This window comes from Acinetobacter sp. YH01019 (genome assembly GCF_013420285.1).
In the GTDB taxonomy this organism is placed as follows: domain Bacteria; phylum Pseudomonadota; class Gammaproteobacteria; order Pseudomonadales; family Moraxellaceae; genus Acinetobacter; species Acinetobacter gandensis.
In genome coordinates this window covers 1-57,671 of record NZ_VOYM01000001.1, presented here as the reverse complement: position 1 = coordinate 57,671, position 57,671 = coordinate 1, and the positions used below count along the sequence as shown (strand labels likewise).

Here is a 57,671-nt window from a genome sequence, read left to right as displayed (position 1 = left end):
TGTCTAAAACTCAATTGATGTGAATGATCAGTGACCCATGCGTCAATGTACATTTTGGCAAATACATGCAACTTATCATGCTTAAAAATATCAAAAAGTCTTATTCGTGCAGGATTTTATAAATGGTTCTTGCCATTACATCACCTAATCCCGGCACCAATTTCAAATCATTTTCCGAAGCTTTGAGTACCCCCTGAATCCCACCAAAGTGTGTCAGTAAATCTCGGCGACGCTTTGGTCCCAGTCCAGGAATGGCTTCAAGCACCGAAGAGCCACGCTTTTTATCACGTTTCGCTCGATGTTTAGTAATAGCAAAACGATGGGCTTCATCACGCACTTGTTGAATTAAATGTAGCGCTTTATGGTCTTCAGGTAACTGGATTTTTTCACCATCGGTAAAGTGTAAAGTCTCTAAACCGGGTTTACGTCCTTCTCCTTTCGACACCCCGACTATAAAGGCATCTAACTGCAGTTCTTGCATGACTTCCATCGCCATGTGTAACTGACCTTTACCACCATCAATCAGCAACAAATCAGGTAACATGTTCTTTTTATAACGACGAGTCAGCGCCTGACGCATTGCAGCATAGTCATCGCCTTCAGTAATGTCATTGATGGCAAATTGCCGATAATCACGTTTACGTGCACCACCTGCATCAAAGACCACGCAGGAGGCTATCGTTGCCTCCCCCATTGTGTGGGAAATATCAAAACATTCAATACGATCTATCGGACGACCAACCACTTGTTCCAGTTGATGAAAACGTTCATTCAATTCAAAATGATCAGCCAGTTTGCCTTTAATGGCGTGCTGCACATTCATTTGTGCAAGCTCTTGCCATTCGGCACGGGTTTCTCGCACCTTATATTTGATTTGAATTTTTTTATCAAAGTGCTGCTGTAGCGCATCTTCCATGTCTTTGCGGTCTGGAATCTCTACATTAACAATCAACTCAGCAGGAATTTCATCTGCCACCTGAAAGTAAAAATTAGCAATAAAGTCTGATAGCATTTGTCCTAAGTCATCGCCCTGCATATCAGGGAAATAGCTTTTCCCACCCAGCATTTTACCATTGCGTACATGCATAATCTGCACACAGGTCACCCCTGCTTGATAAGCAATCGCAATAATATCGGCTTCACCTTTAACCTTATAAATCGCCTGTTGGGTTTGCACATCACGTAGTAGCGCCATTCGGTCACGGTAAAATACGGCTTTTTCAAACTCGAGTGCTTCGGCCGCCGCTTCCATTTTGGCAATCAACTCTTGGTTGAGTTCTTTGGTGTCTCCTTGCAAGAAGCGAATCGAGTTATTGACATCCTCTTTATAATCTTCGGGTGAAATCAAACCAACACATGGCGCAGAACAGCGTTTAATTTGGTATTGCAGGCACGGTCGTTTGCGCTGAGAAAAATAGCTATTTTCACATTGGCGTACATTAAAAAGTTTTTGTAATACCACCAAGGTATCCCTTGCGTTATAGGCACTCGGATAAGGTCCAAAAAACTTACCAGCTTGATGCTTACCTTTCCCACGTCCTGCGGCAATGCGTGGATAGGGCTTATCGGCAGAGATAAAAATATAAACATATGACTTATCATCACGCAGCATGATGTTATACGGCGGACGATGCAGCTTAATCAGGTTTTGTTCCAGCAACAATGCTTCAGTTTCGGAACGCACTACTAGCGTTTCAATATCATAAATACGGGCAACCAAAGCCTGTGTTTTGGGATGCTCAATGGTTTTAACAAAATAACTCGACACGCGATTTTTTAAATTTTTAGCTTTACCGACATATAGTAGTTCATCCTCTTTGCCGAGCATGCGATATACGCCGGGCAAGGTGGTCATGTGGGCTAGAATCTTTTCGATATGTTCGCGTGCGTTTTCGTTCACTCAGAATGTTATCCCATGCTATTTAGCGCTGTACTGACATGATGTGATGCTTTGCCTTGCATTTTCAAGCAATCAAATGAATTTATTCTTGTTGGCAGCAATGATCTGATTGCTAAAAGCTATTAATGGAAAATTCTAATTTTGCTATGCTCAGAACATCCCACCATAGGAACATAATGCATGACGAATGCTAATCCCGCCATTCATGTGGTAAAACCGACGACTTCGACCTTAAGTAATGCCGAAAAAAAACGTTTGATGGGGAAGCCTCGTTTTCATTTTGAACCGCTTGAGGTCATGCAGCTTTTAAAGCAACGCATTATCGGTCAAGAGGATGCGTTAAATGAAATTGAAAAAATGCTGCATGTAGTTAAAGCAGATTTTTCTAGTCCTGAGCGTCCACTTTCTGTCACCTTAATGCTCGGCCCAACTGGTGTTGGCAAAACTGAAACCGTGCGCTTGATCAGTGAAGTCATCTATGGTCGCCCCGATGCTTTTTGCCGCATTGATATGAATACCCTAGCCCAAGAACATTATGCCGCTGCAATTACTGGTGCGCCTCCGGGTTATGTCGGTTCAAAAGAAGGTCATAGTCTGTTTGATGAAACAGCGATTGCCGGCAGCCACACACGCCCGGGTATTGTTTTATTTGATGAATTGGAAAAAGCCTCAACCGAAGTTTTGCGTGGCTTAATGAATGTATTGGACAGTGGCAAATTAACCCTGACATCCGGCACTAAAACCATCGACTTTCGTAATTGCATGATCTTTATGACCAGCAATGTCGGCGCACAAGCAGCACAGCAATATTTAGATAAGCTGAATTTTTTACCCGAAAAAATTCAAAAGGTTTGTCTGAAACGTGTGCCTGTCAGCAGCATTATTAAAAAAGTCATGCAGCGTAAATTTGACCCTGAATTTATTAACCGTATTGATCGTGTGTTGCAATACCAACCTGTGCAAGATGATGCACTGCCGAAACTGGTGGAAATTGAATTGGAAAAACTTAATCAACGCCTACAACATCAAAAACGTAGCATTCAGCTTACGGATGCTGCAAAAGCACATTTTTATCAAAACCACGATATTCGTTACGGTGCGCGCCATCTAGCACGAAAAATTCGAGTCGAACTTGAGCCCATTTTGGCTGTATATTTTTTGAATTATCCCGAACAAACTGAAATACACCTAGATGCACAACTTGGACAATTGGTTATTCTTAAATAATTCACTTGTCTTTAAAAGGCATGCTCACATGCCTTTATTCTGCATTCTTATATTTATTGGATTGGAACACCAATCGCTTTAGCAAAAGCTTGCGGATCTTTTGGTGAAACCATGACAAATTTGGTTTTGCCATCTTGTACATATTCAATTTTTAAACGTTTAATGGAAAGCGCAGGTGCTGCCGATAAATCCTGACTTGGGCTAATTCGCTGGATATTCTGTAATGGAATCTGCCAACCTACAAACATACTGCGAATATTCAGCTGTTCCGCAGAAATCAGATAACGCGTATTGAAGGGCCACCAAAGCAATAGCACCGTCAAAATATACACTGCGCTATGCACAGGATATTGCTGCATCGTGCCTTTAGCTTGCATGGTGAGTAATAACTGGATGAGTAAACCACTCATACAAATAATAAATGCGACCACCCACCAATCTTTTTTAGAATGAAATACTTGCATCTTACCCCCTCATAAGCTGCTTTTATTCTATACAAGATTTAGCCAAGCGCATGGATGCGAGAGAATATTTTTTCACTCATTCCGCATTGATTAAAGCATCATTTTTCCAGTATAGCGTTAAGAGCCTGTGGCTGCTTATGACACCTCACCTTGACTGGCTTTGTATTGCTTCTTGACCAAATACATTTCGGCATCTGCCTGTTGCACCAACGTCATGGCATCAATATAGCCACTAATATGATCCGTCTGGCGCACACCAATACTCAAACTCAAGCCACTTTCCATTTCTTCCACGGTTTCAAGTAATCGCGGAATAAAACTACTTTGCACATGCAGTTCAGTACACCCCGGTAACACCAAACAAAATTCGTCCCCACCATAGCGAAAACAATGATCATCTAACCGCGCGACCGACTTAATCGCCTCAGCGACCGTTTGTAAAACTTGATCGCCTTTAGGGTGCCCTTGCTCATCATTAATTTTCTTAAAATCATTGATGTCGATAAACACTACAGTAACTGGATCTAGATTTCGCTGTGCGGTATATAAAATACTGGTGAGCATGGAAGATAGATGTCGAACATTCAGTAATCCTGTCAACGGATCACGTTGAGAAAGCTCCTCCATTTCTTGTGCACGGAACTCAAGTGTATGCGCATATTGTTCCATTTTTTCACGTGAAACCTTCACCTCACTAATTAGACTCCAGACATAGGTTTCAACCACCAATGTGGTATCGAACATGAATAGTTTTTCTAAGGTATTCACAATGCCATGGCACTGTTCCACATCATTAAAAGTGCGTCGTATCAAACTAAACAGCATAGTTTTTAAAGTATGTACAGCCGACAAATACAGCTTAGGCTCAACTCCAATGCGTTTATGCACCAAGCCAATGCGTAAGCGGTTATTCACATAAGCACTGTCATAACGCCCAGAAAATAAATCCAATAAATATTGATGCTGCGCGCGTTGCAGTCGCTTTAAGGTATCTAAATCACCAATCAACGTGGCAATTTCAGGAATTGAGGTCTGATTTTCATAAAATTCATCGACCATGGTGTCTAAAATAGGTGCGACTATGCCACCAATTGAAGCCAGTTCTGCGAGTTCCTGATCCGTCAATCCGAGTAATTGTTTACGCCGTTCAATATCCTGCATCGAAATATGCATTTGATGCATTAAGGTCTGATTTGTCGCTTTCATCTTAGATTACCCTATCCCCAAACCAGAGTATGCTCATCATATGAGGGTCAATGACCATATGTGATGTATAGACAAATACTGCATCTTTATTGAAAAATTCTGCTCTATTTGTCATCAAGCGATATTGTGGTTGTTCTTTAAATTTTGACCGAACTGTATTGTTTTCCTTGAAGTCGCAATGCATCTCCGAATAGCAAAACGCGACAATACGCCTATGTCCTTAGCACGCTGTTCTAGCTCTCATTAAACATTTTATTTTTTTTATTCTGCATTCACGATAACCGATATTTTGCATGCTGTCAGCATAAAAAAACGCCCCTAAGGGCGCATTTTTTAAATATTTATTACACTTTTAAAATAAATATGGGCGAACAAAAATAAGGAAGAAAATACTTAGCATCAAGAACCATTTTAGGAAATAGTACATTGAGCGATTGGTTTTTTTCAGTGCTTTGGCTTTAATTCGAAGCTGATAGACATAGCCAAAGACCTTGTTTAAGCCACCCGTTTGATCACCACTTTCATTCGGTGAACTCGCCGCAGTCATCACATTTTTACCAAACCAATGATTAAAACGTTCCATCCATTTAGATGTTAAAGGGCGCTCTACATCGGCAAAGAAAATAATACGATTTTCTTCAGTTTTATTTTCTGCATAGTGAATATAAGTCTCATCAAATACCACACTTTCACCATCACGCCATGAGTAACGTTGTCCATCGACATCAATAAAACAGCGATCATCATTCGGCGTTAATAGCCCCAAATGATAACGTAATGAACCCGCATAAGGGTCACGATGGCGAACCAAACGACTATCGGGCGCCAACTCAGTAAACATTGCCGCTTTAATCGAAGGTAATGTTTTGAGTAAAGCCGTGGTTTTCGGGCAAAGCTCCGCCGCTGATGGATGTGCGGAGTCATACCACTTTAAATAAAATCGCTTCCACCCCGTCTTAAAAAATGAGTTAAAGCCTAAATCATCATAACTGCTTGAAGCTTTAATCCCACCCTGTTCATACAATGCTTTCGCTTCATCACGAATCATTTCCCAATGTTCATCCAACACTTTTAAATCTTTAAAGTGTTGTGTTTCGATATAAGGTTGATTGGGTACTTTGGAAAACATGTACATCAGAAAATTAATCGGTGCGAGTAGCGTAGAGTGATCAAAGAACTGACGATAAAAGGAATGACGAACCTTACCGCGCTGCTGAATATAAAAAGCAGAAATGACAAAGACCGCCAGGATAATCCACTTAATCATACAAGGACCTGGAGCGTTGAAGCAAAATGCTTAAATCAAGAAAAGAATTTTAAAAACCAGGACATTGTAACATAGCGATTATTTTCGCTTAAATATACGCCATAGAACACTGTGTTGCATAAAGTCATACCTTGAAACAACTGAGCGATTGACCATTCTGCCAAAAATTATCCTTGCATTTTCTTGATTTTTATCTGATTTACCCAATATAAAAAATAGTTTTCGAAATAAAATGTGAATTGAAACATAAGCTTCAGCACATTTTATTAGAACGCGCACTAAAAAGACTTATAACAATCAGTTTTCAAAACGAAAAATTGATGACCCTAGCGTCACGGCTTGATACAACTTGTTATATTCTTTTTGGATATAGTTATCGTAAGATTAGCGAGGCAAAAAGTGTACGCAGGAAGCGCGTACTCGCTTCACAACATCAACTTAGAAGTCCTCCAAAATAAAGGAGATCAGGCATGATCCACGCTGGCAATGCCATTACCGTCCAAATGCTTTCGGACGGAATTGCAGAATTCCGCTTTGACTTACAAGGTGAGTCGGTCAACAAATTTAACCGCGCAACCATTGAAGATTTTAAAGCTGCGATTGACGCTGTTAAAGCAAACGGTGATATCAAAGGTTTAATCGTAACTTCAGGTAAATCTACATTTATCGTTGGTGCAGACATCACTGAATTTGGTGCGAACTTCGCTCAAGGCGAACAAGCGATTGTGGATTGGGCATTGCCTGTTCACGACATCTTCAATGCGTTTGAAGATTTAAACGTTCCTAAGGTTGCTGCAATCAATGGTATGGCATTGGGCGGCGGTTTTGAAATGTGTTTAGTGTGTGACTATCGTGTGATGTCAGAAGCTGCACAAGTTGGCCTTCCAGAAATCAAACTTGGTATCTACCCAGGTTTTGGTGGTACGGTTCGTTTAAGCCGCGTGATTGGTATCGACAATGCGGTTGAATGGATGGCAATGGCTAATCCAAAGAAACCTGCTGCTGCGCTCAAAGACGGTGCAGTTGATGCGGTTGTTGCTGCAGACAAACTACAAGACGCTGCAATTGACCTTGTGAAACAAGCAATTGCTGGCCGTCTAGACTGGAAAGCAAAACGCCAAGAAAAATTGGATCCTGTTAAATTGAACATGCTTGAACAAATGATGGCATTCAATACAGCGAAAGGTGCAGTTCTTGCTAAAGCAAACCCTGCACAATACCCAGCGCCAAAACTTCTTCTAGACTCATTACAAGCAGGTGCAAGCCTTCCACGTGATGAAGCATTGAAAATCGAAGCACAAGGTTTTGCTAAAGCTGCGGTAACTCCACAAGCTGGTGCGTTAATTGGTTTATTCCTTAACGACCAAATTGTGAAGAAAACTTCGAAGAAATATGAAAAAGGTGCTCACCCTGTCAACCAAGCCGCTGTATTAGGCGCAGGTATCATGGGTGGTGGTATTGCTTACCAAGCGGCAAGCAAAGGCACGCCAATCATCATGAAAGACATTGGTAACCCACAACTTGCTTTAGGTATGAAAGAAGCCAATGGCTTACTGACCAAACAAGTTGACCGTAAGAAAATGAAGCCTGCTCAAATGGGTGAAACTCTTGCGCGCATCCGTCCGACTTTAAGCTATGACGAGTTTAAAGAAGTGGACATCGTGATTGAAGCAGTAACAGAGAACCCGAAAGTAAAAGGTATCGTACTTGCTGAAACTGAGAAGAACGTTCGTGACAACACGATCATTGCTTCAAACACTTCAACAATTTCAATCACACGTTTGGCTGAAAACCTACAACGTCCTGAAAACTTTGTCGGTATGCACTTCTTTAACCCAGTTCACATGATGCCATTGGTTGAAGTGATCCGTGGTGAGAAAACATCTGCTGAGGCAATCGCAACGACTGTGGTTCTTGCTCAGAAAATGGGTAAAACGCCAATCGTGGTAAATGACTGCCCGGGCTTCCTTGTAAACCGCGTACTGTTCCCTTACTTCGGTGCATTTGACCTTCTACTGAAAGACGGTGCTGACTTCCAGCAAGTTGATAAAGTGATGGAAAAATTCGGCTGGCCTATGGGTCCTGCTTACCTCATCGACGTTGTGGGTATCGACACAGGCGTACACGGTGCAGAAGTTATGGCGGAAGGTTTCCCTGACCGCATGAAGCCAGACTATAAAGGCGCAACTTTAACCATGTACGAAAACAAACGTCTTGGTCAAAAGAATGACGTTGGTTTCTACAAATACGAACTTGACCGTAAAGGTAAGAAAGCCAAAGTGGTTGATCCAGTGGCTTATGAACTTGTGGCTTCTGTTGCAACTGCGGAAAAACGTGAATTTGATGCGCAAGAAATCATTGACCGTATGATGCTGACGTTCTGTAACGAAACTGTTCGTTGCCTAGAAGACAACATCGTAGCGACTGCTGCTGAAGCAGATATGGCGATGATCATGGGTGTAGGTTTCCCTCCATTCCGTGGTGGTCCATGCCGTTACATCGACCAAACAGGTGTCGCTGAATACGTAGCGCTTTGCGACAAATATGCGTATTTAGGTAAGGCTTATGAAGCGCCACAAATGTTGCGTGACATGGCTGCAAACAATAAAAAATTCTACGGTTAAGGAGCAACGTGAATGGCTACTTTAAATCCACGTGACGTTGTCATCGTTGATGGCGTACGTTCAGCAATGGGTAAAACCAAAAATGGTATGTTCCGTAACGTCCGTGCTGACAGCTTATCTGCTGAATTAGTACGTGCGCTTGTTGCTCGTAACCAGTTTGATACCAATGAAGTTGAAGACGTAATCTGGGGCTGTGTAAACCAAACCCTAGAGCAAGGTATGAACATTGGTCGTAACATTGCATTGTTAGCAGACTTACCACGTACTGTTGCAGGTCAAACAGTGAACCGTCTGTGTGGTTCTTCTATGCAAGCAATCCATACTGCGGCTGCGCAAATTGCAACTAACCAAGGTGATATTTTCATCATCGGTGGTGTGGAGCACATGGGTCACGTTGGCATGATGCACGGCATCGACATCAACCCTGAAGCGTCTAAGCACTATGCAAAAGCGTCTAACATGATGGGCTTAACGGCTGAAATGTTAGGTCGTATGAACGGTATTTCTCGTGAAGAACAAGATGCGTTTGGTGTTGAATCACACCGCCGTGCTTGGGCTGCAACACAAGAAGGTCGTTTCAAAAATGAAATCGTGGGCGTTGAAGGTCACGATGCGAATGGCTTCAAAATCCTGTGCGATGTCGATGAAGTGATTCGTCCTGATGCGAACCTTGAAGCGTTCCAATCTTTACGTCCAGTATTTGACCCGAAAGGCGGTACGGTAACTGCTGCGACATCTTCAGCGTTGTCTGATGGTGCTTCTGCAATGTTGCTTATGTCTGCTGAACGTGCTCAAGCGCTAGGTCTTAAGCCACGTGCTGTGATTCGTTCTATGGCGGTTGCAGGCTGTGATGCTGCGATCATGGGTTATGGTCCTGTACCAGCAACTCAAAAAGCGCTTAAACGTGCTGGCTTGTCAATTGCTGATATTCAAACGTTTGAATTGAACGAAGCGTTCGCAGCACAAGGTTTGTCTGTTCTTAAAGGCTTAGGCATTTATGACCAACAAGACCGTGTGAACTTGAACGGTGGTGCGATTGCATTGGGTCACCCATTGGGTTGTTCTGGTGCGCGTATCACAACGACTTTGCTGAACGTGATGGAACAACAAGATACACAAATTGGTCTTGCAACGATGTGTATTGGTCTTGGTCAAGGTATCGCGACAGTGATCGAACGTGTTTAATTCTTAAATACGTGACCAAAGAAAACCCCGCTTTATGCGGGGTTTTTTATTTACTAGTTAGCTAATCTTTCTATATTCCCAAGCCATTCATCAAAGCCTTTGCACTTTTGTCTAATTTCATCCACACCAATATCTAAAGCAATTAAAGAACCCATCAGAACTTTATCATAAGCCCTATTTAAAGATTCTAATCGCTTGCTTGGAGCTGTTTGTGGACTATTATTAATATGCTCAGGCGTTTCAAATTGTTGAATAATTGATTCAATCACACCTAAATTAACAGTTAAATTATTTGCAATGGCTTCTGGACTAGAAAACAACAAACCTTCGAACTCATACATTTGAACATATGGAAAAAAATTCCTTGTTATTTCCTCACCTAAATCGGCAACAAGTTTTTCTTTAAATTTTTCTTCTAAAATAATTTTTTTTCTTTCCAAACAGTTCTGAGTAAGAGCTTGCTCTTTTCCAGGGAAATTTTTATCAAGACCATAAAAATCAAAGAATGTTGTACAAAATGCTAGCCTATCAGCTAAGCGATTACGAATATCTTGTAACATTCTTTGATAATTAACAGCTCCTCCTTTATGGCCTGGCCTTCCAATTAAGGCTGGAAACAAATAAATACCTTTTGGACTAAAAATGGGCTGTAGTACTTCTTTAATGAATGTTTCTTCTGTTTGACCTTCACAAATAATATGAACTCTTACCATGCTCCAGGTCTCCCACCCAAAATATTTTTCTCCCAAAGCTCTCCTAAAGAATAATCTTCCAACCAGTTCGAGAACTCCTCTGAACTTAGTTTTTTGAATTTTGTTCCTTCATGGTCTCTTTCCACAATAATTAGATTATCAATACTGAATTGATCAACTAAAGGAACTGATTGTGTAGATACAATTACTTGCATACGCTGTGATGCCGTTTTTAATAAACTGCCTAATAAAACAATAGCATATGGATGTAACCCCAACTCAGGTTCATCAATAATTATGGTTGAAGGAGGGGAAGGCTGAAGCAAAGCTGTTGCTAAACATATAAATCGCAAGGAACCATCAGATAGCTGAGTAGGCCATAAGTCATAATCGCTATTCTTTTGTCTCCATAATAATCGGATTTGTTTTTCTTCTGTCGCTAATTCTTCTGGTTCCAGTACAAAGTCATCAAAATATGGCAATGCTAATCTAATAACTTTGACAATTTTTTGATATTCAGCTTGATGATTATGTTTAAGATCGTATAAAAACGCTGCCAGATTATCAGCTGCAGGTCTTAAGTATTTATTATCATGTAATGAACATTTTCTCTTTACTGCTGCTGTATCTGTCGTGTCATGAAAATGATAAACACGCCAGTTTTTTACTGATTCATAACAATAGCTAATAACTGATCCAGGTCTAGATTTTTCATATTCATCTTTTAATAATGCCTCTTTATGACCAGAGCCTAATGAAGTATAGGTTTCACCATAATAGGGACCATCAAAATAAGTTTTTTCTTCCTTGAAAACGAGTCCACCATCAACGGTAGGTCTTAAATCAAAGTAATAACCATTAAGACCAAAGCTGACAAATGATTGTAATTTGTCACATTCTTTTATTCCATTAGAAAGGATTCGTTCTGCACCTCCTTGTTCCGAAACATAATATTGTAATTTTTTATCAATTATATTTCCCAATAAACGGAAATAACTTACTAAGTTACTTTTACCTGCTCCATTAGCACCTAATAACACATTTAGAGAATTTAGAGTTATATCTACATCTACTAAGGACTTAAAGCCTTTTATTTTTAATCTATTTATTGATTTAGCGTAAGACATAAAGGACTAACACTTACAGAACTATGATCTCTGCAGTGTACTATTTTTTAGGCTTGACCGTTAAGAATTCAAAATAAAACATAAGCAGCTAAAATTATTAAATTTATAAATTTGTAACATTAGCCCAGTATTCAACCATTAAAATCCTATTCCTCAGCCAGTTAAATTTCATAGGCGTATCATATTTCTATCTCTTCCCTCCTTTTCTCCTATGGGGTTTAACATGACTATGCTTAAAACACTGCTTGCAACTGCAATCGTTGCAACTTCAGCTTCTGCTATGGCTGCTGAAGTAACTTCTCCTGTTGCTGCAATGAAAGCGCAAGTACAAGCAAATGCGATTCAAGCCGTTGCACCAGCTCAAGCGAAAGTAGCGACTGCAACTGTTAAGGCACAAGATGCTACAGCGAAGACCACTGCTAACAAACAGGCTGCTGTAGCTAAAGCAGAAGCTGCTAAACAACAAGCAACTGAAGCTAAAAAAGCTGCTGATGCCAAAGCTATTGCTGCAAAAACTGAAACAGCTAAAAAAGTAGAAGCAGCAAAAGCTGCACCTGCTGAAATGAAAAAAGCAGCTGACACTAAAGCTGAAGCAGTAAAAACAGAAGCTGTTGTGAAAACTACAGAAGCAAAAGAAACTGCAATGGCTAAAACAGCAGAAGCAAAAACTGAAGCAGCACAACAAGTCGAAGCTGTAAAAGCAGCACCTGTTGAAGCAGCAGTAAAAGCTGAGAAAAAAGGCTTTTTCTCTTGGTTTAAAAAAGCAGCTTAATTCTGCGTTTTAAACTGCAAAGGGATGTCATCTGACATCCCTTTTTTCTTCTTGTTAAATACAGACTTTATTTAAACTTTCAGCCTGCAATTAAAATTTCAAAATTTAAGCTGAAACTTTTTGTGCCAGCATGGTGGCAAAATGCTGTTTGATCCGCTTACCCTGCTCATCTACCCGATGCAATTCTCCAATATCTTCATTGTATTTGATCAGCTTCCATCCTTGATAAAGCTCACTTAACTGCCCCGGCTTGAAGGCAAAAGGAAAGTCGGGCTGCGCTGGAATATCATCAGTATCCATCGCGCAAACAATCAGGTTATAGCCATTAATATTCGTGGCTTTTTGCATCTGCTGAATCAGTGGCTTCACTGTCTTGGCTTGCAGGAACATCATCACCACGGTACAGCAAATAAAATCATAACTGCCAGAAATGCTTGGATCAGCATTCAAATCCCGCTGTGCGACATGAATCTGCTGAATATCTTCGGCATCAATGATTTGCTGGAATTTTTCTAAACTTTGGGTATTCACATCCCAAGCATCCACCTCATACCCCATTTGACTGAGATATAAGGCATTACGCCCCTGCCCGCACCCCACATCTAAAGCACGACCACCTTGCAAATACGGCGCTGCTGCCAAAATTTCTGAGTGCGTTGGGCTGAGTTGATACTTCTTATTAAAATAATCCTGTGGTTGGCAATAAAAACTCAGCTGACATTGCACATCATCACTAACAGAAACAATTTTATGCCACGCCTGAGGTTCAATAAATGGCGGCTGCTGCGCTGGACTAAATACATGTTCGGACAAGACCTTTCCAGCATCATCTAACATGGCAAAATTCACTTCACCTTGCAGCACGGTGAGTTTTGCCCATGTCCCTGCCTTGGTATTGTGCTGACGTTTAAAACCCTCCGGAATGGTCTGCTGAGTCCATATTGGGAGTTCTTTATAACCCATCAATTGATTCATTTTGTTTTAACTCCACAGTTTCATCTTGTTATATAGATCAATAAATAGCGATCAATCTAGCTTCAGCCTAACAAAGTATTCCACCTGATAAGTGTCGAAAAGACAGTTTAATTTGTCACGGCTTGCCTTTGTAAGTTCTCCCTCTGTTATTCGTTTGTAACATTAGTGGATTATTCACACAAATAAGCAGCATGCGTTCTAAGTTGTAACCTACAACGGCAATATAAGGCATAGAATTTACAATGCCTTATTTTAACTAAGTTTTATAGAGTGATGACTATGAACGCAATCAAAACTACTTTAGCAATGGCTTTAGTTGCTGCGACAACTTCTACAATGGCGGCTACAGCTGTTGAACAAAAACCAGCTACTGTAGTTGAAACTGTAAAAGCACAAGCAGTAGAAGCTAAAACTGCTACTGTTGCAGCTGCAAAAGTAACTAAAGATATTGCTAAAAACCAAGTTGCTGTCACTGAAAAAGCAACTGAAACAAAAACTTTAACAATCAAAGAAACTACAAAAGCGAAAGCTGTAGATGCTAAAAAAGCTGTTGTAGCAAAAGCTGAAACTGCGAAAGAAGCAACTGTTGCTAAAACAGTAGCAGCTAAAGATGCGACTGTAGCTAAAACAATGGAATCGAAAGAAACTGTTGTAGCAAAAACTGAAGCTGTAAAAGATGCAGCTGTTGCAACTAAAGATGTTGCTGTGGCTAAAACAGTCGCTGCGAAAGATGCTGTCGTTGAAAAAACAACTGAAGCTAAAGACGCTGCTGTAGCAAATACTGAAGCTGTAAAAGCTGAAGCGAAAAAAGACTGCGCAAAAAAATGTGCTGAGAAAAAAGCTGAAGCTGCTAAAGCTGAGAAAAAAGGCTTTTTCTCTTGGTTCAAAAAATCAGCTTAATTTCTGATTTTAAAAAAAGATGCCGAAATGGCATCTTTTTTTTGCTTAACTAAATACATTTGTGCAAATTATAAAACTGCTGGAATAATTTTATGCGTCACAAATTGGTTTTTACCTTGTGCTTTCGCTTGATACAAACACGCATCGACTTGCTGTAAAGTACTTGAGTTTTGATAAATCTAATTGCTTAAAGGTCGTCAGCCCCATACTAAACGTCACTTCCAAACGTGTACGATCCAGCTTATATGGATTTTTTTCGCAGGCATTTAAGATCGACTCACACAAATCTTGTGCTTTGTCTAGATCATAATCCTCAAGCAAAATCAGGAATTCCTCTCCACCCCAGCGACTAATAAAACTATTATAAGGACTACATTTTTTTAAAATTTTAGCTAAATGCACCAACACAGCATCACCCACTTGATGCCCATATTGATCATTTATTTTCTTAAAATTGTCTACATCCAATAAGATGATACAACCATTTTCAAGGCTCTCTTGTGCAACCATTTGTTCTTTAGAGGCATGACGGTTTTTAAGTCCTGTTAATTCATCGCAAAAGCTCACCCGTTGCAGTGCCAAATACAGGCGTCTATTACGTGCATATAACTCACATATAAATAAGAAAATAATGAGATAAATACCCAAAGCTAAACGATAAGAACTGATCCGAGACAACATATGAACTTGGGCATCAGACCAATACTCTCCTGCTAGTGGCATCGCACCATACCATCCACAAATCAGTGTCATTAAGCCGATAAGCAAACAAAATGTTTTCAGTTTATATTTCACTGCGTAGTAGCACATCAGCAGTGGTAGCACCATACATGCATAAAAAATTTGATCATTTGGAATCACGTACTGGATGAGCAATGCCACCACTAAGTACACGTAATCTAAGAGCGGAACGTTTGCCCATTGGTTAAAACCAAAAAGTAAACACACCACAGCTAGACTGGTTGCAAACTGTTCTAGAAAATAATCGACAAAAGCAAAATATTGATTATCCATTTGAAAGCACGCAACAAAGATTAAACTTCCTGCAAATGCACTGACAATACTCGGTACGGTCAACATCATGGTGTGTTTAAAACGATTGGTTTTTAAATGACTGAGTGCCAAATAGATTTTTACAAACACCCAAATTTGTAGTGCTGAAATCGCGCACAATAAAAATTTATCTTCAATGCTTTTGACATGATCGACCACAAGTGCAGCCACAAAAATAGCGCTGAAGCCAAAAACTACAATCAATAAATCATGGCTTAAATGCTTTCGCAGCAAAATTAAACCATAAGCCGCAAATGGGTTTACCACCCAAACAGGGCTGATAAATAATTCATAGGTATAACCAATAGACACCAATGAAACCGCAAAAATGGCGAGCCATAGCAGTACTAAATTTTTCATAGAGTAAAAGTAATCTTCTCTAATTCTGTTTTTAAAATTTGAATTCAAACCCCTTTTTATGTTTGGGTTTTATCAATGCATGTCAGCTCATCTTGTTCTGAGTTATCGCTGAATGTTTTAAAAACGGGTTAAAATTTCCACAGTATTTTAGGTTATTTTTTTTCACAATTTTTTCAAATAGATGTATGCAATTTGCAAATTTAACTAACAAATTATGCCTTATAGTCATTGTTTTTATATCAGTTTATCGCTTTTAAGTCTGAATCAAGCACTTATCTTTAAATCAAGTTCATAATCCACCTTATATTAAGCTTATCTAAATTACCGAATTTTCAAGTGAAACATGACTCATTTTTAGTCTTATTTTTAAAATAATAATTTTAAAACTATCTTAGAATTTGAAGTTGCTCCATTAGCCAAGCGATGTATTTTTCTTGATCCATAAAATCGGGAGCACTGCCAGTATCAAGGCTATAAAACTGATGATTGAACTCAATGACAATTTGTTCAGTTAAATACCAATCTTCAATCATACGGAAATATTGACTAAAGAAAAAACGGTTTTTTCCCCAATTATTTAAGCTTTCCAAACGGGGATATTGACGGTTAGCGAGAAAATCGTGATAGACCTGCTGTATATCATCAAATACGTATATGCTGCGCATGTAGGTTGACCTCGGGCAATGATGCAAAACGCTGCTTGCTATGACTTTAGCCAACCTATTTGAAAGTTAGATGACAATTCTCTAAAGCTTTTGTTTCAACTCCGTTCTGTTCTTTTGTCGAATCTGATCCATTTGCGTATTCAGTTGCAGCATCTCGCTATAAAGCTGATTAAACTGCTTCAATGGCTCATCTTCATAGAACATAAACAACTTATTTTTCTTTTCCCATTTATGTACTTTGATCACCTTAAAAATTTCATCTGCCTTAGCAAGACTTTGCTTTTCCAAATCAAATAAAGCATGAGATTCATCACTATCACGGCTATCTCTTAAACTTTGGGTCATTTGTTGCCTAAAAATATTCTTCACGGGTAAATGCTTCGCTTGTTCTAAGGCATTTTCTTCTTGCTGCGTCGTTTTTTGCTCATAAGCATCTACCACAGCATGAACCTGTTGCAACATTTGCTCGGTTTCTTGGTAGTTGTTTTTCTTATCTTTTACCAATCGATCTATGTCGAGGAATTTGTCCCAGTTCAGAGCTTTTAAATCACGAATATATTGATTACGCGCTTCAGCACGTTGCAGCATTTGGCCTAAAATAAAGTCGGACATGACTTTATAATCACCCTTTAAGCGAGCATCTGACAGATCTATCTCAATCGGTTTTTCCCAATTCTGTGCCTGCTTAAATATCTGTTCTGTCTTTTCAAGTAAAACAACTTGATAAGCATCAAATTGAGCGGCTTCTTTTTGTTGGGCTGAATATTGATAAAACATCCAACCAAAAACCAGCACGGTGGCACAAGCTAAAATTATAAAGATACGCGGCATATTCAGCTCCGAATCCCCTTTTGATTATCATAACCAAAAATATAAAAAGATGGCGATAAAATAAACAAATCTACTTTTCTCAAAATCAAACGCCCCTCCAATGATCATTGCAGCAAACACATAAAAAAGGAAATTCATGGATTAAGCATGAATTTCCTTTTACGTTTTGTAGAATGAAATGAATGTTATGGCGATGTTTTCGGGTTGATATTCAATTGGCGATCAATCGTACCCATGTTTATTTGGTCACGGCTAATTTGTACCGAAGTTGCATTACGATCGATACCAAACGGCTGCAACATAATATACAGACCATTGCGTGGATCGGAAGATTGAAGACCTGCAGCAATATCTAACACGTGTTGCTGCATCAAAGGCGATAAATTGGACATGTCTGGCATTGCTGCGGCAGGTAAAATATCCATGTTCGATACAATCGTTGCATCGACACCTTTATTTTGCGTGTCACGCTCAAGCTCCATGACACGGTGCTGTAATGCTTTACGACGATCGACCTGTTCTTGATATTCAACAATACCAGTTTCAGCACGCATTTCACGCTCTGCCATAATGGTTAAAGCAGGCATTTGTATCGCTTCTTGCTGTTCATCTGTATTCGTTGCAGCAAAAGTAGATGATGCTGAAAGAGTGGCACTAGCAAAAAGCAAAACGGCAACAGATTTTGGGAGAGTCATCATGTTGAATTCCGAGCAAATTGACGAAAAAGTGAAGCACCAAATAGTGCATTTTGAAGTCTATATTGTACAACAAATCATCAATTTTACGTTTTGAAGCCCGACAAACGGCATATTATGCTTTCATGAGTACACGTTTAATTTTGAATTCAAAGTGTTAGTTTTTTTGGAACACATTTTTATCTACATTTTGAATTCAAAATCAAAATACCGAGTATATTTAGCTAGGTTAATTTCAAACTCATTGTTGAGATACGCTACCAATGCGTAATAGAACTGGAAAATGTAACTGATATTGTTGCTTATTCTGCTGCTGAAAAAAATCGAGCAATGCTGCAAGAGGCTGTTGCTCGGGATGCAGCTTTTGATAATGTTTTAAGCCTGACCATGTTTGTAGATAATTCAATATCTGCTGAGCGGGCCATGCATAATCCAAACTCAATGTCGGCGTTGTATATTCATGAAACGGAAAAGGAATCGTTTGATAGCTTTCATCAATATAGCGACGTTCTGCATCCCAATACCCCTTTAAAGTTTCGAAATACAATTGTTGGAGCAGCTCATTCAATTCTGTTTGTTCCGCTTGAATCAAACCATAACCAATGACTGCAATCACGCCATTAGCTTTAAGTACGCGTTTTACTTCGGTATAAAAACTATCAAAATCAAACCAGTGAATCGCTTGTGCTACCGTCACTAAATCCACGCTTTGGCTTGGCAAAGGACACTCAGCTGCTTGAGCAGCCTCATAATGTACATTGGCTAAATGCGGAGCCTCCGCCAATTGAGCTGCACTTAAATCAGTCGCTAAGATTTGTTGAAAATGGGGAGCCAGTCGTTGGGTAAATTGACCAGAACCTGCCCCACAATCCCAAGCCAGCTCTCGTCTATTTACATATTTTAATATCGTTTCCACGATAGCTGGAGAATAATCCGGCCGAGCACGTTGATATTGTTTGCTATCATCAGAAAAGAGATCTTTCATTTAGAATATTCATTGGTTATTTTTCATCAGTCTAATACAGTTTTTACTGCTTAAAACTTGAACTTAAGTCATAGCATTAAAGTAAAAATGATGTGTGAACTTACTGAATCACGTTCTGAATATAAAAGCTCGTTTGTGCAATGGGTTCCAATTGATCATTCATTTGATAATATTTCACATCATAATGACCGGGCTTCCAACCTGCGACAGGGTTGAAACTTACCCAATTTTTCTCACGCTGAGCACTTACCCGCTGCGGCATAAAAAATAGCACTTCTCCAGTAGTTTGATTGCTCCAGCGTACAAAAACTTGTTCATTACTCGGTGTTTTACCTAATGTATCAAAGTGAGCAAATAGCTGTTGTCCTTTGTAAATATCACGTGGTAATACATTTTCGCCCCCATACTCTTGGTGTGCCATAACCGTGGCTCGTCCACTCATTGGCTCGTCAGGTTTATTTTTAGCATCAACAAACTCACCCACTAAATGCTTTGCAAATTCATGCTTGTTTCGAATGGCCGATAAATCATACCCAGAAAATGCTTGCTGCAAATATTGATCCATTTGCTTTGATGTCGCCTGATCAATGACTGCATTCACTTGAGTCATTTGATTTTTTAGTTGCTGTTGTAATTCAATATTATTTTCAGATTGCACCGGTATATGTTGCTGAAAATTTTGAATAAAGTGATTCCCTGTCTGATCGTTATTACTTTCTATAACGATGGGTTCAGATGCAGTATTGGATGGGGCTATGAAATAACCCAATCCAAAACAGACGAGGCCAATCGCTATTGGCATCAAAAATTTCATCGTTTTTAATTACACGTTATTGTTTCAGTTACATTATTAGCGAGCGTTATTTTCAGACTTCCACTGGTAAATAAAGCCCCCTTATTCAGTTGTTCTTTGGTTAGATTACTACCTGACAACAATCTTAATCCTTCTGAGGTACAAATACCTGTCTGAGTATCATTCGTGAGCTTTAATACACAGCCAGCTGTTGTCACTTTATGGGTATTTGCTATAGGCTCAGCACATACTGCTGTAATCACGTTTGTAGATGGTGTTTTAAGATCACATGCTGAACAATCTTGACTCGCACCACCACACGCATTTGCTGCTTTTTCACTGCGACAAATATATGTCTGAGTACCAAAAGTAAATTCTTTTTCAAATGAAGAATTAAAACTGCCACTACTTCCACCACCACATGCCGTTAATACAGCACTTGTCATTACGGTTAAAGCCATTACTATTTTTTTCATATTCATCGTCATACCTTATATTTTTTAAAATTTTTTAGCTATCGGTCAAATTATATTCGGTCGATTGTATTAGTTGCATTGCACAATTGATCAACAAAACTAAATCTGAGACGAAAAAAAACCTCAAACAATGTTTGAGGTTTTTTTGAATATGGTGGCGAGACCCAGGATCGAACTGGGGACACACGGATTTTCAATCCGTTGCTCTACCTACTGAGCTATCACGCCGATGCGGTGTATTAAGCCGTATCTCAGTTAATTAGTCAATCATATTTATAAAAATATTTTTTGTATGCATAAATTTTAGGCAAAAAAAATCCCTGATGGGATCAGGGATTGATAAACTGAAAATCAGTTTTGAATATGGTGGCGAGACCCAGGATCGAACTGGGGACACACGGATTTTCAATCCGTTGCTCTACCTACTGAGCTATCACGCCGATGGGGCGTATTAAACAATTTAAGCTGGATGCCGTCAAGCATAAGCATGGGCTTTTTTCTCAAATGTTTATTTTTAAATCAATATTTCACACTAATCGCTTACTTTTTGTCTTATTTACATTTAAATCTGAGTTAATTTAATTATTCAGTCGAAAAAAGACAGCTCGGAGGCTGTCTTTTAAACACTGAACTTTATTCAGCTGCGTCAATTTTACCAATGTGTGCTAAACAACGATGAATCGCGCCACAACCTGGCTCGAAGGTTTTTACACCTTTTTCTTCTTCCATACGTGTCGCTTCACTCACTAGACGTTCTGCAACACCGCGGCCTCGGTTAGCTGGATGTACTACGATATATTCCAAGGTTTTACTTTCACCTTGGCCGCTACACCAAATGGCACCAATCAATTTTGTATTAAATTCTGCAGTGTAAACTAAGGTATACTGAGCTAAGTTCTGCTCAAGTTGTTCAATGGCATCTGAACCGTCGCTAAATTCTGGGCTCGTGTCATACAGTCGCTCAAGCTGGCTGCGCACTTCATCATTTTCTAAAGAAGTATAGGCATGTACGGTAATAGGCATTGATAAACCCTCCTGAGCAATCTAATATGCGGTGACTTTTCGTCACGGCGAAAACATTTTTACATCAATCATTTTGACGTATTTGAGGAACGTGTCTATGACCGATCGTATCAGTGAAGTAGTAAGAAACACTAACGAAACCAAAATTCGAGTTCGCGTGAATCTTGATGGTTCTGGTCAAGGCACTTTAAACACTGGTGTTCCATTTTTAGATCATATGATTGATCAAATCAAGCGACATGGTCTGTTTGATATTGATATTCATTGTGATGGTGATCTTGAAATTGACGACCATCATACCGTAGAAGACTGTGGTATTACACTCGGACAGGCGTTTGCACAAGCACTTGGCAACAAAAAGGGCTTAAAACGCTACGGTCATTTTTATGCACCGCTTGATGAGTCGTTAAGCCGTGTGGTGGTTGACTTATCTGGTCGTCCAGGCCTATGGATGGATATTCCATTTACACGTGCTCGTATTGGTACATTTGACGTTGACTTATTCTCTGAGTTTTTCCAAGGCTTTGTGAACCACGCGTTAATGACGCTACACATTGATAACTTAAAAGGTAAAAACAGCCATCACCAAATTGAAAGTGTGTTTAAAGCATTTGCACGCGCACTTCGTATGGCATGTGAAATTGACCCTCGTGCAGAGAATACTGTCGCTTCAACCAAAGGAACATTGTAATGACCCGTATTGCCCTTCTTGACTATGGCATGGGAAATCTTCACTCAGCTGCAAAAGCACTCGAACACGTCGGTGCAACGGTTGATGTGACCAATGATCCAAAGCTGATTGCTCAAGCAGATAAAATTGTATTTCCTGGTGTAGGCGCAATGCGTGATTGCATGCAAGGGATGCATGAAGCGGGTATTGATGAAGTTGTTCGCAATGCTGCATTCAATAAGCCTGTACTCGCAATCTGTGTGGGTATGCAAGCCTTGATGCAACACTCTGAAGAAAATGGTGGTGCAGATGCACTCGGTATTTTTGAAGGTGTGGTAAAACGTTTTCCTGATGTAGACGGTTTAAAAGTTCCACACATGGGCTGGAACCAAGTACATCAAGCTGATCCAAGCCATCCAATGTGGAAAAACATTGAACAAGATGCACGTTTTTACTTTGTACATAGCTTCTATGTTGAACCGAAAGATCCAGCTATTGTTGCTGCTACCTGTGACTATGGTTTGCAATTCTGTACCGCAATTCACAAGGAAAACTTGTTTGCGACACAATTCCACCCAGAAAAAAGTCATACAGCGGGTCTACAATTGCTGAAAAACTTTGTGGAATGGGATATTTAAAGTTCCGTCCCATCCAAAAAAGCCCGCACCTTGCGGGCTTTTTTATAATGTTTATTTTTCATACTTTTATTTTATAGATATTCATTTTAGAATTTGCCTACTTATAAAAATACCAAAGTCTAGGAATAATAATGAATACATTCACATCTGACTCACCTACCCAAGCCAGTGGTCGCTTTAGCCGTCGCGCTTATCTTGCTTGGAATCTACTCCTCGGCATTATTTTTATGCTGATTGCTGTTGTGGTCGCCCTACTCACTCCCGGCGCTCAAAATAGCCTTACTGAAGGAGCAATGTCGACGCCACTCATGATTATTTTCTTTATCATGTACGCCATTGCGATTTATTACAGCGTTATTTTCTTAATTCGACGTTTACATGACCGTGACCATTCTGGATGGCTTGCCCTACTAATCTTAGTCCCTGTGCTGAATATTTTGTTTGCGCTCTATGTATTATTTGCCCCTGGTAATAGCGGTAGCAATACATTTGGATAACCACGCCCGACCAAAGGCTGGGAAACAGTGCTGGCAGTTTTGTATATTGTCGTGTTTGTTATTGGCATACTCGCTGCGATCATGGTTCCGTCTTACCAAGACTATGTGATCCGATCACAACAAGCTACGATTCAAGAATAATCCTTATATGTCGTGTATATCTGCATAAACAGCAACACATATTCTAAGACAAGCTCACTCAGATGAGCTTTTTTATACTTTGCCTTTATAATCAACGCGCTTTTTATGTTCAGGATAAATCCTCCCATTTTCACATTTTTATGTCGTTTTTAGCTCATTAGTTGTGTCTAAAAATGAATGATAACAATACTTTTTAAGATAATTTAAGATCATTAAATATGAATAATTCACCCAATATAAACTCTGGCTGGAACCGTGACGGTCGGTTTAATCGCATGTCATTTATCGGTTGGAATACCTTTTATGGTCTGATGCTGACGTTAGTGATGCTGGTCATTGTTATTATGATGCCAAATACCATGAATACCTTAATGGCTTATGCTGAAAATCCGATATTACAAGGCTTTGCACTTGGTTTTAATATTTTACTTTTAATTCCTTTGATGATTTTCTCAGCGCGTCGTTTACATGACTTCAATATGTCGGGCTGGTTTGCGCTTTTACAGCTGATCCCATTGCTCAATATCATTATGTTTATTGTAATCATACTCATCCCGGGTACTGCAACTGCCAATCAATATGGCGAGCCACGTGAATCAAAAACATGGGAAGTGGTTTTGGCCTTTTTATTTTTAGGTCTATTCTTATTAATATTGGTTAACCTACACTTTACCCTTAAATATTTCTTTTAATTAACCTACTTCATTGATGTAAATATATACCGCTTTGAATCACCTTCAGCGCGGTATAAATGCATTTAGTATGTAAGTTTCACCCACAACAGCTTGATTGCTTTTCAGGTTTAAACTGACTAGGCTCAACAGATAAAATCTTGAATGAATACTCATGAACGATGCTGTACAACCGCAAATTTTGCCATCTAAAGAACAAATTAAAAGCTTTCCACTTTTTCAAAATTTAGCTTTCGAACAAATTCATGTGATTCACTGCTTAGAACAGTGTCTAACTTGGGCAGAACAACTAAATACAGCAGCCGTACTGGGTTTTGACTCTGAGTCAAAACCAATCTTCAATAAAGGCGAAGTTTCAACTGGGCCTCATTTAATTCAATTGGCAACTGCACAGTATGCGTGGCTATTTCAAATGAATGAAGAAACATGGACATTTTTAAAACCGATTTTTAGTAATCGCGATCAAATCAAAGTTGGCTTTGGCTTAAAAAATGATGCACATTTATTTCGTAAAAAAAGTGTTGAGCTTAATAGTGTCTTAGAACTTTCTAAGTGCTTTACATCTTTTGGTTTAACCCAGCCTGTAGGTTTAAAAAATGCCATGGCGTTGCTTTTTGCTGTCAATTTTCCGAAGTCTAAATCAGTCAGCACTTCTAATTGGGCCAAAAAACGCTTAAGCCCAGAACAAATTCGTTATGCAGCAGCAGATGCCTATGCACCAGTACTGGTATTCGAAGAATTATTACAACGTGGACTCTTGCCTAAAACCATTCCAAATACCTCTTTAAAGCTACGTATTAGACCCAACAAATCAAATAAACCATAATAAAAATAAGGATTTATTGCACCCACAAAATGTAACTGCCCTGTAACGGCAATTTGCACCAGCTTATTGCACTCACACTAATCTGAACTCAGTCGAGTTTTATTCTGCAATGCCGTATTTACGTTGTATTCGGACCAAGACAATTATATTTTGCTTTGCCATGAATCATGTATGGGTTAATAAAAATGTCCACATGCACCATTTAAGTACAATTATATGATTGATTTTTATTAAATAAATTACATTAATATACACTTGTATTTAAATTCACATAATCTCTTGATCGCATTGAATTTTCCATCCTAATCACATGATTTTTCTTCTACTTTATATATTTTTATAATTTGTTTTCACGCTTCGCATTTTGCTAAAACAAGTCTGCCAAATACATAACAACATTTTATTTTAAAGACTTGGAGAACCATCACATGCTGAACTTATTTACAGGAAAAATTAGCGGTGTATTAAGCCTGGCTTTACAAGGCATTAGCAAAGCTGTCAGTTTAGTTTTAAATACAGTCTTGGATACTGTAGATACCGTTTTAGACACGGTCAGCCACTTAACAGCGCCTATAACTGAAGCACTGATTGAACTGCCAATTATTGGTAGCAGCATTGAAAAAGTCTTAACTATTGAAAACAATTTAGTGAGCACACTCGGTGATGGCCTGCATGCTGTAGCAGATCAATTGGCAACGGGTGACTTAATTGGAGGCGTACAAACAACGCTTAATGGTGTCACTGACCTTGTTGGACAAACAGTAACAGAAGTCGCGGGCTTAGTAGATCATATTGCTGGTGTTGCAGCACCAATCACAGACAGTCTTGCTGACGTTCCAGTATTAGGAGGAATATTGAATGCTGTCGGCGAAACCACAGACAATTTGACTGGCTTATTGGCGGAGACAGGCGATTATGTTGCCAGTATTGATCCCACTGAATTATTAACAGGGGTATTAAGTGATCCTTTAGGCAGTGTTGGTGGCGTCGTACACGATGTATCAGGTACCGTAGATGCTTTAATTGACGACCTTGCACCCATTACCTCAGTTGCATCTGAACTTCCAGTAGTCGGTGACATTGTCAATGTTGTAGGCGAAACCTCCACTGCTCTCAATCATGCCTTATATGACGTCGGTTCACTACTTCAATCGCTCAATACAGATTTGTTGCAAACCACAAGCTACACCTAACCGATCAGAAAGAAATATGCGCCTTTTGCGTGAATAAAAATAAAATCAAAGAATAACTTTCCATCCGCCTGACATCGTTCAGGCTTTTTTAATTGTGTAATTCTGATATTAGCCTTTAGTGAATCAGCGTTTATTTGATAAGATTAAGCACAAATTCATTCTTATTTTGATTGAGCAAGGAGCGAAAGCATGCTGATCATCCCTGCAATTGACCTGAAAGATGGCAAATGTGTCCGTTTAAAGCAAGGTCGTATGGAAGACGATACCGTATTTTCTGACGATCCAGTGGCAACTGCACAGCATTGGGTAAATGAAGGCGCGCGTCGCTTACATTTGGTTGACTTAAACGGTGCTTTCGCTGGTACACCAATTCATAAACCTGTAGTTGAAGCCATTGCGAAAGCTCAGCCTGAACTGCCAATTCAAATTGGTGGTGGTATCCGCTCACTCGAAACCATCGAACATTACTTAGATGCTGGCGTATCATTTGTCATCATTGGTACAAAAGCAGTAAAAGAACCTGAGTTTGTCGAAGAAGCATGTAAGAAATTTGCCGGTCATATCATTGTTGGTATCGATGCCATGAATGGCATGGTTGCAACGGATGGTTGGGCAAATGTGACAGATGTGAAAGCAACTGATCTTGCAAAACGTTTTGCCGATGCTGGCGTTTCAAGCATCGTTTATACCGATATTGCACGTGATGGCATGATGCAAGGTGTGAACATTGAACAAACTGTGAATTTGGCTACATATTCAGGTTTACCTGTGATTGCATCAGGTGGCGTAACTAACCTTGATGATGTCCGCAATTTAAAAGGCCAACCGGGTATTTTAGGGGCGATTACAGGTCGTGCAATTTATGAAGGCACATTAAACCTACGTGAAGCGCAAGCTTTGTGGGATGACCAAGCGTTCTAAGCATTGCTTATGTAAAAAAGAGGTCTTTTGACCTCTTTTTTATGCCAATAATTTAACTTTATACTCGATTTGAATGGCTTAGGCTTAATTCACACAATTTCGCATAAAACGTACGACGGTCGAACCTGAATTGATATAACGATAATTCACATCACTGGCATAGACGTGACTTTGACCTGCACTGAATGTGACAGGTTGATTATTGAGATCCAAGGTTAATTGACCTTCAATCACAAAGATCATTTCATGCCAACCAGCCGGATCAGGTTCAGCACAATAAATTTCATTGGGTGCTAAAGACCATTCCCACATTTCTACATGCTGTTTAGCCTGACAGCTCGATAAAATTTTGGCATAACTCTGACTGGTTTGCCCTTGCCAAAGTTGCTCATGAATCCTTTCAGCAGGTTGTGCGGCAGCACGAACCAAGTCCACAAAACTGACCTCTAACACATCTGCCAGCCAACCCAACTTCGCTAAACTAATATTGTCCTGACCCGACTCTAAACCTGCGATGGTACGTCGGCTCACGCCGGACAAATCAGCCAATTGTTGCTGCGTAAGATTCTTAGCATCTCGGTAATGTTTTAAATTAGATGCAACATGCTTTAGCACATGCGTTGAATTGGTCATCGGATCAATCTTTATGAGAATTGTGCAATATATTGCACATTTAATAAAAATAAGACAATATGTGCCTTAAATTTTTATCAGCTTTTCACTATGTTTCCCGCCACGCTCTCACAGAAAGCACCACAAATTGCGCTCATTTTAATTACTGTCATATGGGGTGCGAGCTTTATTACGGTTCAATATGGCTTAAATTTTAGTAGCCCAGTCTTGTTTGTTGGGCTGCGATTTGCTGCTGCTACGATTGCGGTGAGCCTGCTTTCCTTAAAATATCTGAAGCATTTTTCTAAACAGGATTTGATTGCTGGAGCGAGCATTGGTGCTGTTATTGCCATCGGCTATGCCACACAAACTGTAGGTTTACAGACGATTAGCAGTAGTGAATCAGCTTTTTTGACCGCGCTATATGTCCCTTTAGTACCATTTTTTATGTGGCTTTGTTTTAAAAACACCCCACATTTAATGACGTGGTTAGGTGCTAGCTGTGCTTTCATCGGTTTGGTATTTTTAACGGGGAACGGCTTTGGCGCGATTCATCTAAGTTTTGGCCAACTGATTACCCTATTCGGCTCAATTGCGATAGCATTTGAAATCATCTTGATCAGTTACTTTGCAAATCGTGTGAACCTACGCCGCGTAACCGTCTTGCAATTGGCATTTGCCTCTCTATTTTGTTTTTGCTTTGCCCCGATGATTGGTGAAACCACATTACCCGTTTTTGAATGGAAGTTAATCGCGGTTTTATGTGCTTTAGGACTAGCGAGTGCAGTTATTCAATTGGTCATGAACTGGGCGCAGCGCATAGTTGATCCTGCTCAAGCTGCGATTATTTATGCCGGTGAACCCGTTTGGGCTGCCATGATTGGACGGATTGCCGGTGAACGCTTAACTCCTTTGGCTTTACTTGGTGGCTTGTTTGTAGTGTTCGGCGTGATAGTTAGTGAATGGCGACCTAAGTGGTTAAAGCGTAAGTAGCTCAAATCTCTCACCTTTAAAATGAAAAAAGCGGCCCATCAGCCGCTTTTTTTGAATATACCGAAATTTTTTAATCATACATTGGACGGTTATCATTCACACGAATTAAACCTTTAATGGCACGGTAGACAATCCAAATCCATGACAAGCCAATCACCGCAACACAGAATGTACTCGCTCCTAAAGCAACACCAGCAAAGGCGTTGGCATTATTGCCGGTAAAGAATAGGAAAATAAATGGTACAAAAGCAATAATGTTCCAAATCAGATACCACCAAAACGTACGAATTTGCCAAGTAAAATGACTTTCAAAAATTGAACCACGGACATCACTACGTTTCACATAGTTAATAATCAATGCCAAAATAGCCAATAGCCCAGCAGAAAAAATCGCAACAATATAAAGAATGTACAAAATAATAGTTAATAGGCGGTTTGGATCTTTATCAATGGAATAGTTCATTTGACTCCCCGTCATTTTATTTTTAAGTCCATTTCACCTTAAATATGTAGCAAGTTAAAAGGTGAAATCAGCCATAAAATCAGTAATATGTTAAAGACTATGGTACAGAAATAAATTTTACGAAACGGTTGTTTTTGTGTTTTATGTCGCAAACGTTGCTGCGCCAACCAGGCCGCAGGCCAGCCACCTAAAAATGAAAGGATGTGTAAGGTATTTTCTGGAACACGTCGGTTCCCCAACTGTGCAGCCTCTTTGTCTTGCGCATAAAACCAGTAACTAAGCGCATTCATAATACTGATGAATAACAGCACCATGCCACTGAGCACACCTGCAACACATAAGCCAGCCAGTGCCAAAATATAGATAACACAGACAATTTGCATCGGCGCAGCTTTACGCGGCATGTTGACGATATTTTTTTTCTGCGGACGTCGACTTGGCTGTGTTTGTGATGCCTTTAAATAATGCACTTGCTGTGCACGAAAGCGTCCACGCTCATCTAAAATCACCACGTAGTCCAAGGCACAGCCCACAATAGGACGTGGCCCTGGACGGGAAAAGTCTTTGATATGCAAAAATACGCGATCTTTGGTGCTGTCGTTGGGTTGAATAAAACCATAGCCTTTATCATCAAACCACTCTACTAAGCGCCCCTGATCACGCATACTTTTCCCTCACGTTATTTTTAAGTTTAAGCAGTTACAAATTTTAGTCGTTCAATCAACATATTACGCATTTCATCTGGGTTTTTCTGCAAAATATCATTTCCAGTACGCCCTTGCGCTGCATTTTTCTGTGCCACTTGTAAACGCATCATCCAGAAACGGCCTGCGGCCATCGCCAGATATAACTCAAGACATGACTTTTCATCTGCTGTTAATGGACGCACTGTTTCATAGGCATTTAAAAAGGCAATGGCTTTTTCTTCATTCAAATGTACATCTGGATATTCAGTACAGAAGTCATTTAAGGTAATGGCAATATCAAACAGCAACTCATCTTTGTTTAGTTCGTAAAAGTCTAAAATACCGTTGAGTTGATCACCGTCAAATAAAGTGTTGTCACGGAACAAGTCAGAATGGATAAAACCTTTCGGACGGTTTGGATACATGGCTGTGAGCACATCATACAAACCTAAAAGATTATTCAACAACATGGTATCGGCGTCGTTCAAGCTTGGACGAATATCTCGTGATACCTGTAACCAATAGGCATGATCCCGATATTCAGCACGTTCTAAAGGAAAGTCTTGTAATGCCACATGCATTTTCGCTTGTGCAACTGCAATCGCTTCAGCTTGTGCCAACGTTGCTGGCATCGGGTGTTGACCCTGCATACGCGGCGCAATCTGTGCCGGTTTATCTTTTAAGCTATGAATCGCTTTACCTGAATGACTCAATGGCACAGGTACGGCTAAACCGGCTTGCCCCAAGTGCTCAAGTACCGGCACCAACTCGCCTGCACCCTGCTCATCCATTTCTTCAAACACGGTTAAAACATACTGACTGCCATTTTTACAGACAATAAAATAGTTGGTATTTTGAATACCCCCTTGAATCGGAATCAGGTCAATCACCTCCAATTGATAAGGCGCTGCAAAATCCTGAACTTCCTTTAAAGTCAAAGTGGTATAAACCGACATAGAAAACCTGCGAAAAAACTTACATATTTTTGATAGAATAACCGCTCCGACTACTAAGGTGTAGCATCTAAGTCGCGAAGTTTCATAATCGGCTGTTATTTTTGGAAAAAATTATGCTTGCTAAACGTATTATTCCTTGCCTCGACGTAGACAACGGTCGTGTAGTGAAAGGTGTTCAATTTCTTGATATTCGTGATGCAGGCGATCCAGTAGAAGTTGCTCGTCGATATAATGAACAAGGTGCAGATGAAATCACCTTCTTAGACATTACTGCTACTTCAAATGGCCGTGATACCACTTACCGTACGGTTGAGCGTATGGCGGAATCTGTGTTCGTTCCACTGACTGTCGGTGGCGGTGTCCGTAAAGTTGAAGATATCCGTTTATTGCTAAACGCTGGCGCGGACAAAGTCAGCATTAACTCTGCCGCTATTTATAACCCAGAATTCGTACAAGAAGCATCTCAACGTTTTGGTGCACAGTGTATTGTGGTTGCCATTGATGCCAAGAAAACGGGCGAAAATAAATGGGAAATCTTTACCCATGGTGGCCGTAAAGAAACAGGTATTGATGCTATTGAGTGGGCTATAAAAATGGCTGACTTCGGTGCGGGTGAATTATTAGTGACCTCAATGGATGCAGATGGTACCAAAGCGGGTTATGACCTTGAACTGATGCGTAACATCAATGACCGTGTCACCATTCCAACAATTGCCTCTGGCGGTGTGGGTAACTTACAACATTTAGCCGACGGTATTTTAAAAGGTGGGGCAGATGCGGTTCTGGCTGCTTCAATCTTCCACTTTGGTCAACACACCATTCCAGAAGCTAAGAAATACCTTTCAGAACAAGGGATTGAAATGCGTCTTTAATTGACCCTTGCTTTAAATCTGTGTAAAAAAGAGCGTCTATACGCTCTTTTTTTGATTCATCATGTACTTAGACACTGCACTATTTCTTGCGGGCTTAGGTAGCTTGCTGTTGTTTGGCCTAGTTGCTTATGGACTTAAAATAAGCCAAAACACGCAATCTATGATCATCTTGCTGATGATCTGCGGTTTTATGTATATGTATTTATTTGGCTTAGATCAATATCTTGAGTCAAACTATCAAAAAGCATTAGATACACCTCAACAAACAACTACATGCGCTGTATTTGTTCGACAAATTCAATTCAATATTAGTCGCAAACAGCAATCTGAAACAGCATTTCAATTCAAAACAGCACATTCTGAATTTTTAGAATTTAATGGTGATCCGATCGCCTTCCAACACATTCCGCAGTTGCAATATTTACAATCGGGTCATTCTTATTGTTTTCGTTATGCAAGCGACATTCATGATTGGAATGGACGCTTAATACTCACAGAATTACACCCTTCCCCAAATTAATCATAAAAAAAAGGAGCCTCAAGGACTCCCTATAAACCAAGAAAAACTACAGCACTTGGTTCGGTACTTAAACAACTAAAAAATATACATAGCAACATCATCCGGCCAGTCGTGTCTCGCCTTCTGATACTTCAAATATAAGCAACTTTGTCTAGTAAAGATTGACAATAGATTCATATTTTATTGACAAATCACGACAGTACAGCACATGAGTGCTAATCAATTTCACGATTTTTTAAACAATACTAGAAATGATTCAAACCGTTTCAACTTTTACTGCAGTCACAGTTTTGACCTGTTTTGCTTCTACCCACTTTGCAGGGAAAATACGCTCAACCACTTTATTTAAAGGTTGAGCAAGTATTGTAGGTAAAGCAATGCCCGAAGGGTTCTGTTCTTTTAAGTCAGCTGATGAAATTACTCGCGTCCCTAAAATGTAATCAAACCAAGGCTTAGTCACACACCAATTAGCATCCTGATTTGAGTTCATATGATGATCATAATGCCACGGTATTTTGCGTTTCGCCCATTCAGGTTCCAAATGTGCGCGGCGATGAATATAGTAATAATTGCCTGCACAATACAGAACAGACAAACTCATCCCTTTTGAAACAGGATAAAATAAAGGTACAAATACACCTGCAACAGCGACCAAGGACAATATTTCATTTTTGGTTCGCCAATTACTGATCCCTTCTACATAACCATAGTCTTCAAAATCGGTCTTACGCACTTCACGATGATGTTCCCAGTGGGATTTCATACTGTTGGGTACGGGACTATAGCGTGGTTGTCCCGCACGATGGGTACCATGTAATACATATTTATGCGCAACCCACTCAAAGGCATTGGCAACCACTAATCCTGCAATAAATCCTTTCCACATGACTTTCATCTCCTCGTCTTCTTTTGACTATAGGCAATGAAAAAGTCTAGATATTGACCATTTTTTTCAATATTATTGACAAAACACGACAAAATTTAGAATTAGAAAAACATGCAACAGCTAAAGGACTACACCGGCTCGGTCTATGGTGGGCTTGGGCATTTACTCTATGCTTACCATCAAGCCAATGGCATTGCCATTACTGAAAAATTAAAAAATATCCAAAACTTAGAACGTTTTGAATATGTAGTATGGCGTGATTTATTAATGGAATTAGATCAGCAATTAAATAAGCCTGCATTGGGTTTAGAGATTGCCGAACTGGTTCAACCCAAACATATTGGCATTATTGCCTACATTGCCTTGTCATGTGAAAATCTCGGCGAAGCCATGTTGCGCTATCACGATTTTCACCGTTTGATTTTTGATGGTAGCCCTTTGCAGGTCGAGGTTCAAAATGATTATTTCTCTATTGGTTGGAATGATCTGCCTTTAAATATGGCCAATCAATTAACCGACGAAGTCGCTATTGCGCTCATGCTGCAATTTTTAAAACACTTCATGAGCTTTGAAGACATTTGTTTGCATGAAGTTCATTTTCATAATCCTGCACCTAAAAATGTCGCACAATATGAACAATATTTTCGCTGCAAGGTTCGCTTTTCCCAAGAAAAGTCCAAAGTCATTTTACCGATTCAAGAGCTTTCTCGCCCCTTTGCTCAAGGCGATCAGACCTTACAAAAGTTGCTGATGCAACAAGCTCAATCGCTGTTAGAAAAACTGCCGAATACCACGCAAATTGACCAACGTTTGCAGCAAGCCATATTAATGGGCTTACAAAAAAACTTATTTCAAATTGAACATATTGCACTACAACTGAATTTATCTGTACGTCAATTACAACGCCATTTACAACAACAAGGCACCACCTATCAACAACGTATGCAAGAAGTTCGCTGCATGATGGCAGAAGCGTTTCTGCGTGACCCACATTTAAGCTTACAAGAAATTGCGCTACTACTCGGCTATTCAGAACAAAGCGCATTTCAACGTGCATTTAAACAATGGCGAAGCCAAACACCACAGCAATGGCGACAGCAGCAGACTAGACCGCACATGCAATAATGTGACACAGTTATCATTTTTTCATTGAGATTTAGCTAAAAATCCGTTAAACCTATGCGCATTACGTTGCGTTAGAAACAGCTGCAGCAGCTTTTTATGTTTTTAAAAACATGAGAACGAAACAAAGATAAATGACAAAAACAATTGGAGTCAGCAATGAATAAATATTTAGCCGAATTAATCGGTACATTTTGGTTAGTGTTTGGTGGTTGTGGTAGTACGGTACTCGCGGCTGCATTCCCAGAACTGGGCATCGGCTTTGCAGGTGTATCCCTTGCCTTCGGTTTGACCGTGCTTACAGGTGCTTATACACTCGGTCATATCTCAGGTGGACACTTTAACCCTGCAGTCAGTATCGGCCTTTGAGCGGGTGGTCGCTTCGAAGCAAAAGAGCTTGCACCCTACATTATTTCTCAATTAATTGGTGCTACCTTAGCGGCATTTATTCTATACATTATTGTACAAAGCCAAGCAGGCTTCACAGGCGTTGGTGGCTTCGCAAGCAATGGCTTCGGTGAATTATCTCCAGGTAAATATTCAATGATGTCTGCCTTGGTGATTGAAATTGTACTGACTGCCATGTTCTTGATTGTCATTATGGGTGCAACAGATAAGCGAGCGCCTACAGGCTTTGCACCAATCGCGATTGGTCTTGCACTTACCCTCATTCACTTAATCAGTATTCCTGTGACTAACACCTCTGTGAACCCTGCACGTAGTATGGGCGTTGCATTCTTTGCAGAAACTGCTGCACTGTCTCAGGTTTGGTTATTCTGGGTTGCACCAATTGTGGGTGCTGTGATTGGTGCGGTCATTTATAAAGTGATGGCCAAAGAGTCTTAAAGTAAATTTACACTTTTTATAATGTCACTACACATCAAAAACGCTCACTTTCAGTGAGCTTTTTTTTCAATTAGGAATTCAATCTATTTAAATCTCTGACTTATAAAAATGGATTTTCCACTTCATTGTCATTTTCGCCTTGCTGTATTTTTTCAGGCAAGTCTGTCTGTGCTTCAAGAGCTGATACCACTTGATTAATAAACTGTTGTAAGGCTTTGGCCGCTTGCAAACCGGCCTGATCCTTGGTGAGTTGTAAATTACCGTAGAGGTTAATCCGGTCTTCACCATTTTCTAAGGTTAAATCATGAATCGAATGGGATTCACTGCCATTTTCATAGGGTTTAAACATCTAATTGTTGTCCTTGTTATCGTGTTGCCACTTGAAATGTGCGTACCATGAAAGCGGATTAAGCCCACAGTTTTAGAAACTTGAATGTCCAATTTAGCGTTAACTTGGCATTGTATTCAAGTCTGAAGCATAAAAAGTCTGGTAGAAAATACACCGCTTTATTTCAAAATTTGCAGCAGATATTGCAATAATTCTTCAATCAACTGTTTCAAAATTGCATCTTGGCTGCTGTTGTTATTGGACGCATCACTACCCGTGTCTGAAGTTATACGGCCCCCACTCGATTTAAACTCTTTTTGCAGCGCTGTTATTTTATCGGGACTGACTTCATCGGCACACGAACTTTCAGCATCCCAATGTAAATATGCAATCTCTTGGTTCTGTTTGACTTGAGTTGCTTTCAATGGCAAACGATAGGTATTGCGCTTTTGGTCTTCAGTCAATTCAGGGAAGACATTAATACCCGTTAATTCCTCTAAGGCACAGATACTCATGATCTTGACTGTGGGAGCCGTATCTCTAAGGGTATTATCTGCATAATACACGCCAGCAACACCTTTTTTCGGCAAGTAGATGGCCTTGTAGGTTGCCGTAGGAACAATCACACCCTTACCGATCGTCTTCAGTTTTTTCGCGCTATAAACTGGCCCAGTCACAACGTAAACATCTTGCTTCTGTTTTGTGACCAATGCACGTGTTGCTTCTTCCAATTCACGCCATACTTGCTGATTATTTTTTGGCGCTTGTGGCACCATATTTGCCAATGAAAAACTATCTAATTGAGCCGCTTTGTTTGGCATATCGGCATTCGGGGCCATATGCCCACGGTCATAGCCTGTCGCTTTATAATCTGCAAGTGTCGCGCGGTATTCTGAAGGGACTCGAGTCTCTTCATGGAAATTATCTTCACGGGGAATTTTTTGGCTTAAGCGCACAGGTGTCAGTGATTCAGCGACCCAAAGCGGCGTTTTGGAAATACCAGAATACATGACATTAAAGCCGTTAAAACACAGTGGAAAACTGTTTTTATGTAAACTGTCACGAACTAAATATGGCGGTACTTCACGATAAAACTGATCCAAACAAGCACTATTCGATGATGAAGACATCGAAACCAATTGTTGTATTTTTTCTTGTCCAAAGGCAATTGCGAAACTTCCTATCGCCACCAACCCCAGCAGCACTTTTATGCCGTTCTGACCAAACAATTGAGACAAGGGATTTGATGAACTACGTTTCTTTTTTGCCATGGTTTACAACAATTACATCTAAAAAGGACTATTTTTCCGCAGCTTAACAAGGGTACGAATTTTAGTACACTTTTCTTTTTTAATTTGCTTAACAATCGAACAAATATTGCTTAACAAAGCAACAGTCGATGTAACGTTTTGTCGCAGTTGTACAAGCCTTTATAAGAGGTCGTTAAACAGTTCCGTATGTTTGATTGAATTTACACAGAAAAACATGACAAGGTAAAAATACGAAAAATTGCGATAAAAATATACGGAGTGATTATGCATTCTAAGATTTTAGGTTTAGGTTTGATTTCAGGTTTAATGAGTGCCGCCGCTTTTGCAGAGCCACCGATTCAACCAGGCGATACTTTAGAAAGCTTATCTAAAGTGAAAGTGGTGACGACAGTCAATGGTCAACCCGGTTCTATTGAAGAGCTAGTGGCAAGTGGTCAAATTAAACTTGCTGAAGCTGCTGACGTGACTGCATCCTCTGCTGACCAAACATTAAACCCTGATCAAGCGCAAGCGAGCCAAATTGATCCGAATGCAACTGCCGTTGAACCTGCTCAAGCAGAACCAACAACAGCTGACGCCCAAAATAGTCTTCCTATAGAGGATCAGAACTTAACGGCTGTACCACAAACTGATGTAGCTCACCAAGAAGCTGCCATTACCGCTAGTCAACAAGCTGAAGCTGTAGTCAATGAAGCGGCTCCTGAGTTAGCACAGCAACCAGCACCTGCTGCTACTGAAGCGAATGCAGCACCGATTATTGCCTCATCAGCAAATACTCCAGTAAATGCTGATGTTGAATCTGCTGCGTTACCAGAAGCTCCTCAAGCACAGCAAGATGCATTTATGGCTGCACCTGAAGCACCAAATGCAGCAACTACTGAGAGTGCAATTCAAGCTCAACCACAAACTGATGTAAGCGATGATGCCATTCAAGCTTCACCAGAAGCACCACAAGCAGATGAATCTATTCAAGCAGCACCTGAATCTGCTGATATCGATTCAACAGTGAATTAAGATCTGCTTTAACACATTCAAAAATATTGCATTAAGCAATTTACCCAATTCATTCTGTTACCTTGCTCGCATACTCCTCCCAGGAAAAGGCAACAGAATGAGTCCAATAAAAAAGCCAGGAAAACCTGGCTTTTTTATTACTCAAATCTAAATACAGATCAGATTTCGATTTGACTGCCTAACTCAACCACACGGTTGGTTGGAATTTGGTAGAAATCGCTGACTGGACTGGTATTACGTTGCATAGAAATAAACAGTTTTTCACGCCAAGGCGCCATGCCCTCGCCCAAGGTATGAATGATTCGATCACGCGAAATAAAGAAGCTAATTTGCATCAAGTCAAATTCAAAACCCAATTCCTCGTAGGCGTGTTGTAATGCTGCAGGAATATTAGGTTGATCTTTAAAACCGTAATACATGGTAATGCGATAGAAGCGATCATCCAATTTTTCAGTTTGTACGCGTTCTGCTGCAGGCACATAAGGAACATCACGGGTATTTACAGTGACCATAATGTTGCGTTCATGCAGCACTTTGTTGTGCTTAATATTATGCAGCATGGCATGCGGCACAATATCTGGCGTACCTGTTAAGAATACGGCATCACCCGGAACAAACTTGGTTTCTTCACCCATGCTTACACTACGAATGAACAAATCGATTGGTAATGCATCTTTACCTAGGCGTTTCAAGACCAATTCACGACCATCTTTCCAAGTCATTAAAATGGTAAACAATACCGCACCAATCAAGATTGGCACCCAACCACCCGCTGCAATTTTTAAAGATGTTGATGCTACGAAGATCAAATCAATCAATAAAAACGGTACTGCAAAAATAGCCACTTTCCATACCGGCCATCGCCATAAACCATATGCCAAAACCGATATCAAAATAGTACCGCATAACATGGTCATGGTCACAGCTACACCATAAGCACTGGCTAAGTTAGCACTATTTTCAAACAGCAAAATCAAAATCAGTACAGATATAAATAATGCCCAGTTAATGAAAGGCAAATAAATCTGACCACGTTCAACTTCAGACGTGTGACGTACAGTTAAGCGTGGTAAATAACGTAATTGAATCGCCTGATTGACCATTGAAAATACGCCAGTAATCACCGCCTGTGATGCAATCACCGCTGCTGCCGTTGCTAAGGCAATCATCGGATACAACGCCCATTCAGGGATGAGCATATAAAACGGATTGGCGAGTGCTTCTGGATCACGGAGTAAAAGCGCGCCTTGACCTGCATAGTTCAAAAGCAAACATGGCATCACCACAATGAACCATGCCAATCGAATCGGTAAACGACCAAAATGCCCCATATCAGCATAAATAGCCTCACCACCGGTCATGGTCAAAATCACCGCGCCCATAGTTAAGAACGCCACATAAGGCTGATGTACAATGAAATTAATTGCCCAATGTGGACTAATCATGGTCAAGACAAATGGCGTTTGAGAAATACTCCATAGACCAAAGCCACCAATTGATAAGAACCACAATAAGGTTAATGGGCCAAAGAATTTACCCATCGTTCCTGTACCATGGCGCTGCACAAGAAACAGACCCGCCAAAATACCAATCGATAAAGGTTGTAACCATTGATTGAACATTGGCGTTGCAATACTTAAACCTTCGATAGCAGAAAGAACCGAAATAGCAGGTGTAATAATGCCGTCACCAAAAAACAATGATGCCCCAATAAAGCCAAGTGCAATCAAATAGATTTTTTTGTTTTCAGCAATACGTGTCGTTCGCAGATTTAAGGCCAACAGCGACATGATACCGCCTTCGCCATTGTTATCTGCACGCATGATAATGGTGACGTATTTAAAACTAATAGTCAGCATAATGCACCAGAAAATCAGGGACAGAATGCCTAGCACGGAAGCCTCGCTAATGGCTAAATGTGCTGTGAGGAAACATTGACGCAGTGCATATAATGGACTGGTACCAATGTCACCGAATACTACGCCCAAAGCTGCCAAGGTAATGGCGGGCAGTGCGGCCTTTTGTGCAGTACTTTGCATATTGTTGTCTTCAATTTAGACAGTATTTTTGCGAATCATAGCACCGGTCGTTGAGATTTTCTCTAAATCAATTGTTTCTCTTGGCAGAATTATGTTTTTTCGCTATTATCCACCGCGCATAAGGTGAAGTGTCCGAGTGGCTGAAGGAGCACGCCTGGAAAGTGTGTATACGTTTATAGCGTATCGAGGGTTCGAATCCCTCTTTCACCGCCAGTATTTAAGCTACATTCCAATGTAGTACGAAAAAGGTTTAAATCTGAATGATTTAAACCTTTTTTTATGACTAGGTATTCTTGAAAGCTGTGATTGAAAATTCATTATTATGTTCTGAGCTGAAGTTATTTTGAAAAAAATTCCGTCTAAATTATCCTTCGTACGCTTAATATTTTTCTTCATTATCTATTTCAATACATTGTTATGTCGCGTCTACTATATTTAAAAAGCGACATATATTTTTACAAATTGAAATTTTATAGCCTAAAGACAATTACTTAAGTCCATGTTAAAACAAAATTATCACACAATAAGGGAGACAATCAGACAAAATCTTAAGTACTCCTCCAACCTGTATGCATCATCGAAATGAAACGCTATTGCTTTAACCTTAACTTGATCCATCAAAACTTATAAAAAAGACTTTTCACATAAATCACTGCTATTCGGGAGAGAACATGGATAACAGCCAGAACTATGTTAAACAGATCAAGAATGCCAAACGTGGTGGCTACACCCCAACCATTGCTAAAGACATTAACAAACATAAAATTCAAAAAGCACAGCGACTGATAGACCAATGGCGCAAACTCGCCAATGAACTTCGCCCCCAGATGCAACTCGATATGGCCTATACCCTTGAGGAATGTGCGCAAGATTTAGATCAGATATTAAGAATGAAATAATACTGTTCTATTTTAATAATTCTTTTATATGCCCACTTCACCGTGGGCAATTCATTAAAACAGCTTTTTTAAATTCGCAGATCACCCTTTTAAATTTCGAAACTGTGAAAGGCTACCACCCAGCTTTCCTAAAGAAAGCTGTAAATAAAAAACTATTTGATTATTTTTTGGCTTGCGTGCAGTTCAAAAATCTGTAGAATGCATTCCACAACGCCGGCATAGCTCAGTTGGTAGAGCAACTGACTTGTAATCAGTAGGTCCACAGTTCGAATCCGTGTGCCGGCACCATTTCTTAGCCTCGCTTTTTAAGTGAGGTTTTGATGTTTCTAGAGCTTGTATTTTCTTATTCAGGCTTGCTCAAACTAATTTGTACATAACGTACTAATCCATCCTCATACAGTTTTTTACATAGTTTTGCCGTCATCTGAATCTTTAGTTGATCCAAACTTACTGTCGATGCATTTTCCTGTTGTTCAATATAAGCTGCAAATCCAGCCAAAACCTCTGCACTTAAATCTTCAATATTTAGCACTTCAAAACCAGATTGTTGGATTTGTGCTGTCAATTTTTGTTTTGAATTTAAATGTTTTAAATTCACATCAGCAGCTTTTAACAAACTTTGATATTTCAGTTTTTGAAATGAATTTAAATTCAAAAACGGATCAGACAACATTAAATAATGAAACGCAAAGCGCCCTTTTGAATTCAAAACCTTAAATACAGATAAAAGCAATGAATTCAGATCGCTATGATATGCAGCATCAATGCAAAGCACTGCATCCATACATGGCTGGGAATAAATATTTTTTAAATTCAAAAAAGATTCTGTCTGTATTTTTACTTTTGAATTTAAATTTTTTTTAATTTTTTCCACGCACGCGGACTGTAATTCTACTGCGGATAAGTTTTGAATTTGAAAATGTTCTAGCCAAAAAATAAGACTTGCTCCCTGTCCACAACCTAGGTCGAGCAGCGCGTCTTTTGAATCAAGTTGAATCGATTGTGCGAGGTGTTTTGCCAGTTGCTGACAAGCGTGCGGATAGGCGGAAGTTGCATCCGCCCAGTAGCCTAAATTGCTCCAAGCCAGCTCCGCTTCATCCCCAAGTAAGTGACTATTAATCGCATATTTATGTTGGGGAAGCTTTTGCTGAATTGCTTGAAGCCATTTCATTTTAATAACCGAGTTGTGGGGCAACCTCCACTTTAGGTTTTAAGCCCACAAACGGCAATGGTGCACCGAAGATTTCTGCAATATGCATCGCAGATGTCACCGCAGATTCTAAGATAGGTAATCCATCACATGACCAAGAGCCGCAGAAAAAGACTTTTCGATCTGTTGCCAAATGGCGTTGCTGCAATTCTTTGTTCAATGCAACCGTTTGTGAGTCCACCACAGCACGCGTTAACGTTACAGAAGAAATGATTTTTTTAGGATCAATCTCGGTCACGGGACGCCAAGTTTGGAACACAGGTGTTTTACCAACCAAACTCGGTTCAATCGAGTTGAGCCACACTGTAAATTGCTGACGGGTAAATTTACGATCCATCATATAGCTGAGTACTGCCCAATCTTTACGTTTTGGCGGCATCACCGTCTGATCGGTATGAATGACCAATTCACCTTGTTCAAATTTAAATTTTTTTAACAAAGCAATGTCATCTGCAAATTGCGCTGCATCCAAAAATTCTTCAATTTTTGTGGTTGGCGTTGCAACAACGACACGGTCGAAGATTTGATGATCTCCCGACGCATTTTCAACCAATACTTGCTCATTTTGCTGGCAAACTTTGGTAATTGCTGCACCGCTTTGAATATCAATGCCCTCAACCAGTTTATCGACCAGTGCTGGTGTTCCACCCTGAATACGAAGTAAAGCATCACCATCAGTTAATTGACGTAAGAAAATCAATAACGGTTTTGCTGGCCATTCACCAATTGTTTTTGGATTACAGGTACAAATGGTGTAAAGCACTGGCATCACCGCACCGTGCCAAAATACTTCTTCAATATCATTTTGATTTATAAATTCAGCCAAAGTGATGTCTTGTTCTTTCGATTTGAAAAAGCGTGTAATCGCAGCTTTCAGCTGTAACATACCTTTGACCAAGCGCCAGCCATACTGCTGTAAACCTTTACGGTTATTAATAATTGGGAAATTACCAATACGACTACGACTGGTGGTGAGCCATGTCTCTGTACGGTCTTCAAATAACCAACTACATGCCATATAAGTCCGGACAGGAAAGGTCTGAATACCCAAATGTGCAGCCAAACTCAGAGTGTTTTTCCATAAATGAGGATTCATCACACGTAATGGAGCATCAATGAGCCCACCTTCAAATTCAGTGCTGTGGCTGTCCATACCACGACCAGGCAGAGCTTCGAAAATTGTAATGTTATGCCCTGCATCTTTAAGAATTCTTGCGGTAGCTAGCCCAGCCATGCCACTACCGATGATTGCAATATCCAATCTGCTTGTCCATCTATAAAATACCGATAAAATTATGACTGATCAGCACTAAAAAATAGCTATTAAAAAATACCAGATTCGCTTTTTTTGTATGAATTTAAATATTGAGACAGCAGATGCATAATTACAAATAACTACACTTAAAAAGCACCTATTTAAGCATCGGTTTTTTAAAATATTTTTTTAATAAATTTTAATTAACTTGTAAAACCAATCAATTAAATTAACCATTTTTATAACTTTTGGTTTACTTCAGTCCTCGATACCGCTAAGATGCGCAGCACAAGAAAGTGATAAATACATCACACTATATACAAAAATAAAATGATCTTAAAATCATGACAAGAAGAAACAATACAGCGTAAAAACAAAAAGCCTCTGAATATTCAGAGGCTTTTTTTTCTCTTTTTTGCTCAGAACAAACCTGATATTAAGCTTCTGTCGCCACTGCAATTTGACCAAACTTTCCTTGATTAAAATCATCAAAAGCTTGAATAATTTCAGCTTTACTGTTCATCACAAATGGGCCATAACCTTGAATAGGTTCATTTAATGGTTCTCCGCTTAACAATAAAAACTTACTGTCTTGAACAGCTTCCAACTGAATCGCTATATCGTCTTTAGCAAACATGACCATAGAGCTATCTAGCACTTTTTGACTTGCATTGACCAGCACCTCACCACTGAGTACGACCAAAATGGTGTTATGACCTTCAGGTACATGTAAAGTGGTTTCATGCGCAGCTTTCAGCTCACCATCCCACACATTTATTGCACTAAAAGTATGAGCAGGGCCAGTTTGACCTGAGGCTTCACCTGCAATGATGCGAATATGACCAGCATTGTCTTCAAGCTCTATCTGAGGAATATCCGCAGCACGTAGCGCTTGATAACGTGGTTGAGTCATTTTATCTTTGGCAGGTAAATTCACCCACAACTGCACCATTTCAAATAAACCACCTTGTTGGGCAAAGTGTGTCGAATGAAACTCCTCATGCACTACACCAGAGCCTGCAGTCATCCATTGCACATCACCAGTTTGAATGGTTCCGCCGCCACCGCTTGAATCTTTATGAGTCACCTCGCCACTATAGGCCAACGTCACCGTTTCAAAACCACGATGTGGGTGTGATCCTACCCCATGTTGTGCAGTAGTTGGGTCAAATGAATATGGTGCAGCATAATCCAAAAGCAGGAATGGGCTAATCGCCTGACCAAGACGATCATAAGAAAATAAGCTTTTAACAGGAAAGCCATCTCCTACCCAGTGCATTTGCTGGTTACGATACACACCAATAACTTTTTTCATCTTTTGCTCCTATATTCAGTGGATCTGATGAACATGTAGTTATTTTAGTTATTCCCTAGTCCAATCACCATCTATCAAACAATATTCAATATCTCATATTTAGAACAATTAATGATTTTAAATACTTTTATTTAGCTCGAGCCATTGAAGTTGAATCGCCTATTCTTGCAAAAAAAATTCATACACTTGCATATTATCCCAAATTTATGATTAAGCTTCTCATCACAGTCGGTTCTATTGTCCTGTTTTTGCCATTATTCTGATTTAGGCAACTTCATCTTCACCCTGCAATTGGGGTGAAAAAAACAAATTTGAATGAGGAAAATATAATGGGCAAACCTTACGTACGTTTAGATAAGGACAACGCAGCAGTTCTTCTCGTTGACCATCAAACAGGTCTACTTTCATTGGTTCGTGATATCGACCCAGATAAATTTAAAAATAACGTGCTAGCACTTGCAGCCTTAGCTAAATATTTTAATCTTCCAACAATTTTAACTACAAGCTTTGAAGACGGTCCAAATGGCCCGCTTGTTCCTGAACTTGTAGACATGTTCCCAGACGCTCCTTTCATTGCTCGTCCTGGCCAAATCAACGCTTGGGACAACGAAGATTTTGTTAAAGCAGTAAAAGCAACGGGTAAAAAACAACTCATCATTGCAGGTGTCGTGACTGAAGTTTGTGTAGCGTTCCCTACACTTTCAGCACTTGCCGAAGACTTTGACGTATTCGTAATTACCGATGCGTCTGGTACGTTTAACCAGATGACACGTGATGCTGCATGGGATCGTATGTCACAAGCTGGCGCTCAATTACTAACTTGGTTTGCTGCTGCGGGTGAATTACACCGCGATTGGCGTAATGACATTGACGGTTTAGGTGCATTGTTCGGTGCGCATATCCCTGATTACAAAAACTTGATCACAAGCTATGTAAAAAACACTGCAAAATAATTTATTTTGCCAATAAAAAAAGCGGTCTTCGGATCGCTTTTTCATATTAAGCCCCGCCACATTCACGTATGATTTGGGCATAACTTCCATTTTTGGATATAAATTTAGGTGATGTATGCACTCATTTGATGATTATTACTACTTTTATCTGGTGGTGAAACACGGTGGTTTTAGTGCTGCAAGCGAAGCATCAAATATAACTAAATCTAAACTCAGTCGACGCATTTTAGACCTCGAAGCAAAATACAATATTACGTTAATTCAGCGTTCTACACGACACTTTAAGGTCACGACATTAGGCCAAGAATTGTATGAAGAATGCATAAAAATAATTCAGCAAGTCGACTGTGCGCACAACGTGCTGTTAAAACAAAAAAGTGAACCTGAAGGATTGGTTAAAATTAGTTACCCACCTGTCATGATGGAACGTCAAATTCGCCCGTTACTTAATCAGTTCCTTAAAAATCATCCTAAAGTGCAAGTTGAGCTTGAACTATCTAGCCGTCGGGTTGATGTATTACATGACGATATTGATCTCGCCATTCGTACCAATTTTGCTGAAAATGAAGACTCTAGCATTATTGTACGTGACGTAATTAAAACCGTGCATTGTTTAGTGGTTAGCCCTGAGGTCTTACAAGGGCGTGTACTTGAGCATATTACCGAGTTAAGTGAATTTCCAAGTATTGTGTTAGGGACACAAAAAAATCGCCACCAATGGCATTTACATCATTTAGCGCAACAAGAACAAATTGAAATTTCACTCAACCCACGCATCAAAAGTAATGACTTGGCTGGTGCCTATTATGCTGTTTTAGATGGTTTAGGGATTGCCGACCTGCCTTATCTCACGGTCAAAGACGATATTGAAGCCGGACGCTTAATTCACCTTTTCCCCGAATGGTGCTCAAATGTCGGAACCATCCAGTTGGTCTACGCTTCACGTAAAGGGCAACGTTTAGTGATGGAACAATTAATTGAGTATTTGGTCGAAGGTATTCGTGAATATGGCCCTCAACATGATGGTTATTTAATTTAATCTTTCGTATGCATAAAAAAGCCAGAACAATGTCCTGGCTTTTTGTATTTCAGTCAAACTGAATCGATCTTAGATTTTACCAACCAAATCAATTGATGGTGCAAGTGTTGCTTCACCTTCTTTCCATTTCGCTGGACATACTTCACCTGGGTGAGCATGTACATATTGTGCCGCTTTTACTTTACGCATTAATTCAGATGCGTCACGACCAATACCGCCTGCGTTGATTTCAACGATTTGGATTTTACCTTCAGGATCGATAACAAAGGTACCACGATCTGCAAGGCCATCCGCTTCAATCAATACGTCAAAGTTTTTCGCTAAGGTCCAAGTTGGATCGCCAACCATTGGGTATTCGATTTTCTTAATTTCTTCAGAAGAATCGTGCCATGCTTTATGTGTAAAGTGTGTATCTGTTGATACTGAGTAAATTTCTACGCCCATTTTTTGGAATTCAGCATAGTGATCAGCAAGATCGCCTAATTCTGTTGGACATACAAATGTGAAATCAGCAGGATAGAAGAATACAACAGACCATTTACCGTAGAAGTCTTTTTCTGAAACTTCAACAAATTGACCATCTTTGTAAGCTGTTGCGTTAAATGGTTTTACTTCAGTGTTAATTAAACTCATGTGATATTCCTCTAACTCATTTCAGGTTTGTTTCTCTGTTGAAGTTAGAATACGAAAAATATTATCATAGGTAAAACCGTACTTTTTTATAAAAACTATCGGTTTTTTAGATTCATTATTTATATTAACATTTCGAGTTTAATCGACGCTTCCAATCCATAATCTATTCACTCAATGCTGCACACAGTACTGGCTAACATTTAGATACACATAAAAAAGCCCTCAATATTGAGGGCTTTTTGGATGATGATTTACCGTTTTAAAAATTAGAACGGATATATGTACTAAAATGGTAAGTCGTCATCTAAATCCGCTGCTGCAGGTGCTGGCGTTGGTGCAGGTTGTTGCTTCGGTGCAAAACCACTTGGGTTGTTATTGCCATAGCTGTTGCCTTGAGCAGGTTGGTTATTTCCATAACCACCTTGGTTGCCGTAGCCGCCTTGGTTTTGGTTATTGTTATAACCACCTTGTTGGTTGTTAAAACGTGGTTGGTTAAACTCACCGCCTTGACCTTGCTCGCCTTGTTGACGGTTGTTATCCAACATTTGCATCTGTTCACCACGAATTTCAGTGGTATAACGCTCTTGACCATTTTGATCAGTCCATTGGCGTGTACGTAATGAACCTTCAATATAAACTTTAGAACCTTTACGCAAATATTGCTGAGCAATTTCACCTAAACGGTTATGCAACACAATACGGTGCCATTCAGTTTGCTCTTTACGCTCACCCGTATTTTTATCAGTCCACGAATCACTTGTCGCGATTGAAAATTGGGTTAATGAACCACCATTTGCAAAAGTTTTAGTTTCTGGGTCTTTACCCAAAGTACCGACTAAAATGACTTTATTTACACCACGCATCAGACGTATTCTTCCTATTTATTTCTATTATTTACTTTATAAGAGTTATGCTTAAATGGCTACCTCTTTCCCTAACAAGTGCGTTAAATGTTGTCGCGCAGATTCATCAATTTGCTGCTTATCCACTTTTACGTAAGCCACTTGTTGGTCAGACATCACCACGACCTCTTCAATACCACGAATTGCCAAAAGCTGAGAAGTCCATTCATCTGTTTGTTTGTCATCCGGTAAGCTAAATACCATTGACGACAGATAACGCGGCTGTGCCAAACCAAAACTAATCAGCAACCATACAATCGCTAAGGCCGTTAAAATCCCCCAACCCATCGCTGTATTGTTTAGCACTAATAGTTGTCCACCAATCATCCCGCCAAAAAATGCACCGAGAAATTGACTACTCGCATTCACGCCCATTGCTGTTGCTTTCGACTGAATCGGTGCTGCTTTTGATAACCACGATGGCAACAATGCTTCCATCACATTAAAGGCAATGAAGAATAAGCCTAAACCGAGCAACAGAATATATTTCGATTCAAAACCAAATATTAAAATCCCTAAACCTAGGATAATGCCGCCAATTGCAGTTAAGAAAATGCCACGCATTTTGCGATATTTTTCCGCCAAAACAATACTTGGAAAAGCAAACAACAGACTCAAAATCAATAATGGCAAATACACCAAACCATGTGAGCTAAGCGGAATTTGGGCAAAATCAATTAACTGTGAAGGCACATAAATAAACATGGCAGTGAGTAATAAATGCAATGCAAAAACCGAGACATGTAAACGGTTAAGATCACCCATTTTCAACACTTGTTTAAGCTGTGCCACATAACCTTGCTGAAAGTTACGATGGTGACGGGTCACTTTTGGCACCAATAGCAACATTGAAATGGCAGCCAGTCCCATAATGGTTGTCACCCAAAATAGTCCTGAGATTCCCACTAAACCAGTGAGCCAAGGGCCTAAACTGAAGGCTACAGCAAAAGACACACCAATACTCATACCCATGGTTGCCATGGCTTTCATACGATTTTCTTCGCGGGTCACATCGGCAAGTAAAGCCATGACCACCGCTGAAACTGCACCACCGCCCGCAATTGCACGACCAATAATCACGCCATAAATGCTGTCCGACATGGCTGCAATTGCACCACCTAACGCAAACAGCAATAGCCCAATAACCACCAAAGGCTTACGACTATAGCGGTCCGCAATTAAACTAAATGGAATTTGTAAAATCGCTTGAGTTAAACCGTATACACCGACTGCAAGACCAATTAATGCAGGTGTCGCTCCTGCATACTCCTGTCCTGCTACAGAAAATACCGGAATAATCATGAACAGCCCCAGCATGCGCAAGGCAAATATGCTGCTCAAAGCAAAGGTTGAGCGTCGTTCAAGAGCATTCATCATAGCTGGTTAAAAATTCATTAATCTTGGAATGGGATTATAGGACATTCAGCGTGCAGCGAAGCAGGATTTTTATTTAAATTAAAGATGATCATCATCTAAAAAACAAAAAGCGCAGCCAGTGCTGCGCTTTTGTAAGCCTTTCAAGCTTGAGCAGGGATTAACCGCCCAATTGTTGTTGACGTTTTTTATATTGGATTGAGGCGATCACGGCCCAAACAATAAATGCCACGCCAATCAGACCAGTTACCACTTCAGGAACGTGTACACCTGTACCACTCGCTAACATGATGAATGCAAGTGCACCAATGGCATAATGCGCACCATGTTCAAGGAAGATATATGCATCTAAAGTGCCTTTATCGACCAAGTAAATCGTCATTGAACGTACGAACATCGCACCAATTGCAAGACCTAACATGATGATCACAACGTCAGAGGTTATCGCAAAAGCACCAATTACACCATCAAAACTGAACGATGCATCCAGTACTTCAAGGTAAAGGAAGCCACCAAAGCCTGCTTTGATCACGCCCGTTGGCGCTCCATTCGCATCGTGACCAACCGCATTACCATTTTCATCAACTTCAGGTTCACCACCCAGTAAGTGACTCAATACTTGTACACCGATATAAATCACAATACCCCAGATACCCGCCATAACCACAGCAAGACGTGTTTCTTCAGCGATATTTGCCGCCATTACTAAAAGTGCAATGAGCGCAATAAATACCGACATGGCTGGAACGTTCGCAAGATTTGCCAAACGACGTTCTAACCAACGGAACCAATGAGTATCTTTACCTTCATCTAAGAAGAAGTTTAAGAACACCAATAAAAGGAAAGCACCACCAAATGCTGCAATTTCAGCATGATGTGCCATCAACTTGGCAGAGTATTCAATTGGATTATTCAGTGCCAATTGCACCACTTCCATTGCGCCCATGTCTGCCGTTACAGCAACAATGACGATTGGGAAAATCAAACGCATACCGAATACAGCAATCACAATACCCACGGTCAAGAAAATCATTTTCCAGAAATGATCCCAACCACGAAGTACCGATGCATTCACCACCGCGTTATCAAATGACAATGACACTTCCATCACTGCCAAAATTGCAGTAATGGTCAAAGCCGTAAACATGGCCTGTAAGCCCGCATTTGGGCCATGCGTAAAGCCCCAATAAGCAGAAATAGCCAGACACACGATCGTAAAGAAGATAGAGAAACCAAAATGTTTCATCATGGTAGATCGACCTGTTTTTTCAAAATAAGAGTAAAACTAAAACTAAAGATAGAGTTGAGTTTTATGCCGCGATTATGACGCTTTTTATGATCGAAACCAAAAAAATCTTCGTTACATTTTGAATAAACACTCTAAGATGAAACATTCTATTCTGATGCCACCATATGGCATGCACATGCTTCATTGATTGAATTTGTAGGAAGATCCAATGCTTTTTTCGCAAGATGTTTGGCAACGTAATGCTGAACTGTATCAGCAGATTTTAAATTTACCGTTTAATCAGGAATTGGCTCAAGGCACATTAAGCCGAGATGCCTTCAGCCATTATGTGATTCAAGATGCCCACTATCTTTTGGCCTATGGTCGTGCCTTAGCTGTATGTGCCGCAAAAGCCTTTGAGGCAGATGATGTCATTCAGTTTTCTGAAGGGGCAAAAATTGCAATTGTGGTCGAGCGCAGCTTACACAATGACTTTATGCAAGGCTTTAACATCAGCAAAGAAGAATTTGAAAATACACCACTGACCCTTGCCTGCCACCATTACACTTCATTTTTAACCGCAACAGCCTGGTCAGAAAGCTATCCAGTCGTTCTGGCTTCGTTGTTGCCGTGTTTTTGGATTTATGCAGAAGTGGGTAAAGCCATTGTGAATCAATCAGTACCAAACAACCCTTATCAAGCATGGATCGACACCTATTCAGGTGAAGAATTTAATACTGCAGTGAACAATGTCATTCACACGATTGATAAAGTCGCAGCGACTTGTGATGCTGACACCTTAACCAAAATGCATAAAGCCTATACCGATGCCGCTAAATTAGAATGGATGTTTTGGGACAGTGCCTACCAACAACGGACTTGGCCTATTTAAAATAAAAGCTATACATATAACCGTCTTTACCCTAGGACGGTTATACAAACAGATAATAAATTTAAAGACTAAAATTAACTTTTAAAACGATACCACCCTAAGAAAATACCAACGCCAATCATTACTAAAAAAATAGCAAATTTGGCTTCGCGTGTTTCACTGCGAATACGGTGACGATCTTGTGTTTCTTCGGATTGGAATTGTGATTTCATTAAAGGATCAAGATTGGCAATGGTCTTTAAGTCTTTAGGTTTTTCACCTTCACCTAAGACGATATATAAACCTTTCACATCCATTTCATGCATTTGCCCCAGTTCAATATTAAGCTGCGTGGATTGTGCATTATATTCAGGCACCCAGTCTTCAACTCTGGCATAGACGTGTGCACGACTCACATCAAACACAGAGGCATCCTGAATCGTTTTACCAGTTTGATCCTGAATTAATTCTGCAAAATCTGAATATTGCGAAAATGCAAATTCTTTCTTATTCGCTAATCGGATTCCCTCGAAACCATATTCGTCAATTTTTTTGGCAGGATTATTTTTAAATAAAATACCTTGAGGCTGTACTTTAAAATCTAATACTGTGTCGTCAGGAACTTGATTGGTCTGCAACACCATATAAACCACCGACCACATTTGAGCATTAGGTGCAATAGCCGATGCCTTTACGCTATAACTTTGTCCCGCTTGTGGTTCAATAAACTGCTCAAAGCCAAGAATTTTGGTATCTTCAGCCCAAGCCATCACCCCTGTGCAGAGCCCCAACAAACAAATTAAAATTTTTACCCACAATAAGTTGCTCTTGTATTATTTATAAAGTCATTTTTTTGGCCATTATAGTGATTTAATGTGTGATAAACATCACACTCATATTTAATAAACGATTGGAAAAAATGAATATTTTTTTAATTTTTATGCTGTTTTATTAATCAAAGTTCCAAATACCATTACAGACATTTTTAAGCTTGAAAACTTTGCCAAGTATAAATCAAGACCGCTGCGGCAATTATCCAACTTACGGTTGCCACACTCAAACATGCCACGAGGCTTAAACGTGTAGCCAACACATAAACCATCAGCAAATAAATGAAATATGGAATCAGTGACCATATGCCAAAAAGTGCAGTTTTCTGTAAAGCCGCCGCTCCTTGATCACTGGCTACAATCACATGTGCAATCAAAGCAAAAGTCGGAAATAACGGAACTAAGCCAGCAATATAAAAAGCCTTACTTTTAGACAGCAGAGCAATCAGCACCACGACCAGCGCGCCCATTAAACTTTTTAAAAATAAAGACAACATGCTTATATTCCATTAGCAAAAACTCGCCTAGTCTACTCCTGACTTAGTGTTGAAATAACCTCAATAAGCACTTTCTGTTTAAAAAATCAAAGTCGCTATCGAATTAGTCTTCAAGTGGCTTTTCGCATTGTCCGTTTATTTACACCAAAGACTACTGGTAAAGCGCGCTTTTTGCTCCAAAGCCATTTGTTTAAATTGCGCTTGAACTGTTTGATCATCATCCGTCATTAGGTGTTGGTTGGCATCCACCAGAGCCAATACATAATCATATTGTTTCGGTATTTTGTCGCAAGCTAGATGCTTTTTTTCTGTATCCGTCTTGGCTTGTCCTAATTCAGCAATATATAAATCGATTTTTTCATTTTCAAGATTCAGCGCGGTCGTTGCTTCTTGCAGAGTGTTGTACTTTTCGACTTTCAGGTGGCTTGTTTCCGTACACGCACCCAATAAAAATGTAGCCATCAATACGGCAACACAGCCTGTTACTTTTACTAAAACTGTCATCTTTCGAATTGTCCTGTCTTGATGACACCTGAATGCGCGCTGGCATTTCCGTGATCAATCAAATTTTGTTTCGGCCTTTTTCTCACAAAGACATGCATAAATCTAGGTTTAATTTACACTTGAACAATTTTCATGCGCTATCATATACAAGTTTTTCGATGAAACTTTTCAGGACCCTTGCATGAGCCAAAGTCATATCCGTATTCGAGGCGCACGTACCCATAACTTAAAAAATGTGTCACTCGATATTCCACGCGACAAGTTTGTGGTAATTACGGGACTTTCCGGTTCAGGTAAGTCCTCTTTAGCCTTTGATACCTTATATGCCGAAGGCCAACGCCGCTATGTGGAATCGCTGTCTGCTTATGCGCGTCAGTTCTTATCACAAATGGAAAAACCGGAAGTCGATTCGATTGAAGGCTTGAGTCCCGCAATTGCCATCGAACAAAAATCGACGAGTCATAACCCGCGTTCTACGGTCGGCACAATCACCGAGATTTATGACTATTTACGTCTGCTATATGCACGTGTCGGCACACCGTATTGCCCTGAACATGACTTACCGATGGTGGCTCAAACCGTGTCGGAAATGGTTGATGCAGTTAAGGAGCTAGAAGAAGGTACAGCACTGATGCTGCTCGCACCTGTAGTACGTGACCGTAAAGGTGAATACACCAACCTGTTTGAGCAATTACAAGGTCAAGGTTTTGTCCGTGCCCGTGTCGATGGTGAAGTCATTGATATTGATACCCCACCTGAACTAGATAAAAAGAAAAAGCACACCATTGAAGTCGTCGTTGACCGATTCAAAGTCCGTGATGACTTAGGTAATCGTATTGCCGAAAGTTTTGAAACTGCACTGCGTTTAGGTGGCGATATTGCCATTTTGTCGTGGATGAAAGGTGAAAAAGAAGACCGTGTGTTCTCCGCGAAACACTCTTGTCCTGAATGTGACCGTGCTGTCGGTGAACTTGAGCCACGCCTATTTTCATTCAACAACCCCTTTGGTGCCTGCCCTGTTTGTGATGGCTTAGGAACCCGCAGCCATTTTAGTGCCGAAAAACTCATTCCAAGTCCAGATGTATCAATTAGCCAAGGTGCGATTCGCGGCTGGGATCGTCAGCGTCCGTATTACTACAGCATGATTCAAAAGGTTGCCGATCATTTTGGCTATTCTTTAGAAACGCCGTGGAATGAACTCGATGCCGAGACCAAAAAGAAATTCCTTTATGGTACGGGTAAAGAAAAAGTTGACCTCAGTTATATTGATGAACGTGGTCGCTCACACAAACGTGTGCAAGCGTTTGAAGGTATTTTGCCTCACCTAGAACGTCGTTACCGTGAAACGGAATCGAACTATGTCCGTGAGGATTTGGCGCAGTATTTATCCAATGCTGCCTGTGATGCCTGCGATGGCTCGCGTCTCAATGAAATCTCACGTAATGTAAAAATTTTAGATAAGACCATCGCACAGATCACCAAAATGTCGATCGGCGATGCTGAAAGCTACTATCAAGACCTCAACTTAAGCGGTGCCAAAGGCGAAATCGCTGATAAGATTTTCAAAGAGATTCGTGAACGTCTGCATTTTTTAGTTTCAGTGGGTTTGAACTACTTAAGTTTGTCACGTTCTGCCGAAACCCTATCCGGTGGTGAAGCTCAGCGTATTCGTTTGGCTTCGCAAATTGGCGCGGGCCTGATGGGCGTAATGTACGTGCTGGATGAACCCTCTATTGGTTTGCATCAGCGTGATAATGACCGCCTATTGGAAACCCTAGTACGCTTGCGTGACTTAGGTAATACCGTACTAGTTGTAGAACATGATGAAGATGCGATCCGTGCCGCCGACCATATTATTGATATTGGCCCAGGTGCAGGTGTGCATGGTGGTCATGTGATTGCCGAAGGGACTTATGATGAAATTTTGGCAAATCCAGATTCATTAACTGGTCAATATCTATCAGGAAAGCTCAGTATTGATGTACCGAAAACACGCACACAACCGCCAAAACCTGAAGAACAAATCAAGTTGATGGGTGCTGCGGGTCATAACCTGAAAAGTGTCGATTTGACTATTCCTCTAGGTGTAATGACTTGTGTAACAGGTGTGTCCGGTTCAGGTAAATCAACGCTAATTAACCGTACTTTGTTACCGCTTGCAGCGACTCAATTGAATGGTGCAACCACATTAACGGCTGAGAAATTTGATTCGATTGATGGCTTACAATTCCTCGATAAAGTCGTGGATATTGACCAAAGCCCAATTGGTCGTACACCACGTTCAAACCCTGCAACTTACACCGGTTTGTTCACCCCTATTCGTGAACTGTTTGCGCAAACCCCTGAAGCCAAAGCACGTGGTTATGCGGCGGGTCGTTTCTCATTTAACGTGAAAGGTGGTCGCTGTGAAGCCTGCGAAGGTGACGGCATGATTAAAGTCGCAATGCACTTCTTACCTGATATGTATGTGCCTTGTGATGCCTGCCATGGTAAGCGCTATAACCGTGAAACTTTAGAAGTTGGCTATAAAGGTCGTAACATTTCTGATGTATTAGAAATGACGGTTGAAGATGCAATGCATTTCTTTGACGCTATTCCTGTGATTCACCGTCGTTTGGAAACCTTAAACCAAGTTGGCTTGGGTTATATCCGTTTGGGTCAGTCTGCAACCACGCTTTCTGGTGGTGAAGCGCAGCGCGTGAAATTGGCACGTGAGTTGGCGAAACGCGATACTGGCAAAACCTTGTACGTGCTTGATGAACCGACGACAGGTCTACACTTCCATGATATTGCCAAGTTGCTCGACATCCTGCATGAGCTACGTAATAAGGGCAATACCATTGTGGTGATTGAGCATAACTTGGATGTGATTAAAACTGCCGATTGGGTGATTGATTTAGGCCCTGAAGGTGGTGCTGGCGGCGGTATGATTATTGCCGAAGGTACGCCAGAGCAAGTGGCGAAGAATAAAGTATCGCATACAGCGAAGTTCTTAAAGCCGATGTTGAAGTAATTCAATCCTCCCCAACCCTCCTTTAATAAAGGAGGGAGTATTCCATTATTAATTCAGTGGAGTTCCCCCCCCTCTTTTTCCTTGCGCCATATATGGCTCAGGGTTAGGGGGAGATTTAGTTCTCTAGTCGAGTTATCAGATAATCCATATAATTTTTATAAAATTCAGATTCTTTTCCTTTTTCTTCATAGATTTCAGTGATCATTGTTCTAAAAGAAGCTTTAAAATTTGAGGCAGTAGGCCTTTCGAGTATTTTTTTTACTATATAGCTACTATTAATATCATTAAATCTTTCATCTTGGAGGATTTGAATAAATAACAGTTCTTTCCATTGTTGTTTATTCGCTTTTTCTACGGATAACTCATCCTCACTACTTCCAGCGCCATTAACAAATATTTTAAAAACAGCATCAACTAGAATTGGTAAATGTTCAGAACTCAACTCAAATTTTTCAATATAATCTTCAAAAACGGGTCTAATTTCACCTAATTGATTTATACCTATAAATGATCTTCTATTTCTAATCATTTGTTCATGTATCCACTCACATGTAATACATTCTAATTCGATCGCTTGATCGGAATGCCCAAATAGCTCTAGAAGTTTAATTGCAAAACTTATATTTCCTAAATTTTCTAAGCCTATTACTTTTTTTGTTATTTCAAATAAATCTTTAGGAAAATTTTCATCTGCTTGCAACTTCCAAAATTTCTTAGTTATTGCATGAAAACTTTTTGTATAGCCATTATTTTTTTCGGATATCAATTCAGAACTAGCTAACTCTTTTAATAAACCGAAATCCAGTTCATCTACTTGATCAAACCATTTTTTGAACTCACTAAGCCATACATCAGAATGTATAAAATTGTACGAAATATTCTGTAATGCTTTATATGTTTTAACTTTCCTCTCAGACCAATCTTTTTGATTATCTTCGAGAACCAATTGGATATCTTCCCATTGAAAATCATATTTAACACCAAAATCAGAAATGAAATAACCTTGTAGAATTCTAGTTAGAATAATTAGTTTAGTGGAATCGGCCACCACTTTAGGTAGTTGATCTAGAAACTGGCTATACAATTTTATGACTTTTTGAAAAAATCAAAAATTATGAATCTCTAACTCTTCAGCAAATTTAATCATCAAATTAACTAAATCATCATCTATATCTTTTGTATTTGCACGAATCAAAGGTTCAACAGATGTAATTTTTATGGTTTCATCAATCAACTTTTCTTTATATTCAGCATATTTTTTCTTATTCTCTCCTTCAGCTTTATCTTCATCTAAAATCAAAACGACCTGACAATTTCTTTCTAGTTTAAGCTGATTTGCCAAGCCCATGACATCTTTTATATCAAGCTTGTTTGACATACGTTCAAAGTCATCAAAGCAGATAATCGCATCTTTAACTTGAGCATATAACACGGATTCAAAAATTCGTGCAGAAGAACTAATTCCATATTCGCTGCTCGTTAGCTTAACCTCTCTTAAAGCTGTAAGTCCCTTTTTGATGAATGTAGGTATTTCAAAGTTCTTTGTGGACTCTTGATTAAAGTAATTACTACTCATATTTGTGGATATAGCAGCTTTAAGATCAGATAAATTTTCGGTGGTGTTTCAAAAAGTATGCTGAAAAAAAGCAGGTTGAATTTTGATAAAATAGAGAAATGCAAATAACTCTAGAAATCAAATGTCCAACCTGCCTCAGTGACAGTATAAAGAAAAATGGCATCAA

Annotated in this window: 57 protein-coding genes, 4 tRNA genes and 1 pseudogene; 25 read left to right on the top strand and 37 right to left on the bottom strand. The window is 39.9% G+C overall.

The window, feature by feature from the left end:
* Positions 1-100: 100 nt before the first annotated feature.
* A complete protein-coding gene (gene uvrC, locus FTT84_RS00310) occupies positions 101-1,900 on the bottom strand; it encodes an excinuclease ABC subunit UvrC (protein WP_180079552.1) in 1,800 nt (599 codons plus the stop codon).
* A gap of 180 nt (positions 1,901-2,080) precedes the next feature.
* Here uvrC and FTT84_RS00305 point away from each other — a divergent pair, with 180 nt between their 5' ends.
* Positions 2,081-3,127: an AAA family ATPase gene (locus FTT84_RS00305; RefSeq protein ID WP_067761418.1), complete on the top strand. Its 1,047-nt coding sequence runs from the start codon at positions 2,081-2,083 to the stop codon at positions 3,125-3,127.
* 53 nt (positions 3,128-3,180) lie between these two features.
* On the opposite strand, the gene FTT84_RS00300 is transcribed toward FTT84_RS00305, so the two are convergent.
* The 3 genes from FTT84_RS00300 to lpxO all read right to left on the bottom strand — a co-directional run bounded on the left by FTT84_RS00300 (position 3,181) and on the right by lpxO (position 6,064).
* Positions 3,181-3,591 carry a PH domain-containing protein gene (locus FTT84_RS00300; protein ID WP_180079550.1) on the bottom strand — a complete coding sequence of 137 codons (411 nt, stop codon included), beginning with the start codon at positions 3,589-3,591 and terminating at the stop codon, positions 3,181-3,183.
* A gap of 135 nt (positions 3,592-3,726) precedes the next feature.
* Positions 3,727-4,797: a protoglobin domain-containing protein gene (locus FTT84_RS00295; RefSeq protein WP_180057746.1), complete on the bottom strand. Its 1,071-nt coding sequence runs from the start codon at positions 4,795-4,797 to the stop codon at positions 3,727-3,729.
* Between the two features lie 352 nt (positions 4,798-5,149).
* Positions 5,150-6,064, bottom strand: coding sequence for a lipid A hydroxylase LpxO (gene lpxO / locus FTT84_RS00290; protein ID WP_067761430.1), 915 nt, complete (start codon positions 6,062-6,064; stop codon positions 5,150-5,152).
* A gap of 470 nt (positions 6,065-6,534) precedes the next feature.
* On the opposite strand from lpxO, the gene fadB reads away from it, so the two are divergent.
* Together fadB and fadA are read left to right on the top strand one after the other, a co-directional pair.
* Positions 6,535-8,688 (top strand): fatty acid oxidation complex subunit alpha FadB, encoded by a 2,154-nt coding sequence (fadB, locus tag FTT84_RS00285; RefSeq protein ID WP_180057743.1) that lies wholly within the window; start codon positions 6,535-6,537, stop codon positions 8,686-8,688.
* Positions 8,689-8,700: 12 nt separating this feature from the next.
* Positions 8,701-9,873: an acetyl-CoA C-acyltransferase FadA gene (gene fadA / locus FTT84_RS00280; protein WP_180079548.1), complete on the top strand. Its 1,173-nt coding sequence runs from the start codon at positions 8,701-8,703 to the stop codon at positions 9,871-9,873.
* A 53-nt stretch (positions 9,874-9,926) separates the two neighbouring features.
* Here the strand turns inward: fadA and FTT84_RS00275 are convergent, their stop codons facing one another.
* A complete protein-coding gene (locus FTT84_RS00275; RefSeq protein WP_180079546.1) occupies positions 9,927-10,586 on the bottom strand; it encodes a DUF4276 family protein in 660 nt (219 codons plus the stop codon).
* Entirely contained in the window at positions 10,580-11,692 is a 1,113-nt protein-coding gene (locus FTT84_RS00270) for an AAA family ATPase (protein WP_180079544.1), read from the bottom strand. The genes FTT84_RS00275 and FTT84_RS00270 overlap by 7 nt, the downstream gene beginning before the upstream one ends.
* Positions 11,693-11,915: 223 nt before the next feature.
* On the opposite strand from FTT84_RS00270, the gene FTT84_RS00265 reads away from it, so the two are divergent.
* On the top strand, positions 11,916-12,464 hold the full coding sequence (locus tag FTT84_RS00265) for a hypothetical protein (RefSeq protein WP_180079542.1): 549 nt from the start codon (positions 11,916-11,918) through the stop codon (positions 12,462-12,464).
* Between the two features lie 105 nt (positions 12,465-12,569).
* Here FTT84_RS00265 and tehB read toward each other — a convergent pair whose 3' ends face one another.
* The gene (gene tehB, locus FTT84_RS00260) at positions 12,570-13,439 is read right to left on the bottom strand and encodes an SAM-dependent methyltransferase TehB (protein ID WP_180079540.1); all 870 of its coding nucleotides are present in this window, start codon (positions 13,437-13,439) and stop codon (positions 12,570-12,572) included.
* A 279-nt stretch (positions 13,440-13,718) separates the two neighbouring features.
* On the opposite strand from tehB, the gene FTT84_RS00255 reads away from it, so the two are divergent.
* A complete protein-coding gene (locus FTT84_RS00255; RefSeq protein ID WP_180079538.1) occupies positions 13,719-14,339 on the top strand; it encodes a hypothetical protein in 621 nt (206 codons plus the stop codon).
* A gap of 111 nt (positions 14,340-14,450) precedes the next feature.
* Here FTT84_RS00255 and FTT84_RS00250 read toward each other — a convergent pair whose 3' ends face one another.
* The 10 genes from FTT84_RS00250 to FTT84_RS00205 form a co-directional block, all read right to left on the bottom strand.
* On the bottom strand, positions 14,451-15,752 hold the full coding sequence (locus FTT84_RS00250; protein WP_180079536.1) for a GGDEF domain-containing protein: 1,302 nt from the start codon (positions 15,750-15,752) through the stop codon (positions 14,451-14,453).
* A gap of 386 nt (positions 15,753-16,138) precedes the next feature.
* Positions 16,139-16,417, bottom strand: a complete 279-nt coding sequence (locus FTT84_RS00245) for a hypothetical protein (protein ID WP_180079534.1) — start codon at positions 16,415-16,417, stop codon at positions 16,139-16,141.
* Between the two features lie 81 nt (positions 16,418-16,498).
* Positions 16,499-17,248, bottom strand: coding sequence for a hypothetical protein (locus tag FTT84_RS00240; protein ID WP_180058878.1), 750 nt, complete (start codon positions 17,246-17,248; stop codon positions 16,499-16,501).
* 185 nt (positions 17,249-17,433) lie between these two features.
* Positions 17,434-17,946, bottom strand: coding sequence for a hypothetical protein (locus FTT84_RS00235; protein ID WP_245668187.1), 513 nt, complete (start codon positions 17,944-17,946; stop codon positions 17,434-17,436).
* A gap of 238 nt (positions 17,947-18,184) precedes the next feature.
* Entirely contained in the window at positions 18,185-18,928 is a 744-nt protein-coding gene (locus FTT84_RS00230) for a class I SAM-dependent methyltransferase (RefSeq protein ID WP_067761455.1), read from the bottom strand.
* A gap of 100 nt (positions 18,929-19,028) precedes the next feature.
* Positions 19,029-19,730, bottom strand: coding sequence for a hypothetical protein (locus tag FTT84_RS00225; protein ID WP_180079532.1), 702 nt, complete (start codon positions 19,728-19,730; stop codon positions 19,029-19,031).
* 17 nt (positions 19,731-19,747) lie between these two features.
* On the bottom strand, positions 19,748-20,203 hold the full coding sequence (locus tag FTT84_RS00220; protein WP_180079530.1) for a hypothetical protein: 456 nt from the start codon (positions 20,201-20,203) through the stop codon (positions 19,748-19,750).
* A 146-nt stretch (positions 20,204-20,349) separates the two neighbouring features.
* Positions 20,350-20,425, bottom strand: a tRNA-Phe gene (locus FTT84_RS00215).
* A 136-nt stretch (positions 20,426-20,561) separates the two neighbouring features.
* A tRNA-Phe gene (locus FTT84_RS00210) sits at positions 20,562-20,637 on the bottom strand.
* A gap of 193 nt (positions 20,638-20,830) precedes the next feature.
* Positions 20,831-21,220, bottom strand: coding sequence for a GNAT family N-acetyltransferase (locus tag FTT84_RS00205; protein ID WP_067761464.1), 390 nt, complete (start codon positions 21,218-21,220; stop codon positions 20,831-20,833).
* A 97-nt stretch (positions 21,221-21,317) separates the two neighbouring features.
* Between FTT84_RS00205 and hisB the strand changes: the two genes are divergently transcribed.
* From hisB to hisA, 7 genes are all read left to right on the top strand, one after another.
* On the top strand, positions 21,318-21,911 hold the full coding sequence (gene hisB / locus FTT84_RS00200) for an imidazoleglycerol-phosphate dehydratase HisB (protein ID WP_067761467.1): 594 nt from the start codon (positions 21,318-21,320) through the stop codon (positions 21,909-21,911).
* Positions 21,911-22,528: an imidazole glycerol phosphate synthase subunit HisH gene (hisH, locus tag FTT84_RS00195; protein ID WP_067761470.1), complete on the top strand. Its 618-nt coding sequence runs from the start codon at positions 21,911-21,913 to the stop codon at positions 22,526-22,528. The genes hisB and hisH overlap by 1 nt, the downstream gene beginning before the upstream one ends.
* 131 nt (positions 22,529-22,659) lie before the next feature.
* Positions 22,660-23,025: a DUF805 domain-containing protein gene (locus FTT84_RS00190; RefSeq protein ID WP_257223340.1), complete on the top strand. Its 366-nt coding sequence runs from the start codon at positions 22,660-22,662 to the stop codon at positions 23,023-23,025.
* 359 nt (positions 23,026-23,384) lie between these two features.
* Positions 23,385-23,858 (top strand): DUF805 domain-containing protein, encoded by a 474-nt coding sequence (locus FTT84_RS00185; protein WP_180079528.1) that lies wholly within the window; start codon positions 23,385-23,387, stop codon positions 23,856-23,858.
* Between the two features lie 154 nt (positions 23,859-24,012).
* Complete coding sequence (locus FTT84_RS00180; RefSeq protein WP_067761480.1) at positions 24,013-24,684, top strand: 3'-5' exonuclease; 672 nt, start codon at positions 24,013-24,015, stop codon at positions 24,682-24,684.
* A 428-nt stretch (positions 24,685-25,112) separates the two neighbouring features.
* A complete protein-coding gene (locus tag FTT84_RS00175) occupies positions 25,113-25,877 on the top strand; it encodes a hypothetical protein (RefSeq protein ID WP_180079526.1) in 765 nt (254 codons plus the stop codon).
* A 189-nt stretch (positions 25,878-26,066) separates the two neighbouring features.
* Entirely contained in the window at positions 26,067-26,798 is a 732-nt protein-coding gene (gene hisA, locus FTT84_RS00170; RefSeq protein ID WP_067761486.1) for a 1-(5-phosphoribosyl)-5-[(5-phosphoribosylamino)methylideneamino]imidazole-4-carboxamide isomerase, read from the top strand.
* A gap of 84 nt (positions 26,799-26,882) precedes the next feature.
* Here hisA and FTT84_RS00165 read toward each other — a convergent pair whose 3' ends face one another.
* The gene (locus FTT84_RS00165; RefSeq protein WP_180079524.1) at positions 26,883-27,431 is read right to left on the bottom strand and encodes a helix-turn-helix domain-containing protein; all 549 of its coding nucleotides are present in this window, start codon (positions 27,429-27,431) and stop codon (positions 26,883-26,885) included.
* A 90-nt stretch (positions 27,432-27,521) separates the two neighbouring features.
* Between FTT84_RS00165 and FTT84_RS00160 the strand changes: the two genes are divergently transcribed.
* Positions 27,522-28,403 carry a DMT family transporter gene (locus tag FTT84_RS00160; protein WP_180079522.1) on the top strand — a complete coding sequence of 294 codons (882 nt, stop codon included), beginning with the start codon at positions 27,522-27,524 and terminating at the stop codon, positions 28,401-28,403.
* 70 nt (positions 28,404-28,473) lie between these two features.
* On the opposite strand, the gene FTT84_RS00155 is transcribed toward FTT84_RS00160, so the two are convergent.
* From FTT84_RS00155 to FTT84_RS00145, 3 genes are read right to left on the bottom strand one after another with little or no spacing between them, the layout of a single operon-like run.
* Positions 28,474-28,866 (bottom strand): hypothetical protein, encoded by a 393-nt coding sequence (locus tag FTT84_RS00155; protein ID WP_067761492.1) that lies wholly within the window; start codon positions 28,864-28,866, stop codon positions 28,474-28,476.
* Between the two features lie 38 nt (positions 28,867-28,904).
* The gene (locus FTT84_RS00150; protein WP_067761494.1) at positions 28,905-29,531 is read right to left on the bottom strand and encodes a DUF1294 domain-containing protein; all 627 of its coding nucleotides are present in this window, start codon (positions 29,529-29,531) and stop codon (positions 28,905-28,907) included.
* A gap of 26 nt (positions 29,532-29,557) precedes the next feature.
* Positions 29,558-30,508, bottom strand: coding sequence for a homoserine kinase (locus FTT84_RS00145; RefSeq protein WP_067761496.1), 951 nt, complete (start codon positions 30,506-30,508; stop codon positions 29,558-29,560).
* A 110-nt stretch (positions 30,509-30,618) separates the two neighbouring features.
* Between FTT84_RS00145 and hisF the strand changes: the two genes are divergently transcribed.
* Both hisF and FTT84_RS00135 read left to right on the top strand, forming a co-directional pair.
* Positions 30,619-31,380: an imidazole glycerol phosphate synthase subunit HisF gene (gene hisF, locus FTT84_RS00140; protein WP_373684980.1), complete on the top strand. Its 762-nt coding sequence runs from the start codon at positions 30,619-30,621 to the stop codon at positions 31,378-31,380.
* Between the two features lie 61 nt (positions 31,381-31,441).
* A complete protein-coding gene (locus tag FTT84_RS00135; protein WP_067761501.1) occupies positions 31,442-31,900 on the top strand; it encodes a hypothetical protein in 459 nt (152 codons plus the stop codon).
* Between the two features lie 256 nt (positions 31,901-32,156).
* Here the strand turns inward: FTT84_RS00135 and FTT84_RS00130 are convergent, their stop codons facing one another.
* Positions 32,157-32,786: a hypothetical protein gene (locus FTT84_RS00130; protein ID WP_067761824.1), complete on the bottom strand. Its 630-nt coding sequence runs from the start codon at positions 32,784-32,786 to the stop codon at positions 32,157-32,159.
* Positions 32,787-32,897: 111 nt separating this feature from the next.
* On the opposite strand from FTT84_RS00130, the gene FTT84_RS00125 reads away from it, so the two are divergent.
* Both FTT84_RS00125 and aqpZ read left to right on the top strand, forming a co-directional pair.
* On the top strand, positions 32,898-33,911 hold the full coding sequence (locus FTT84_RS00125; RefSeq protein ID WP_067761503.1) for an AraC family transcriptional regulator: 1,014 nt from the start codon (positions 32,898-32,900) through the stop codon (positions 33,909-33,911).
* Positions 33,912-34,067: 156 nt separating this feature from the next.
* A pseudogene (aqpZ, locus tag FTT84_RS00120) lies at positions 34,068-34,754 on the top strand (aquaporin Z).
* A 100-nt stretch (positions 34,755-34,854) separates the two neighbouring features.
* On the opposite strand, the gene FTT84_RS00115 reads toward aqpZ, so the two are convergent.
* Entirely contained in the window at positions 34,855-35,103 is a 249-nt protein-coding gene (locus FTT84_RS00115) for a hypothetical protein (protein WP_067761505.1), read from the bottom strand.
* A 158-nt stretch (positions 35,104-35,261) separates the two neighbouring features.
* The gene (locus tag FTT84_RS00110; RefSeq protein ID WP_180079518.1) at positions 35,262-36,353 is read right to left on the bottom strand and encodes a DNA/RNA non-specific endonuclease; all 1,092 of its coding nucleotides are present in this window, start codon (positions 36,351-36,353) and stop codon (positions 35,262-35,264) included.
* Between the two features lie 264 nt (positions 36,354-36,617).
* On the opposite strand from FTT84_RS00110, the gene FTT84_RS00105 reads away from it, so the two are divergent.
* Positions 36,618-37,367, top strand: a complete 750-nt coding sequence (locus tag FTT84_RS00105) for a hypothetical protein (protein WP_180079516.1) — start codon at positions 36,618-36,620, stop codon at positions 37,365-37,367.
* A 158-nt stretch (positions 37,368-37,525) separates the two neighbouring features.
* On the opposite strand, the gene FTT84_RS00100 is transcribed toward FTT84_RS00105, so the two are convergent.
* Positions 37,526-39,406 (bottom strand): potassium transporter Kup, encoded by a 1,881-nt coding sequence (locus FTT84_RS00100; RefSeq protein WP_067761512.1) that lies wholly within the window; start codon positions 39,404-39,406, stop codon positions 37,526-37,528.
* Between the two features lie 122 nt (positions 39,407-39,528).
* Between FTT84_RS00100 and FTT84_RS00095 the strand changes: the two genes are divergently transcribed.
* The 3 genes from FTT84_RS00095 to FTT84_RS00085 all read left to right on the top strand — a co-directional run bounded on the left by FTT84_RS00095 (position 39,529) and on the right by FTT84_RS00085 (position 40,593).
* Positions 39,529-39,619, top strand: a tRNA-Ser gene (locus FTT84_RS00095).
* A gap of 458 nt (positions 39,620-40,077) precedes the next feature.
* Positions 40,078-40,305 (top strand): hypothetical protein, encoded by a 228-nt coding sequence (locus FTT84_RS00090; protein WP_067761514.1) that lies wholly within the window; start codon positions 40,078-40,080, stop codon positions 40,303-40,305.
* A 212-nt stretch (positions 40,306-40,517) separates the two neighbouring features.
* Positions 40,518-40,593: transfer RNA gene (locus FTT84_RS00085), tRNA-Thr, on the top strand.
* Positions 40,594-40,648: 55 nt separating this feature from the next.
* Here FTT84_RS00085 and FTT84_RS00080 read toward each other — a convergent pair.
* From FTT84_RS00080 to FTT84_RS00070, 3 genes are all read right to left on the bottom strand, one after another.
* On the bottom strand, positions 40,649-41,476 hold the full coding sequence (locus FTT84_RS00080) for a cyclopropane-fatty-acyl-phospholipid synthase family protein (protein ID WP_067761516.1): 828 nt from the start codon (positions 41,474-41,476) through the stop codon (positions 40,649-40,651).
* Between the two features lies 1 nt (position 41,477).
* Entirely contained in the window at positions 41,478-42,776 is a 1,299-nt protein-coding gene (locus tag FTT84_RS00075; RefSeq protein ID WP_067761518.1) for an FAD-dependent oxidoreductase, read from the bottom strand.
* 430 nt (positions 42,777-43,206) lie between these two features.
* Positions 43,207-44,085, bottom strand: a complete 879-nt coding sequence (locus FTT84_RS00070; protein ID WP_180058348.1) for a pirin family protein — start codon at positions 44,083-44,085, stop codon at positions 43,207-43,209.
* Between the two features lie 329 nt (positions 44,086-44,414).
* Between FTT84_RS00070 and ycaC the strand changes: the two genes are divergently transcribed.
* Positions 44,415-45,038, top strand: coding sequence for an isochorismate family cysteine hydrolase YcaC (gene ycaC / locus FTT84_RS00065; protein WP_180079514.1), 624 nt, complete (start codon positions 44,415-44,417; stop codon positions 45,036-45,038).
* Positions 45,039-45,153: 115 nt separating this feature from the next.
* Entirely contained in the window at positions 45,154-46,077 is a 924-nt protein-coding gene (locus FTT84_RS00060) for a LysR substrate-binding domain-containing protein (RefSeq protein WP_067761524.1), read from the top strand.
* A gap of 69 nt (positions 46,078-46,146) precedes the next feature.
* Here FTT84_RS00060 and ahpC read toward each other — a convergent pair whose 3' ends face one another.
* The 4 genes from ahpC to FTT84_RS00040 form a co-directional block, all read right to left on the bottom strand.
* Positions 46,147-46,710: an alkyl hydroperoxide reductase subunit C gene (ahpC, locus tag FTT84_RS00055; protein ID WP_067761526.1), complete on the bottom strand. Its 564-nt coding sequence runs from the start codon at positions 46,708-46,710 to the stop codon at positions 46,147-46,149.
* 284 nt (positions 46,711-46,994) lie between these two features.
* Positions 46,995-47,573 carry a single-stranded DNA-binding protein gene (ssb, locus tag FTT84_RS00050; protein WP_067761528.1) on the bottom strand — a complete coding sequence of 193 codons (579 nt, stop codon included), beginning with the start codon at positions 47,571-47,573 and terminating at the stop codon, positions 46,995-46,997.
* Between the two features lie 51 nt (positions 47,574-47,624).
* Entirely contained in the window at positions 47,625-48,989 is a 1,365-nt protein-coding gene (locus FTT84_RS00045) for an MFS transporter (RefSeq protein ID WP_067761530.1), read from the bottom strand.
* A gap of 157 nt (positions 48,990-49,146) precedes the next feature.
* The gene (locus FTT84_RS00040; protein ID WP_067761532.1) at positions 49,147-50,235 is read right to left on the bottom strand and encodes a DUF475 domain-containing protein; all 1,089 of its coding nucleotides are present in this window, start codon (positions 50,233-50,235) and stop codon (positions 49,147-49,149) included.
* Positions 50,236-50,443: 208 nt separating this feature from the next.
* Here FTT84_RS00040 and tenA point away from each other — a divergent pair, with 208 nt between their 5' ends.
* Positions 50,444-51,106, top strand: coding sequence for a thiaminase II (gene tenA / locus FTT84_RS00035; RefSeq protein ID WP_067761534.1), 663 nt, complete (start codon positions 50,444-50,446; stop codon positions 51,104-51,106).
* 74 nt (positions 51,107-51,180) lie between these two features.
* On the opposite strand, the gene FTT84_RS00030 is transcribed toward tenA, so the two are convergent.
* The 3 genes from FTT84_RS00030 to FTT84_RS00020 form a co-directional block, all read right to left on the bottom strand.
* Positions 51,181-51,903: a hypothetical protein gene (locus FTT84_RS00030; protein WP_180058353.1), complete on the bottom strand. Its 723-nt coding sequence runs from the start codon at positions 51,901-51,903 to the stop codon at positions 51,181-51,183.
* Positions 51,904-52,070: 167 nt separating this feature from the next.
* A complete protein-coding gene (locus tag FTT84_RS00025; protein WP_067761538.1) occupies positions 52,071-52,412 on the bottom strand; it encodes a GlpM family protein in 342 nt (113 codons plus the stop codon).
* Between the two features lie 135 nt (positions 52,413-52,547).
* Positions 52,548-52,916 carry a hypothetical protein gene (locus FTT84_RS00020; RefSeq protein ID WP_180079512.1) on the bottom strand — a complete coding sequence of 123 codons (369 nt, stop codon included), beginning with the start codon at positions 52,914-52,916 and terminating at the stop codon, positions 52,548-52,550.
* A 181-nt stretch (positions 52,917-53,097) separates the two neighbouring features.
* On the opposite strand from FTT84_RS00020, the gene uvrA reads away from it, so the two are divergent.
* Complete coding sequence (uvrA, locus tag FTT84_RS00015; RefSeq protein ID WP_067761542.1) at positions 53,098-55,929, top strand: excinuclease ABC subunit UvrA; 2,832 nt, start codon at positions 53,098-53,100, stop codon at positions 55,927-55,929.
* Between the two features lie 115 nt (positions 55,930-56,044).
* On the opposite strand, the gene FTT84_RS00010 is transcribed toward uvrA, so the two are convergent.
* Positions 56,045-56,977 (bottom strand): hypothetical protein, encoded by a 933-nt coding sequence (locus FTT84_RS00010; protein WP_180191829.1) that lies wholly within the window; start codon positions 56,975-56,977, stop codon positions 56,045-56,047.
* Between the two features lie 57 nt (positions 56,978-57,034).
* Complete coding sequence (locus tag FTT84_RS00005) at positions 57,035-57,505, bottom strand: hypothetical protein (RefSeq protein WP_180079508.1); 471 nt, start codon at positions 57,503-57,505, stop codon at positions 57,035-57,037.
* Between the last annotated feature and the right edge of the window lie 166 nt (positions 57,506-57,671).

Coding starts and splice junctions, on each gene's coding strand:
- FTT84_RS00165 (WP_180079524.1), bottom strand. CDS start 27,431: ATGACCAATTCAACGCATGTGCTAAAGCATGTTGCATCTAATTTAAAA.
- FTT84_RS00300 (WP_180079550.1), bottom strand. CDS start 3,591: ATGCAAGTATTTCATTCTAAAAAAGATTGGTGGGTGGTCGCATTTATT.
- tehB (WP_180079540.1), bottom strand. CDS start 13,439: ATGAATCAATTGATGGGTTATAAAGAACTCCCAATATGGACTCAGCAG.
- FTT84_RS00125 (WP_067761503.1), top strand. CDS start 32,898: ATGCAACAGCTAAAGGACTACACCGGCTCGGTCTATGGTGGGCTTGGG.
- FTT84_RS00235 (WP_245668187.1), bottom strand. CDS start 17,946: ATGATGACTCTCCCAAAATCTGTTGCCGTTTTGCTTTTTGCTAGTGCC.
- fadA (WP_180079548.1), top strand. CDS start 8,701: ATGGCTACTTTAAATCCACGTGACGTTGTCATCGTTGATGGCGTACGT.
- hisA (WP_067761486.1), top strand. CDS start 26,067: ATGCTGATCATCCCTGCAATTGACCTGAAAGATGGCAAATGTGTCCGT.
- FTT84_RS00175 (WP_180079526.1), top strand. CDS start 25,113: ATGCTGAACTTATTTACAGGAAAAATTAGCGGTGTATTAAGCCTGGCT.
- FTT84_RS00265 (WP_180079542.1), top strand. CDS start 11,916: ATGACTATGCTTAAAACACTGCTTGCAACTGCAATCGTTGCAACTTCA.
- FTT84_RS00070 (WP_180058348.1), bottom strand. CDS start 44,085: ATGAAAAAAGTTATTGGTGTGTATCGTAACCAGCAAATGCACTGGGTA.
- FTT84_RS00130 (WP_067761824.1), bottom strand. CDS start 32,786: ATGTGGAAAGGATTTATTGCAGGATTAGTGGTTGCCAATGCCTTTGAG.
- uvrA (WP_067761542.1), top strand. CDS start 53,098: ATGAGCCAAAGTCATATCCGTATTCGAGGCGCACGTACCCATAACTTA.
- ahpC (WP_067761526.1), bottom strand. CDS start 46,710: ATGAGTTTAATTAACACTGAAGTAAAACCATTTAACGCAACAGCTTAC.
- FTT84_RS00160 (WP_180079522.1), top strand. CDS start 27,522: ATGTTTCCCGCCACGCTCTCACAGAAAGCACCACAAATTGCGCTCATT.
- ssb (WP_067761528.1), bottom strand. CDS start 47,573: ATGCGTGGTGTAAATAAAGTCATTTTAGTCGGTACTTTGGGTAAAGAC.
- FTT84_RS00275 (WP_180079546.1), bottom strand. CDS start 10,586: ATGGTAAGAGTTCATATTATTTGTGAAGGTCAAACAGAAGAAACATTC.
- FTT84_RS00230 (WP_067761455.1), bottom strand. CDS start 18,928: ATGAAAGATCTCTTTTCTGATGATAGCAAACAATATCAACGTGCTCGG.
- FTT84_RS00145 (WP_067761496.1), bottom strand. CDS start 30,508: ATGTCGGTTTATACCACTTTGACTTTAAAGGAAGTTCAGGATTTTGCA.
- FTT84_RS00005 (WP_180079508.1), bottom strand. CDS start 57,505: ATGAGTAGTAATTACTTTAATCAAGAGTCCACAAAGAACTTTGAAATA.
- FTT84_RS00185 (WP_180079528.1), top strand. CDS start 23,385: ATGAATAATTCACCCAATATAAACTCTGGCTGGAACCGTGACGGTCGG.
- FTT84_RS00115 (WP_067761505.1), bottom strand. CDS start 35,103: ATGTTTAAACCCTATGAAAATGGCAGTGAATCCCATTCGATTCATGAT.
- FTT84_RS00270 (WP_180079544.1), bottom strand. CDS start 11,692: ATGTCTTACGCTAAATCAATAAATAGATTAAAAATAAAAGGCTTTAAG.
- fadB (WP_180057743.1), top strand. CDS start 6,535: ATGATCCACGCTGGCAATGCCATTACCGTCCAAATGCTTTCGGACGGA.
- hisB (WP_067761467.1), top strand. CDS start 21,318: ATGACCGATCGTATCAGTGAAGTAGTAAGAAACACTAACGAAACCAAA.
- FTT84_RS00225 (WP_180079532.1), bottom strand. CDS start 19,730: ATGCCAATAGCGATTGGCCTCGTCTGTTTTGGATTGGGTTATTTCATA.
- FTT84_RS00255 (WP_180079538.1), top strand. CDS start 13,719: ATGAACGCAATCAAAACTACTTTAGCAATGGCTTTAGTTGCTGCGACA.
- FTT84_RS00080 (WP_067761516.1), bottom strand. CDS start 41,476: ATGAAATGGCTTCAAGCAATTCAGCAAAAGCTTCCCCAACATAAATAT.
- FTT84_RS00060 (WP_067761524.1), top strand. CDS start 45,154: ATGCACTCATTTGATGATTATTACTACTTTTATCTGGTGGTGAAACAC.
- ycaC (WP_180079514.1), top strand. CDS start 44,415: ATGGGCAAACCTTACGTACGTTTAGATAAGGACAACGCAGCAGTTCTT.
- FTT84_RS00305 (WP_067761418.1), top strand. CDS start 2,081: ATGACGAATGCTAATCCCGCCATTCATGTGGTAAAACCGACGACTTCG.
- FTT84_RS00190 (WP_257223340.1), top strand. CDS start 22,660: ATGAATACATTCACATCTGACTCACCTACCCAAGCCAGTGGTCGCTTT.
- FTT84_RS00245 (WP_180079534.1), bottom strand. CDS start 16,417: ATGCGCAGCATATACGTATTTGATGATATACAGCAGGTCTATCACGAT.
- FTT84_RS00220 (WP_180079530.1), bottom strand. CDS start 20,203: ATGAATATGAAAAAAATAGTAATGGCTTTAACCGTAATGACAAGTGCT.
- FTT84_RS00155 (WP_067761492.1), bottom strand. CDS start 28,866: ATGAACTATTCCATTGATAAAGATCCAAACCGCCTATTAACTATTATT.
- FTT84_RS00040 (WP_067761532.1), bottom strand. CDS start 50,235: ATGATGAAACATTTTGGTTTCTCTATCTTCTTTACGATCGTGTGTCTG.
- FTT84_RS00250 (WP_180079536.1), bottom strand. CDS start 15,752: ATGAAAAATTTAGTACTGCTATGGCTCGCCATTTTTGCGGTTTCATTG.
- FTT84_RS00295 (WP_180057746.1), bottom strand. CDS start 4,797: ATGAAAGCGACAAATCAGACCTTAATGCATCAAATGCATATTTCGATG.
- FTT84_RS00105 (WP_180079516.1), top strand. CDS start 36,618: ATGCATTCTAAGATTTTAGGTTTAGGTTTGATTTCAGGTTTAATGAGT.
- hisH (WP_067761470.1), top strand. CDS start 21,911: ATGACCCGTATTGCCCTTCTTGACTATGGCATGGGAAATCTTCACTCA.
- FTT84_RS00205 (WP_067761464.1), bottom strand. CDS start 21,220: ATGCCTATTACCGTACATGCCTATACTTCTTTAGAAAATGATGAAGTG.
- FTT84_RS00100 (WP_067761512.1), bottom strand. CDS start 39,406: ATGCAAAGTACTGCACAAAAGGCCGCACTGCCCGCCATTACCTTGGCA.
- FTT84_RS00180 (WP_067761480.1), top strand. CDS start 24,013: ATGAACGATGCTGTACAACCGCAAATTTTGCCATCTAAAGAACAAATT.
- FTT84_RS00150 (WP_067761494.1), bottom strand. CDS start 29,531: ATGCGTGATCAGGGGCGCTTAGTAGAGTGGTTTGATGATAAAGGCTAT.
- FTT84_RS00025 (WP_067761538.1), bottom strand. CDS start 52,412: ATGTTGTCTTTATTTTTAAAAAGTTTAATGGGCGCGCTGGTCGTGGTG.
- lpxO (WP_067761430.1), bottom strand. CDS start 6,064: ATGATTAAGTGGATTATCCTGGCGGTCTTTGTCATTTCTGCTTTTTAT.
- tenA (WP_067761534.1), top strand. CDS start 50,444: ATGCTTTTTTCGCAAGATGTTTGGCAACGTAATGCTGAACTGTATCAG.
- FTT84_RS00110 (WP_180079518.1), bottom strand. CDS start 36,353: ATGGCAAAAAAGAAACGTAGTTCATCAAATCCCTTGTCTCAATTGTTT.
- FTT84_RS00020 (WP_180079512.1), bottom strand. CDS start 52,916: ATGACAGTTTTAGTAAAAGTAACAGGCTGTGTTGCCGTATTGATGGCT.
- FTT84_RS00090 (WP_067761514.1), top strand. CDS start 40,078: ATGGATAACAGCCAGAACTATGTTAAACAGATCAAGAATGCCAAACGT.
- FTT84_RS00045 (WP_067761530.1), bottom strand. CDS start 48,989: ATGATGAATGCTCTTGAACGACGCTCAACCTTTGCTTTGAGCAGCATA.
- FTT84_RS00240 (WP_180058878.1), bottom strand. CDS start 17,248: ATGCCGCGTATCTTTATAATTTTAGCTTGTGCCACCGTGCTGGTTTTT.
- FTT84_RS00135 (WP_067761501.1), top strand. CDS start 31,442: ATGTACTTAGACACTGCACTATTTCTTGCGGGCTTAGGTAGCTTGCTG.